The following is a 57,671-nucleotide window of genomic DNA, read 5'->3' as shown; positions in this document are numbered from 1 at the left end:
TTTCTCAAGCGCTCTTTTCGCCAGGGGTGATTTCAGGGTTTCCTGGGTTAATGTGCCGAGGCTCATGAGTATCCCTTTGGATTGCAGTCGTTGCACCTCCTGAACGATGGCCTCTTGTGTTTCAGTGCTCAGTAATCTGAAGCCATGGCGACATTGCATCTTTTCCAGGCGGGTCATTCTTTCAGGTACTCTGACTTGTCTGAGATCATGGAAACTGTTGTGGATGCCACGGGTAATCCCCTTTTTCTGGTCAGTCTTGCACTCTGTATGGTCAGGGCTGGTACAGGTGTTAATGCCTGCACGGCTGGCAATATAGCGCCGGACATTATCATCCAGGTATTTTTCCATGTTCTGCAGAGGCAGGGGCGTGTGTTCAAATTTATCGGTGATAGCGGTCCTGTCTGGCTGGAGCTGGAAAGTTTGAACATAGGGAACCGTCCGCAGGTCTTTGCTATCACTGCCAGTGACTTGTAGCAGATCAGCAGCACCGTGCATGGCGGCTTCCAGTTGCTGTTGCAAGTCCGGTTTCAGGGCAGGACCATGGGTGAAATTCCGGGTCAGTTGCGACGGCAGATCCAGACGCGATGGGTCAAACTGTCTGGGCTTTTGTCGGTCTTTGAAGAGTCCCGGGAACGAGGCATCAACCCCGCTGAATCGGATAAAGTCCATGCGGTCGGCAAAGCGCAATACATGCAGATAACCGCGAACCTGTGTGGACAGATTCTGGTCGCTCTTACCCTGTAGGTCGTCTTCCTTGCGGGCCAGTGCTTCGGCAATATCATTCAGCTGATGTTGTGGGTACTGCCCCTTCAGATCCCTCTTGAAATAGAAAGCCGCCTTGTCTTCTTCATCCTCTTTGGGGACATCTTCTGCAGCAGCATCATGATAGATGATCGCCAACGACAACAGGTTCTTTTCAGATTCAGAGAAACGCATCAGATCGGATTTCTCCAGCAATTCGATGTACCACAACAGATTGTTCCGGGCCCGCAATACATGACTGCAGTTGTGATCGGGCTTCCATACCCCGGGCAATGTGTCACTGCCAAGGCATTGGATGACTCGCTCAGGACCGGGGCGACGGTAATAATGCTGCAGTATTCTCAGAATGGTCTCTTCGTTATCCCTGGCATTGGGCAAAACCGGTGGAACGCTGAAGGCGTCAACGAGAAATTGCAACGCCTCTGGTTGCGTCAGGGAGGCAGGTTGGGCAGATCGACAGTCGCTGAGGCCGAGGGACTTTTGCAGTTCGACTATTTGTTGTTGCTCTGCTTTGACTTTTTCTGGCCATTGCTGGTAAAAGGGCTGTTTATCTCGGTATTTCCAGAGTGCTTTAATCCAGATGATATAGTCATCTGCACTCAGCTTTCCCAAGGATTCTTTGATGCCTTTAGGGCCGGTGTCAGCTATTTCTTTTCTCACGGCGCTTAATGTTTGCTCATTGGGCTTGCCAAAATGAAACAGTGCTAACAAATAATTCCTAAGTTGGTTAAAGGGATGATGTCCCTCAAAAGGTCGTTGAAGGACAAGGTAAAACGCTTCCTGCAGTTGTGCTGAACTGAGTCTCAGACAACGCTGATGAAACTCCAGCATCACAGCCGGATGATTGCAAGATGGGTGGCAAAGTATCATAGACCGTAAATCAATACCCTTGTAGGATAATCCCAATGCCTTCAGATGGCGGCAAAATCTTACTGAATAAAAATCCTTTAGAATGTTGTTGGCGGTTTGCTCATTAACAGACACTCCGCATCTGGCCAGATCAGTGGCTAATTGGACAAAAATTTCTTCCTGTTTAGCTGTCCAGCTCATACACTGGTCTTCGTCAGCTTCTGTCTCTCTGTGAAGATGGTCGTAAAGACATAATTCGCCTGCTGATTCGATCAATACATCAAATAGTGTTTGGTATTCTCCTTCGTAAAATACTTTCTTTTGTACAGGGAAACCCTGGTCTATTAATTTCCGTAAGCGTTGATGAGTGGAGGAATCCGGGTTCGTTACCAGTTTCATAATATCCTCAACCTGAACCGGATGCCGCTGTGTTGGCAGATGCTGTTGATTCAGAATTTCTGCTTTTAACGGCAATGGCAGAAGATTCAATAACATCATCAGGATCTCTTCAGAAATGTTGTGGGATATCGCAAAATTTCTAAGCCTGGCTTCATTAAGCTTTAACAGATGATCACTGGGGAGTTCATCCTCAAAATAAACCTCTGCAGAACCACCTTGCCTGGAAAAAACCAGCCAGGGCAATGGGTCTATGCCTAAAGCCTCCTCTAATTGGTGTTTATCCTGCAAATGATCGGTAATACTTTTGGCAATGTTCTCTTTTATAGTGAAAAAACACTTGATGTGTGATTTTGTATAGCCGGTGGTTAGCCATTCTGCAGGGTTTCTTAACTTTTCATTATCTTTTTCCCTGAATTCGGGCGCTTTGAATGTGCCGTTCGGTCGCAGTTCACCTGACGTAGACTTTCTGTATACACTACAGAGCCGGTCAGCTTGCTCGAGCTTTTTCAATCTCAGTGAGCTGTGGTCAGGGAGGCATTTAGTAGAAAGTTCATCCGGCTTTAAACCCCTGAGCTGTAAATGAGCTGTACAAGCATGATTTTTATAAGCAGCGAGCGTATCGGGTTTTAGAATGCCAACTGTGACATCTTTCGTTTGGGGTAATAAAGAAGGCACATCTTCGATAATCAGGTTGACGGGTCTTGGTGCTTTTGGATGCTCGTCATTATGGTCATGATAAACCGACTCTTTTTCGAATCTTGTATAACATGATTCCGAGTCGCACACCCCAATCTGCCGTGCACCCAAAGTGCCGGCCTTCAGAGCTGCGTGCAATTCCTGTCTTAGCTGCTCTCTGCTACCCGGGGACAGGCAGTGTGCAGTGTTTGAATTTTTGCCAGATTGCGCCGAACAACTCTCAGGGTTTGTAAACGATACTGTCGAGTGTGAATTTCTTGTTTTTGGTAATGAATCCATATCAATAACCCCTGGAGTAATTGCAAAATCATTGTGATGTCCGGATTAGAATTACCCCACTCGTATTGCCGCCCTGATGTTCCTGAAGCAAGGAAGCGTTAAACATAGAGATAAACCCGACGTCATTCCTGAGCCGCTGGTGAGTCACTGCTGACGATGAATACCTGACTTCATCGGGATGATGGTGTTGGTATTAAGGTTCTTTTAAAAACGGCACTATAGTTTCTGACTTTTTTACATCAAAAAAGTTCCTGCAGCTTAAACCCGGACTGACGATTAGTTGAAACTTTTTTCAAAAACACCGGTCAGATGTGAGAAGAATTATAGAGATCACAGTCATGGAAAAGGCTCAACCAACAACACCAGGCTTAACTTCACTGAAACCTGCCCGTAAGCCAGACTGCAACAGAGCATCTGCATTCGCTCGTTCTGTTATTTCTGCCAGGCAAGACTCTCCTTCTGGCATGGGGCACAGGACGGTTAATTCAGACAAAATACTTCTCTCTTGTCCTCAACTACCTGCTCGTGATATCAAACTTCCGAATACGGATAACCACAGACCTGCCAGCCATGACTTGCAGCTTGACACCTTGTCAGTCACCGATGACAGGCAAACCCGGGCTTTTTTGGGCGGCAAGGGACTGTTTCTGCACCGTATGCAGCAGGCCAGGATCCCGGTTCCACCCTTTACTGTGGTTGACACAACCCTGGTCGCCAGGCTGGAGCAACAGCCTTTCCCCGCAAAATGCCTGTTGCCCTTTTTGCCAGATATTGACATGCGAGGCCAGGAATCATTCAGCCTGGAACAATTGTGCGCGTTCGTTAGCGAACTCCCCCATCAACAACAATCAGAATGGCTTAAGGGGTTATCCGGATTTATTGCCAGTGAGGCTTTCTATCAACAGGTCAAAAATATCAGTGCTGCCGAGGATATTCGTCATCGCTACTTCATGCTTCAGCAACAAGCCAGCGAAGCGTGCATCGTTCGCAGTTCCGGTGTCGATGAAGACCGTTTCGGCAATGCCCAGGCCGGTCGCTATGATTCCCGGGTTCATGGTGGCGGCGATATTCTGAAAACCTGTCTGCAAGTCCTGTCGTCCGCCTACCGGCCTGAAGTCTGTCCAAACGGACAGGTAAAGCCCATGGCGCTGGTTCTGCAGCAGTGCATCCATTGCCAGCTGGGGGGTGTAGTGATCAGCCACTCAACCTTACAGGACGATACCATTCAGGTGGAATTTGCTCCGGGTCAACCCCGGGGGGCGGTCTCCGGACATACAGGCATCTGCCCTCATCGCTTCAGGATCAGGCGCAATGATGACGAAAACAGTCAACCGGATCGGCAATTTACCGCTGGAGACGTTACCACACAGTTTGTTCTGGAAAAAATCACCGACGAAGAGACCGATGAAACGGGTTATATCGAACAGAGCACCACGGCAACCACCGATGCAAAAGACATCAGGCTTTCTGACAAGATATTGCAAAAACTGCAGGAATACACAGAACAGCTGGAAGATATGTTCTGTTGCCCGGTGGATATTGAGTTCGGCGTGTCTATGTTAGGGCAATTGTACCTGTTCCAGTGTCGGCCAGTGACCCAGCTGCCGGGCAGTACCCGTTTCTCTGCACCAGCACCAGCCGTGTCGATGGCTGAAGGAATCATGGTCAGTGAAGGTTGCTGCAGTGGTTTGGCCCTGGCGGTCAACGAACCGGTCAACGCAGAACAGATCCCGTCCGGAACCCTTCTTTTTGCCAATCACGCCAGTGACTGGATGCTGGCACCCGATATTTTAAAACGTCTGGGCGGCTGTGTGTTCAAACAAGGGGGAACCAACGATCATGTTGCCATCACCCTGCGTCAGGCGGGTATACCCTGTCTGTTGGCTGGTTGTCAGTATTCTCAGGCATTAAGACAGAGCAGCGGACAACAGGTAACACTGGTGGCAGGCAGTTTTGCCGGCAGCCCCGGAGCCTGTTTGCTGACCGGCGACCAGTCTGCCTTCTGGCAGGCCAATAGCACCAGTTCCGGTCAGGATATCATCGGCTTACCCGCAACCATTCCTGTAGAACCACCCGAGTTCACCAGAGTCGATGAAGGTTTTGGCTGGCTGAATCGCCAGAATGACCGGTTGCTGGACTACTTTCGCGCTGACCGGTTACTAAGCCATTGCCTTGGACCAGGACGAAGCAAGGCAATCAGCATGTCAGCAAACCGATCGGATCTGTTGTCACAACTTGGCAGGGAGATTCATCTTCTGCAGGGCGATCTGCAACAATTTTTATCCGGTTATCGGCGTTATTTAGATCTGGCCGTCGGGTCTGAAGCGGTTGCTATACCCTCCAAAATCCAGCCCTTTACCGATGAACTCCCGTACCTTGAAACACAATTGATAGACCTGGAGGATGCCATTGATGACCTTTACACAGAAGTGGTCACGCCGCTGGCTGGCAATGAAGAATTGCCCTCCCGGCGGACGGATTTCGGACAATGGCTGAGAGACTGCCAGACCTTGCTGGATACATTGCAAAAACTGAACCAGCCCAGTTATGAATGCGAAATCTGTACTGTCCACGACCTGATCTACTGGCTTCATCAGCAATTTGTCAACGCTCTCGCGCCGGTGGCTGGCGCATCCGGCCAGGGAAAAATTACCGAAGTTGAAGAAGACAAAACGCTGGTTGAGATACTCCCCCGGGGAGTTTCCGGACTATTAGACGACAATTGCATCTCGGTACTGGGCAAGCCTAGTTTATTTGAACTAAGCGTGCTGAATATGGTGGATGCCGCCTTTGTTAATGCAACTCTGGGAGTGCACATCTGTACCATAACCATGCTGGAACAGGCCGAGGGAGGCAAGGGCCGAACACTCCGCCTCAACATCTCAGATGATTTTTCCCAAGACAAGAAAAACGAGCACTTACAGGGTAAATTGAAGCGTTTCTGGTTTTTGGTCCAGACACTGCGTTGCGCATCATTAGATAAAAGTTCACGGCCAATGGCGATCAGCTTCAATCAAAGCGCGGGAAAAATGACCATAGAGTATACCCGGTTTGATTCCACACCAGCATTACAGAAGGCCTTTGTGGAATTGGTGAACATTCTGTCCGGGCTCACCTCCATGGATATATCAATCAACCAATTTAATTTCAGTAAAAATAACGACAAATGGTATTTTGAAACGCTGGTTAAAAGGTGTCAAAACGGGCTGGACGAACCTTTAAATAACTGGACGTTCAAACATTGCCTGGTATTGGATGCAATCAATGACAGGGAGGCAGATTATTGGGATCATGAATATACTTTCCTTGATTATCTGGATAGCGAATACAAGCTGTTTTTTGATATGGCCAGTAAAGCTTGTCATTTTATTGAGGCAACTGAAGATCCGAATAGAAATTCAGAACTTCGCCAAATATTTAATGCTGATACCAAACACCTTGAGCCGAATGATGCTGCAAGAATAATAAAAGAACTGCTATGTAGCATGGCCATTGCAAGCGAGTGGCAAGGGCGAGAAGCCTGCATTGAACTGCTGCGAGAGGACTTTGATTTAGATCATGACAGGGATCTGGTGCTTTCGCTGGTTCAGCAAAGCCCGGAAATATTCGGTTTGATCGCCGACCTGTTTAAAGATGATACTGACATAGCGAAATCTGCCATAGAACAGCAAGGAGATTTGTTAGCTTATGCCAGCGAACGTCTCAGAAATGACAAGTCGCTGGTTAAGCTTGCCGTCAATAATTATGCGGATGCACTCAAATATGCCAGCACAGACCTCAGGAATGACCCGCAAGTGGTTTTGTTGGCTACCAGAAGCTATTTTCCTGCCTTTTACTATGCCGGACAGACAGCAAAAAACAATAAAGTCCTGTTGAAGACAATCATTGAGGAAAATCCTTTAGCCATGTTCTATGTCGCTGATTCCCTTAAAAATGACAAGGATTTTGTCTTGTCTCTGCTCTCACGCGTTCCCCAAATCTACGTATACCTTAGCGACGAACTGAAATCTGATCCGGATATTCAGTCTGCAGCTGAAAGGATGTAGTGGAATGGGTGACCATTCTGTCAGGTCTGACCTCCATGGATCTGTCAATCAACCCATTTAATCTCAGTAAAAATACTGACAAATAGTATCTTGAAACGCTGATTAATCCGATGAAATTACTTCACTTTGGCGAAGGCGCTCGTAATGCTCAGATTCATCATATGAGGGTGGAGCATTCGTTCTGTCTTGATCCCGGGGGATGCCTGAACGACGCTGGTTTGCGTCTCGCTCTGCCTGAATTCTAACTGCTCTTTGAAGATCTCCTAATCGCTGACATTCTTTAATAAAGGCTGCCTCGGCCTGAAAACCTGCTTGCCCGCCAAGAATGAACCCGGTTACCACAGCACCCACAACCCCCAGAGGGCCAAGTGACAATAGGTGCCCGGCAGCCAAACCGCAAGCGATACCGGTAGAAATACCGACTTTCCTCATTTGTAAGCCCGGACCAAACCGTATTTCAGCAGGATTATGACATGTCCAATCACGGGCATCCCAGAGGAAGTTTTCGTAGAAAGATTTTTTTACGGTCAGCCGCAGAAACTTGCCAACATTTGAATCCGTGCTTGAATCCGTTTGTGTACCTCGGTCAATTGTTTGATGACTGGGTGTTTGAGTGTTTACATTCATAATAAGTTACTTCTGTTTTTAAATTATAAATCGTTCAAATTACTTTACCCTCACAGAGAATAAGTTTTACCGACACTTGTGATCATATATTTCACAAAATATTCAGCGCATATTTGTAGTATCAAGTAATCTGACAACGGAATTAAGCTGATTTCTTTAATCCCTGCGGCTTTAGACAGTGCCACTACAAAATAATTCCATTAATCATTTATCATTTCTAAACAGTCCGCATTCAAACCTGCCTGCAAGGTGTCAGTTTGTTGCGATTTTGCCTCGTCTCTTTATGAGGGCTGGCTGTATCTATTCCAGCCAGCCTTGTAGCTTGTTCGCTTCATCAGGATCAGGCGGAACCTTCACGGGCACCAGCATTTCCTGCCGATTTACCTTACCTTTCTCGTCATATCCCCTGAAGCGCTTCTCCTTAACCACCGCAAATCCTCTTTGCTCAAGCGATTCTTTCGCCAGAAGTGATTTCAGGGTTTTCTGGGTTAATGTGCCAAGGCTCATGAGTATCCCTTCGGATTGCAGTCGTTGCACCTCCTGAACGATGGCCTCTTGTGTTTCAGTGCTCAGCAATCTGAAACCGTGGCGACATTGCATTTTTTCCAGACGGGTCATTCTTTCAGGCACTCTGACTTGTCTGAGATCATGGAAACTGTTGTGGATGCCACGGGTAATCCCCTTTTGCTGGTCCGTTTTGCACTCTCTATGGTCAGGGCTGGAACAGGTGTTAATACCTGCACAGCTGGCAATATAGCGCCGGACGTTATCATCCAGGTATTTTTCCATGTTCTGCAGAGGCAGGGGCGTCTGTTCAAATTTATCGGTGATAGCGGTCCTGTCAGGCTGGAGCCGGAAAGTTTGAACATAAGAAAGCGTCCGGAGGTCTTCATGATCACTGCCAGTGACCTGTAGCAGATCAACAGCACCGTGCATGGCGGCTTCCAGTTGCTGTTGCAAGTCCGGTTTCAGGGCAGGATCAAGGCTGAAATTCCGGGTCAGTTGCGACGGCAGATCCAGGCGCGATGGGTCAAACTGCCAGAACTTCTGTCGTCCTGTCAAGAACCCCGGGAACGAGGCATCAACCCCGGTGAATCGGATAAAGTCCATGCGGTCAGCAAAGCGCAGTACATGCAGATAACCGCGAACCCGTGTGGAAATATTCTGGTCACTCTTACCCTCTACGTCATCTTCCTTGCGGGCCAGTGCTTCGGCAATATCATCCAGCTGATGTTGTGGGTACTGCCCCTTCAGATCCCGCTTGAAATAGAAAGCCGCCTTGCCTTCTTCATCCTCTTTAGGGACATCTTCTGCAGCGGCATCATGATAGATGATTGCCAATGACAACAGGTTCTTTTCAGGTTCAGAGAAATGCATCAGATCGAATTTCTCCAGCAACTCGATATACCACATCAGATTGTTCCGGGCCCGCAATACATGACTGCAGTTGTGATCAGGCTTCCATACCCCGGGCAATGTGTCACTGCCAAGGCATTGGATGACTCGCTCCGGTCCGGGACGTCGGTAATAATGCTGCAGTATTTTCAGAATGGTCTCCTCGTTATCCCTGGCATTGGACAAAACCGGTGGTACGCTGAAGGCGTCGACGAGAAATTGCAACGCCTCTGGTTGCGTCAGGGAGGCGGATTGGACAGATCGACAGTCGGTGAGGCCGAGGGACTTTTGCAGTTTGACTATTTGTTGCTGCTCTGTTTTGACTTTTTCTGGCCATTGCCGGTAAAAGGACTCTTGATCTCGCCATTCCCAGAGTGCTTTAACCCAGTGGATATAATCATCTGTGCTTAACGTTCCCAGGGCTTTTTTAATGCCGATAGCGCTGGTGTCTGCTATTTTTTTTCTGATGGCGCTTAATGTTTGCTCATTGGGCTTGCCAAAATGAAACAACGCCAGTAAATAATTCTTAAGTTGTTTACAGGGATGATGTCCCTCAAAAGGTCCTCGAAGGACAAGGTGAAACGCTTCCTGCAGTTGTGCTGAACTGAGTCTCTGGCAACGTTGATGAAACTCCAGCATCACAGCCGGATCGGTGATAGAGTCGAGATCAATCATTAAAGTCCATAAGTCTGCACCCTGGTAGGATACTCCCAATGCCTTCAAATGGCAGAAAAGTCTTTTTGAATAAAATTCCTCTAAAAGTCTACTGGTGGTTTTCTCAGTAACAGGCACTCCACATCTGGCCAGATCAGTGGATAATTGGATAATGATATCTTCCTGATAATCTGCCCAGCTCTGGCACTGGAATTCGTCATTACCCGTCATTCTGTAAAGCTTATCGTTCCGCCAGGATACGGTTGCTGACTTGATCAATAAATCAAATATTGTTTGGTATTCTCCCCGGTAAAGTACTTTTTTTTGAACAGGGAAACCCTGGTCTATTAACTCCCGTAAGCGTTCACGAGTGAAGCAATCCGGATTCGTTACCAGTTTTATAATGTCCTGAGCTCGAAACTGCACCGTTGGCAGATGCTGTTGATTCAGAATTTCTGCTTTTAACGACATTGGCAGAAGATTCAATAACCTCTTCAGGATCTCTTCAGAAATGTTATGGGATATCGCAAAATCACCAAGCCTGGCTTCATTAAGCGTCAACAGATGATCACAGTGGAGTTCATCCTCAAAATAAACTTCTGCAGAACCACCTTGCCGGGAATAAACCAGCCAGGGCAATGGGTCTATGCCAAAAGCCTCTTCTAATTGGTGTTTATCCTGCAAATGATCGCTAATACCTTTGGCAATGTTCTCTTTTACAGTCAAAAAACACTTGATTTGTGATTTTGTATACCCGGTCGTGAGCCATTCTGCAGGCTGTCTTAACTTTTTATTATCTTTTTCCCTGAATTCGGGCGGTTTGAATGTGCCATTTGGACGCAGTTCACCTGACGTAGACTCTCTATAGACACTACAGAGCCGGTCAGCTTGCTCGAGCTTTTTCAATCGCAGTGAACTGTGGTCAGGTTGGCATTTAGTAAGCAGTTCATCTGGTTTTAACGTATTTTCCTCTAAAGAAAATGTACCGGCATGATCTTTATAAGCAGCGAGCGTATCGGGTTTTAGAATGCCGACTATGACATCGTTCGGTCTTACTAACATCGAGGGCACGTCTTCGATAATCAGGTTGACAGGTCTTGGTGCTTTTGGAAGCTCGTCGTTATGGTCAAGATAAACCGACTCTCTTTCGAATCTTGTATAACATGATTCCGAGTCGCGCACCTCAATCTGTCGAGCACCGAAAGTGCCTGCCTTCAGAGCTGCCCGCAATTCCTGTCTTAGCTGTTCTTTGCTACACCGGGACAGACTATGTGAAGTGTTTGATTTTTTGCCAGACTGCGCAGAACAACTCTCAGAGTTGGTAAACGATACTGTCGAGAGTAAATTTCTTGTTTTTGGTAATGAATCCATTTCAATATTCCTTAGAGACATTGGAAAGTCATTGTGATGTCCGGATTAGAATTACCTCACTCGTATTGCCGCCAGGAGCCTGACGATAAAATAACTGCCTTCATCGGGATGATGGTGTTGACATTAAGGTTCATTTAAAACCGGTATTGATGCTTTCTGACTTTTTTATATCCAAAAAGTTCCTGCCGCCTGGATCCGGACTGACGGGTAGTTGAAACTTTTTTCAAAAGCACCGGTCAAAGGTAAGAGGGATTAAGGAGATCACAGTCATGGAAAAGACTCAACCAACAACGACGGGCTTTACTTTGCCCGAATCTGCCAGTGCAGCAGACCGCTGCATCGGACGGGCATTCGCTCATTCTGTTATTTCTGCCGGGCAAGACTCGCCTCCTTGCGTGGGGCACATGACGGATGATTCAGATAAAACCGTTCTCTCTTGTCCTCAACTACCTGATCGTGATATCAAACTTCCGAATACGGATAACTGCGGGTCTGCCAGCCATAACTTGCAACCTGCCACCTTGCCAGCCACCGATGACAGGCAATCCCGGGCCTTCGTGGGCGGCAAGGGGCTGTTTCTGCAGCGTATGCAGCAGGCCGGGATCCCGGTTCCACCCTTCACTGTGGTTGACACAACCCTGATCGCCAGGCTGGAGCAACAGTCTTTTCCCGCAAAATGCCTGTTGCCTTTTTTGCCAGATATTGACACGCGGGGTCAGGCATCATTCAGCCTGGAACAATTACGCACGATCATTACCGAACTACCGCATCAGCAACAATCAAAATGGCTCAAGGGGTTATCCGAATTTATTGCCAGTGAGGATTTCTATCAACAGGTAGAAAATATCAGTGCTGCCCGGGATATTCGTCATTGCTACTTCATGCTTCGGCAACAAGCCAGCGAAGCCTGCATCGTTCGCAGTTCCGGCGTTGATGAAGACTGCTTCGGCAACGCCCAGGCCGGTCGCTATGATTCCCGGGTTCATGGTGGCGGCGATATCCTGAGAACCTGCCTGCAAGTCCTGTCATCCGCCTATCGGCCTGAAGTCTGTCCAAAAGGACAGGTAAAGCGCATGGCGCTGATCCTGCAGCAGTGCATTCATTGCCTGCTGGGGGGCGCAGTGATCAGCCACTCAACACTAAAGGACAATACCATTGAGGTGGAATATGCACTGGGTCAACCCCGGGGGGCGGTCTCCGGAACCACAGGTATCCGCCCCCATCGTTATTCGATCAAGCGCAGTGACGACGAAAACAGTCAACCAGATCGGCAATTTACCCCGGGTGATATTACGACACAGTTTGTCCTGGAAAAAATCACCGATGAAGAGACCGGTGAAGCGGGTTATATCGAACGCAGCAACACGGCAACCACCGATGCAAAAGACATCATGCTCTCTGACGAGATATTGCAAGAGCTGCAGAAAAACATAGAAAAGCTGGAAGATATGTTCTGTTGCCCGATCGATGCTGAGTTCGGCGTGGATAGCGATCTGCAACTCCACGTGTTCCAAAGTCGACCAGTGACCGAGCTGCCGGGCAGTACCCGTTTCTCTGCACCTGTGCCAACCCTGCCACTGGCTAAAGGAACCATGGTCAGCGAAGGTTGTTGCAGTGGTGTCGCCCTGATGGTCACCGAACCGGTCAATGCGGAACAGATTCCACCCGGTGCCATTCTGTTTGCCAATCACGCCAGTGACTGGATGCTTGCGCCCGATATTTTAAAACGTCTGGGCGGCTGTGTGTTCAAACAGGGGGGAACCAACGATCATGTTGCCATTACCCTGCGTCAGGCGGGTGTACCCTGTCTGTTGGCTGGTTCTCAGTATTCTGAGGCATTAAAACAGAGCAGCGGAGAACAGGTAACACTGGTGGCAGGCAGTTTTGCCGGCAGCCCCGGCGCCTGTTTGCTGTCAGGCGACCAGTCTGCCTATTGGCAGGCCAAGAGCACCACTTCCGGTCAGGATATCATCAGCTCAGCCGCAACCAGTCCTGCGGAACCACCCGACTTCACCCGTGTCGACGACGGTTTTGCCTGGCTGAATCGCCAGAATAACCGGTTGCTTGACTATTTTCACCCTGACCGTATAACAAGTCGCTGCCTTGGCCCGGGCCGAAGTAAGGCAGTCAGCATGTCAGCAAACCGATCGAAACTATTACAACAACTTGACCTTGAGATTCAGCAACTACAGAAGGATTTAGACCTGTTTGTCTCTGGTTATCAGCACTTTTTAGGTCTGGCCACAGCATCTGAATCAAATACTGCACCATCCAAAGTCAAACCCTTTACCGTGGAAATCCATCTCCTTGAAAAACACTGCAAAAGCCTGAAAGATGCCATTGATAAGCTGCGCTTAAAGGTGGTCTTGCCACTGACCACCGAGCTGGAATTACCCGACCAGCCCGCGAATTTCAGACAGTGGCTAAGCGATTGCCAGACCTTGCAAGATACATTGCAAAAACTGACCCGGCCCACATTTATACTCAATATTAGTTCTGCCCACGACCTGGTTTACTGGCTTCATCAGCAATTCGTTCTTGCACTCGACTCGGTGGCAGAAGCATCAGGGCAGGGACAAATCACCAAAATTACCAACACCAGAGTGCTGATTAATATACTCCCTCAGGGCGCTTTGGGACTATTAAACGACAATTGCATGTCGGTAGCGAACAAACTTCCCATAGCAAGTCTACGCATGCTTAATATGGTGGATGCCGCTTTTGTCAGTGCGAAACTCGGAGTGCACGTCTGCACGATAAGCATGCTGGAAGAGGCCGAAGGAGGCAGGGGCCGTACACTCCGCCTCGACATCTCTGATAGATTTTCTGAAGACCAGGAAAACACACACTTACAGGGTAAATTGAAGCGTTTCTGGTTTTTGGTCCAGACACTGCGCTGCGCATCAATTGATAGTCATTCACTGCCAATGGCAATCAGTTTCAATAAAAATGCATGGAAAATGACCATAGAATACACACAGGTTGATTCAAAAAAATCATTACAAGAGGGCTTTGTGAATTTAGTGACTATTCTGAGAGGACTGACCGACCTGGATATGTCAATTAACAAATTTAATCGCGGTAAAAATCTTGACGAATGGAATTTTGAAACGCTGGTTAAAAAGTCTCAAACCGGGCTGAGTGACTCTGTAAATAACTGGATATTCAAACATTGCCTGATAGTGGATGTATTCGAAAGCCGCGACCTGCTCCAATGTTACAAAAACTATGCGTTCGTTGATTATCTGGACGACGAATGCAAGTTGTTACATGAAATGGCCAAAAAAACTCATGAAACTCTTGAGGCATTTCGGGCCTGGTACAGAAGTTCAGAACTTCGCCAAATGTTAGCCGATGCCAGCAAACAGCTCAAACCCGATGATGCGGCAAGAATAACAAAGGAACTGCTGACCCATATGGTCATTGAAGACTTCCACCCAGATCTTGCTTTTACACTCTTGCGTGAGGACTTTAATTTAGATCTCGATAGGGAACTGGTGCTTTTCCTGATAGAACAAAACCCTATGTTATTCCGTTATGTCTCCGACGCATTCAGGGATGATTTCGAAATAGCCAAGTCTGCAATAGGATCGCAAGGGCGGTTATTAAAATATGCCAGCGATCGTCTCAAAAAGCATAAACCGCTGGTAATGCTTGCCATTAGTGATGTTACCTGTGTTGCGCTTGCTTTTGCCAGTACCGATCTCAAAAATGCCCCTGATGTGGTTATGGCAGCTACCCGACATAATTTTAATTCCATAAAATATGCCGGGCAGACGGCAAAAAACAACGAATCCCTCTTGAGAGTCCTCATTGCAGAAAACCCTAAGGTCCTGATCTATGCAACTGAGTCCCTTAAAAATGACAAGGACTTTGTCCTGCCGCTGCTCTCAGGGAAAATCCGCAGTTACGAAAAAGCCGACATTTACAAATGTCTCAGTGACAGACTGAAATCGGATCCGGATATTATGGCTGCAGTCGGGCACCCGATTAAAGTTAAACCTGAAACCGCAAGTTCAGATCAGCCTGAAAAGCCGAAAGATAAAAAGCGTTCGTGTGTCATCCTGTGACTCTGATTTTCACCTTCTGAGTACGCTTTTGTGAACTGATGTGGTGCAGACAAAGAGGCCCGGTAGCGGAATAAAGTAAGGGTCTCATTTCAAGGAGAGAAATCAAGGAGATTAAAGCTATGGAGAGCATTCAACCAACAAGAACAGGCCCGACTGAGGACAAATCCGCCAGGTTGTCGGCTGCTCAGGCAGCATACGCACTCACCCGTTCTATCACTCCTAACGATCATGAGAGCCCTCCTCACAAGCAGCTGCGGTTAATGGAGGTTGATCCAGGTGAAGCTTTCCCGTCTTTTACTCCGCTATCCGCTCGTGGTATCGAACGCCCGGATACGAAAAATAGCAAGCCTGCCTGCCATGACTTGCCAGCTGGCATTTCTACTCTCATCACAGACGAGCAAATCCGATCCTCTTTTGGCGGCAAGGGACTGTTTCTGCACCGTATGCAGCAGGCCAGGATACCGGTTCCACCCTTCACTGTGGTTGACACAGCCCTGATCGCCAGGCTCGAGCAACAGCCTTTCCCCACAAAATGCCTGTTGCCCTTTTTGCCAGATATTGACACGCGAAGTCAGGCATCATTCAGCCTGGAACAATTGCGCAGGACCGTTACCGAACTACCGCATCAGCAACAATCAAAATGGCTCAAGGGGTTATCCGAATTTATTGCCAGTGAGGACTTCTATCAACAGGTAGAAAATATCAGTGCTGCCGAGGATATTCGTCATCGCTACTTCGTGCTTCAGCAACAAGCCAGCGAAGCCTGCATCGTCCGCAGTTCCGGCGTTGATGAAGACCGCTTCGGCAATGCCCAGGCCGGTCGCTATGATTCCCGGGTTCATGGTGGCGGCGATATCCTGAAAACCTGCCTGCAAGTCCTGTCCTCCGCCTACCGGCCTGAAGTCTGTCCAAACGGACAGGTAAAGCCCATGGCGCTGGTCCTGCAGCAGTGCATTCATTGCCTGCTGGGGGGTGCAGTGATCAGCCACTCAACACTACAGGACAATGCCATTCAGGTGGAATATGCTCTGGGTCAGCCGCGGGGGGCGGTCTCCGGAACAACAGGAATTCGCCCCCATCGCTATACAATCAGGCGCAGTGACGATAAAAACAGTCAACCAGATCGGCAATTTACCCCGGGTGATATTACGACACAGTTTGTCCTGGAAAAAATCACCGATGAAGAGACCGGTGAAGCGGGTTATATCGAACGCAGCAACACGGCAACCACCGATGCAAAAGACATCATGCTCTCTGACGAGATATTGCAAGAACTGCAGAAAAACATAGAAAAGCTGGAAGATATGTTCTGTTGCCCGATTGATGCTGAGTTCGGCGTGGATGGCGATCTGCAACTCCACATGTTCCAGAGTCGACCAGTGACCCAGCTGCCGGGCAGTACCCGTTTCTCTGCACCTGTGCCAACCCTGCCAGTGGCTAAAGGAACCATGGTCAGTGAAGGTTGTTGCAGTGGTGTCGCCCTGATGGTCACCGAACCGGTCAATGCGGAACAGATTCCGCCCGGAACCATTCTGTTTGCCAATCACGCCAGTGACTGGATGCTGGCACCCGATATTTTAAAACGTCTGGGTGGCTGCGTGTTCAAACAGGGAGGAACTAACGATCATGTTGCCATCACCCTGCGTCAGGCGGGTATACCCTGTCTGTTGGCTGGTTCTCAGTATTCTGAAGCATTAAGACAGAGCAGCGGACAACAGGTAACACTGGTGGCAGGCAGTTTTGCCGGCAAGTCCGGAGCCTGTTTGCTGACCGGCGACCAGTCTGGCTTCTGGCAGGCCAAGAGCACCATTTCCGGTCAGGATATCATCAGCTCAGCCGCAACCAGTCCTGCGGAACCACCCGACTTCACCCGTGTCGACGACGGTTTTGCCTGGCTGAATCGCCAGAATCACCGGTTGCTTGACTATTTTCACCCTGACCGTATAACAAGTCGCTGCCTTGGCCCGGGCCGAAGTAAGGCAGTCAGCATGTCAGCAAACCGATCGAAACTATTACAACAACTTGACCTTGAGATTCAGCAACTACAGAAGGATTTAGACCTGTTTGTCTCTGGTTATCAACACTTTTTAGGTCTGGCCACAGCATCTGAATCGAATACTGCACCATCTCAAGTCAAAAATCTTATCAAGGAAATCCGACTCCTTGAAGAACAATGCAAAAGCCTGAAAGATGCCATTGATAAACTGCGCTTAAAGGTAGTCTTGCCGCTGACCACCGGTCTGGAATTACCCGACCAGCCCGCAAATTTCAGACAGTGGCTAAGCGATTGCCAGACCTTGCAGGATAGATTGCAAAAACTGACCCGGTCCAGATTTGTGCGCGATATTAGTTCTGCCCACGACCTGATTTTCTGGCTTCATCAGAAATTCGTTCTTGCACTCGACTCGGTGGCAGCAGCATCAGGACAGGGACAAATCACCAAAATTTCATACACCGAAGTGCTGATTAATATACTCCCCCAGGGCGCCTGGGGACTATTAAACGACAATTGCATGTCGGTACTGAGCAAACTTGCCACATTAAGGCTACGGATACTTAATATGGTGGATGCCGCTTTTGTCAGTGCAACACTCGGAGTACACGTCTGCACTATATCCATGCTGGAACAGGCCGAGGGAGGCAAGGGCCGTACACTCCGCCTCGACATCTCTGATAAATTTTCCCAAGACGAGGAAAACACACACTTACAGGGTAAATTGAAACGTTTCTGGTTTTTGATCCAGACACTGCGCTGCGCATCGATTGATAGTCATTCACTGCCAATGGCAATCAGTTTCAATAAAAATGCATGGAAAATGACCATAGAATACACTCAGGTTGATTCAAAAAAAGCATTACAAGAGGGCTTTGTGAAATTAGTGACTGTTCTGAGCGGACTGACCGACCTGGATATGTCAATCAACAAATTTAATCGCGGTGAAAATCTTGACGAATGGAATTTTGAAACGCTGGTTAAAAAGTCTCAAACCGGGCTGAGCGACTCTGCAAATAACTGGATATTCAAACATTGCCTGGTTGTGGATGTATTCGAAAGCCGCAACAGGCATCAATGTCAAAAAAACTATGCGTTCGTTGATTATCTGGACGACGAATGCAAGTTGTTACATGAAATGGCCAAAAATACTCATGAAACTCTTGAGGCATTTCAGGGCTCGTACAGAAGTTCAGAACTTCGCCAAATGTTAGCCGACGCCAGCAAACGACTCAAACCCGATGATGCGGCAAGAATAATAAAGGAACTGCTGACCCACATGGTCATTGAAGACTTCCACCCGGAGCTTACTTTTACACTCTTGCGTGAGGACTTTGATTTAGATCACGATAAGGACCTGGTGCTTTTCCTGATAGAACAAAACCCGATGTTATTCCGTTATGTCTCCGACGCATTCAGGGATGATTTCGAAATAGCCAAGTCTGCAATAGGATCGCGAGGGCGATTATTAGAATATGCCAGCGATCGTCTCAAAAAGCATAAACCTCTGGTAATGCTTGCCATTAGTGATCCTGGCTATCCTGCGCTTGAGTATGCCAGTACCGATCTCAAAAATACCCCAGATGTGGTTATGGCAGCTACCCGATATAGTTTTCATTCCATAAAATATGCCGGGCAGACAGTAAAAAACAACGAATCCCTCTTGAGAGTCCTCATTGCAGAAAACCCTATGGTCTTGATCCATGCAACTGAGTCCCTTAAAAATGACAAGGACTTTGTCCTGCCAGTGCTCTTGGGAAATACCCGCACTTACGAAAATGCCGACATTTACAAATATCTCAGTGACAGACTGAAATCGGATCCGGATATTATGGCTGCAGCCGGGCGCCCGATTGAAGTTGAACCTGAAACCGAAAGTTGAGATTAGCTTGAAAAGCCGAAAGATAAAAAGCGTTCGTGTGTCATCCTATGACTCTGATTTTCACCTTCTGAGTGCGCTTTTGTGAACTGATGTAGTGCAGAAAAAGAGGCCCGGTAACGGAATAAAGTAAGGGTTTCATTTCAAGGAGATTAAAGCTATGGAGAGCATTCAACCTACAAGATCAGGCCCGACTTAGGACACTGCAAACAAATCTGCCCGGTTATCGGCTGGTCACGCAGCGAACGCACTCACCGGTACTGTCACTCCTTACGATCATGAGAGTCCTTCTTATGAGAGCGCTTCTCGCAAGCAATTGCAGTTAATGAAGGTTTGCTCAAGTAATGAGCCAATCTCATTCAGATTGCTCTGCCTGATCACAGCAGATGTTGTTGCCAGTATTGCTGAAGAGCACATGTGCAATCAGGCATACGTTGTAAAGACTTGGAAGCTTCAGTTATGCTGTCATTGAGAGCGTTGGTGTGCTCGACCGGTCATTGGGAATTTTTCTGGTCAAGGATGAACCTTTACGGTTTTTGAGTGCTTCACAACCTGTCTGCCTCACATTATTCAGGTAGAAGGCCCTGTTTTTCAACCCGGAATTAAGGATTTAGTACCCATGGATGGTTTTCAAAAAGCGTTTTTTAACTTGACTGTCATAGCAGCGCTTTCAGTAACTCTTGCTTCCCCAGCGACGGCTGAAGAGGTCATGGGCAAAGGCAATAGATTTTCTGTGGCCGGAAATTATGATTCTGCCGGTATCGATAACTCAGGCTATCTCAACATAGACGGTAATATGAATATTACTGGCCCTTTTAGCAACAGGGTGGGTGGCAATATTAACGTCTCTATGGGGCTGAACATTTCCGGAAGCACATTGACGGCCACCAATTCGGGAGCATTGACTGCCGCAAGTTACTGGAGTAACGGACACTTTAATAATAATGCGGGAGCGGTCGCATCCCTCGGAGTTATGAAAAGCAGTGGTAATGTGAGGAATGCGGGTACCTTGTCAATGCTGCAGGAATCTGTTGTTGCTGACTTTAATGGCTCCGGAGGTACCACCAATATCACAGTTACAAAGATTGATTATTTCAATAATATGAACCCCCTGCTTTCCGCCACCGGAAAAATCAGACTTGATTCTGACTCAAAGATCGTAATCAACGTTTCCGAGGATATACTGACCAGCACCATACTCGATGTTGTTATTGCTGTGAGCGGTGATGATCTGGAGTTTAATAACAGTTCGGAAAACAGGGTTTTTGATCGTAGTCACCATTTTATTACTTCTGGCAGTGACTTTATGAAGGTCACCAATATCGAAATGTCGGTCTATGGCATCAGGGCCGACTTTGAAGTGAAAAGAAAAAAGTAAGTCATAAATGCTCCAGTGCCACCCAGACCACAGGTTTTAGCCAGACCTGACAATGCTGAGATTAGTAAAAAAATTAAGACACCCAAAAAAAATTAAGACACCCATAAAAAAAATAAAAAAAATAAAAAATTAAGACACCCATAAAAAAAAATAAAAAATTAAGACATTCAAAAATGTGTACTCCCAAAAAGGATCAGAAAAATCTATCTTCAAGTAGCGTATCAACGAACCACACAGCGCCACCCAACGAACAGAGGCTGTTCAAGCCATAATTCAGGCAATACAAATACATTCCGACATAAGTCGAAGAGAGATAAAGAGAGGGTCTTTGACGTCTTAACTGACTTCTACGCTAACCTGTCAGGTACAAACGACTGCAAGCGTTTAAACCTCGAAGCCACTTCTGTCCGGCTTCAAGTGCATAAGCCTTCATCGCCTTCAGACGGCCAACTGCCCGATAAAAACGATTATTCCATTGCATGGTTTTCAGCCACTCATCCGGATCAATGTCCAATCTTTCAAGAATCGGAGGGGTACACGACGGGATGGAACCTTTCTTGTCTGCCCTGACAATGCGGCCACTCCAGTCAACCAGTTCCAGATAGTCGTGAAGAAGGTACGGAAGGGCAACGTCCGTATTCTGGCCCTGCAAACAAAAAGGTTTCAGGGTCAGCGGCTGATTTTTAGTCTCAGAATGTGTACCCTGCTCTACGCGTTCCTGAATCGACGTGTAGTCTGATTCTTCCGGTGTTTCTACCTTTCCAGCCCGAATCGGATTCAAGTCAACGTAGGTCATGCAGGTCAGTAACGCTGCTTCGTCCAGCAATGCCTGGCTTTTAAAGCGTCCTTCCCAGAAGCGTCCTTTACACTCGTCTTCTTTGTTGGCCTCACGAGCAAGATGTTCATTCAGGCAGCGCATAAACCAGCTGATATCCGTTAAACGACGCCGGTATTCCTCAGCATATTCATCGATACGGGCCAATTCAGCTCTGCCCAGCTTGTCAGCGGCCAGATGCCTTTGCACCAGAAGCGGACCTCTGAACAAGGTCGTCCAACGGTGAAGCACTTGATTCCGTGACCAGCCTCTGGCAGATGACTGATTGATGTGCAAAACCACATGATAATGATTCGACATGACAGCGTAAGCACAGACTTCGATAGCAAAGACTGAAACCAGTTCCCGGAGTTTATCCACCACCCACTGACGGCGATGCTCGTAGTTCTTGCCAGTCAGGTGGTTCTCTCCACAGAGGTAAGCCTGACGAACACATCTTGCCATGCAGTGGTAATAAGGCGTTGTGCCGGGATCAATCAGGGTATTGCGAGCTTGGGCCATGAACTCACCTGTCTGGGTAAAAAATCAGTGATGGGTGAAAAAGTAGACCAGGTGGATGGTAAAGCAAATTTATGGGTGTCTTTTTGATTGGAACTTTTTTTATTTGGTTGCGTCCAAATTAGTACAGGACGCAGTTGTTCATTTTGAGCTGAAGCTCGCGGATTTTTCCGGGCTGCAACTCATCGAGTTCAAAAGGCGCCTGCAAATTCTGGGCAGTGACTACGGAATAACCCAACAACCAAGTAAAGGAGAATCTTATGAATAATTTTAACTCTTATGGAACTAATCAATCTACTGCGGGTCCTTACCAGAAGCTAATGGAGCCAGATAGGCAGAAAGCCATCATAGAAAATTTTGATAAAAATAAAGCCCCTCGCTTTATAGACACTTCTGATTATAGATATCGCTTTGAGACTAGAGGATTGTCTTCATATTCTATTAAGACTTCTGATGATAATTCAGAAAACAATGATAATAAAATCTTACAATTGCATGTGGATGAACGTGAATGGATTGGGATCAATGAGAATGTTCAAGCTACAGAGATTAATGGTTGCTTGTTCGCCATTCATGTTCCTGATAATGCTGAATTCTATAATGCATGGCATTTTAACTCGGTGAACAAGGCAATTTTAGCCGACGATTTAATAGAAGCCATGTTCACGATGGAGAATCCTCTTGAAGTTAGATCAGCTTACCGCGAAGCTGAGTCCTGGCTAGAAATGCTGAGTCTATATCCCGGGACGAGCTATTTATGTGCCAATGACGACGTTACAGATAAGCTCAGGAGTGTTTTTCGTGTCAGTCCGGCTAATTTCACAAAAACTGGAGAATCAGTAGCTGTTGACGTCACATTTAATATTGCTACCCGAACCTTTGAGGTGAGACATTCTCTTGAAGTTGACGCCGCTGACAGTGAGCTTGAATCCGGAAAAGAAATGCTGCAAGAGCATCCCGGGCCCAGCTATTTATATGGCCCTAACGACGCTGGAGATGATCTGGAAGGGAATCCTTCTGATATTGATGCGGCTGTACCAAAACCGGAAGACAAAGCTAACTCAGCCACGGAATAGATGGCATTGTTTGGGCCGCTCTTATTGATATCCTCCACCAACCAGAGGCTGTTGCAAAACTCTGATTCCCATGCTTTCAGGTCCTGTGGGTCCCAGCGTGGGAACCCATACCTATCTCGCGCTGTAGAGTAAGCTTTTCAGGGGAGGTATGCATTCCCACGCAGAGCGTGGGAACGAGTTGTTAACTTCTGGGTCCCGGTTTGGGAGATGCAAAAACACACGTGAAATTAAAGAGAGCCTGTATCTTGAGAAATAGCCAGCGACAAGGTCTAACCACAAGAGTAATAACAATCAGGGTTAGCACTCAAGGATAACAAAAGCGATAGCATGCTCTGCTTCATCAGAGAGGCTCAGATGGATCGCTTTTATCCCCCTCTCTTTTTGAAGTTCCCGGGCGTAGTCCAAAAAACGCATACGAGGTGCGCCCCTCTCATCACTGAATGTCTCAAGATGCCGAAACGAAACCTTGCCTATGCCGGTTCCCAGAGCCTTGGAAGCGGCTTCCTTGGCCGCAAAGCGTTTGGCCAGCCAGGCTGCCTGCTGGGGGTGAGACGCAAAGATTTCCAGCTCGGAATCCGTAAGAATTCGGCGGGCAAAGGCCTCTGCCCGCCGCTCCAGGATTTTCCTGAATCGCGCAATACTGGCGATATCCGTGCCTATGCCTGCAATCATTTATGAAGAGAAGCTCTCAGCATTAAGGTCTTCATCTCTTTCACGGCAGTTTTCAATCCGCTAAAAAATGCCCGACCAATAATAGAATGACCAATATTCAATTCATTCATGCCATTGATAGCAGCAACAGGCTCCACGTTCTGATAGTTCAAACCATGCCCGGCATTCACTATTAAGCCTTTAGACAGGGCAAACTCAGTGGCTTTTTTCAGCCTGTCCAGCTCTACCTGCATAGCTTCTGGTGTTTCTGCATCGGCGTATGCACCAGTATGTAGTTCAATGACAGGCGCTCCCGCTTCCACAGAAGCTTCTATCTGCCCCAGATCCGGATCAATGAAAAGAGAAACTTCAATACCAGCCTTTGCCATTCGCGAGCAGGCAGAGGAGGTGGAAGACATCTGTCCAACAATATCCAGCCCCCCTTCGGTGGTCAGCTCTTCGCGTTTTTCGGGTACCAGGCAAACCGCATGAGGCAGAACCTCTTCAGCAATGGCTAACATTTCTTCCGTAGCAGCCATCTCCAGATTCATACGGGTCTGAAGTACATGGCGAATCAGCCTGACATCCCGATCCAGAATATGACGGCGATCTTCACGCAAATGCAGAGTGATACCATCGGCTCCTGCCTGCTCCGCCTCAATGGCGGCCTGAACCGGATCAGGGTAAGTACCTCCCCGGGCCTGACGGATGGTTGCGATATGATCAATGTTCACACCCAGCAGGATGCGGTTGTGAGGAATCATGAGACAAACTTCTCCCTGGTACGGAAAAATTCCCGACTTTTCAGCGGCTTCTCTCCCACCAGAGGAACCAGTGCCAGACGGGTTAATCGTTTATAGCCCGGATAATGCCGAACCTTGTCAAAACGCCTCTCTGCCAGAGACAGCAGCAGCTCTCCGGAAAAATAGTGGGACCGGTCTTTTTCCCTAAGCTCAAGAACAGGTATAAAACCCACTCCGGCTTTGAATTCATAAAGCAGATCGGGTTTTATGTCTGTCCCTGATGCAGCGTCAGAAGTCAATGACGGGGCGTAGCCAGTTATTTCCAGCAATTCAATCTCAAACACTCTCAACAAAGGTTGCAGAGGCGCTCCCGAAGTCAGTTGTTGCAGCACAGCACTGTACAGGTCGAACAACCCCTCAACATGCTGTCCTGGCAACACTGAACGCATCAAGAGTTCATTCAGATAAAAACCACAGTAGAGTGATTGTCCCTTCAGGTTTATGGCGGCAGCGGTTTCAAAGCTGTTGAGAGTTTTCAGTTCTGACCGCCCTCTCCAACTGACGAAGAGCCGGGTAAAGGGCTGAATAGCCCAGGAGCGGGATTTTGCCTGACGAACCCCTCTGATAACCATGGCAATACGGCCATGGTCTTTCACCAGGAATTCAGCAATAACAGAGCGCTCCTTGTAGGGTCTGCTGTGCAGCATCCAGGCTGCGCTCAGTTCATTCATCAGTCGAAGTCGTAGCCAAGGCTTTTCAGAGCCCTGTCATCATCAGACCAGCCTCCCCTGACCTTAACCCAGAGATTCAACATGACCTTGCTGTCGAACATTTTTTCCATATCAATCCGGGCTTCCTGACCGATCTGTCTCAGTCTGGCACCCTTATCACCAATGACAATCGCCTTTTGACTGGAGCGTTCAACCAGAATCAGACCACTGATGACCAGCAATGGGCCTTTTGGACGCATTTCCTGCTTGAACTCTTCGATCTCAACCGTCATTTCGTAAGGCAGTTCGTCACCCAGCTGACGCATGATCTTTTCACGAATCAGCTCAGCGGCCATGAAGCGGGAACTGCGATCAGTGATCTGGTCTTCCGGGAAGAAGTGAATACTCTCAGGCATCAGATCAGCAATCAATTTTTCCAGTTCTTTCAGGTTATGACCGTGCAGAGCCGACACCGGAATAATAGCTTTAAAGTTCGCCTTATCAGAAACTTCCTGCATAAACTGCATCAGCTCTTCTTTGCGTTCCTTGAGACGATCGACCTTGTTCAGTACCAGAATAATCGGACACTTGGCATGACTGAGTTTAGTGAGCACGAGTTGGTCTTCTTCGGTCCAGGTCAAACGATCGACAACAAACACGACGGCATCAACACCGGTCAGAGCACTGCTGGCAGCACGGTTCATGTAACGGTTAATGGCCTTCTTTTCCACTTTGTGCATACCGGGGGTATCCACAAATATGGTTTGTACATTATCTTCCGTCTTTATACCAAGAACCTGGTGTCGTGTGGTCTGGGGACGGCGGGAGGTAATGGACAGCTTCTGTCCCAGAACATGGTTGAGCAGCGTTGATTTACCTACATTAGGGCGCCCGACAATTGCCACGTAGCCACATCGTTGACCTTCAGTCACTGCTTCAGATCCGGTCACGGCTGAAATCATTGATTATCTACTCGCAGTTTTTCCAATGCAAAACGGGCAGCTTGCTGCTCTGCCCCTCGACGACTGGGCCCCTGACCTTCAGTGGTTATGTCCAGACTTTCCAGCTCACAAACCACAGTGAACACCTGATCATGGGCATCACCTTCAATATTCAACACCCGATATTTTGGCAGAGGATTCTGACGAGCCTGAAGGAACTCTTGCAGACGGGTTTTAGGGTCCTTGTTCTGCTGATCGGTGACGGAGAGCCCTGCCAAACGATCAGTAAACCAGCTGCGAATACGCGCACGACAAGCCTCCATGCCAGCATCCAGATAGATGGCACCAATAATCGCTTCTACCGCATCCGCCAAAATGGATTCGCGACGATAGCCACCACTCTTCAACTCACCCGAACCCAATCGCAGAGAGTCTCCCAACTGGAATTCACGGCCAATTTCAGCCAGTGTCGCTCCTCGTACCATACGAGCACGCAGTCGGCTTAGCTGGCCTTCCCGGGCATCAGGAAAACGCTCAAACAGAGCTTCTGCGATGACAAAGTTAACGATGGAATCCCCAAGGAATTCGAGTCGTTCATTATTACGACTGCCACAGCTCCTGTGGGTCAGAGCCAGCTCCAGCCGGTTACGATCAGAAAATGTATAGCCCAGCCGTCTTTCCAGCCGGGCAAGTTCATCAGTCTTCACTGAGTTTTAGCATTCCAGTTATGTTCAAAAGTTAATACAAGATCAGCGTTGTGCACCAGATGTACACGACGCTCATAATTGATTTCAACCGCCACCGACTGGCCCTTATTCCGAAGAACATTGGATTCTTCCCTGGCCAGCTGCACCCGGTTAGTCGAGAGCCCCTTATTTAGCCATTCTCTTACCTGCTGCACTCCCGCTTCTTTAATACCTGGCCTGGTATCCAAAGACGTCAGCACTTTCTTGATGGCATAATCATCCAGATAGACCGGTGTCACCTTGAGAGTCAACATGATCATAAAACCACCGACCAGTATAGCTACCAGCCAGCCCAAAGTACTCAGTCCTTTTTGTCTGTTTTTTGCAACGGTCATGATCCCTCCCGCCGGGCTATTATTGTCCGTTTTTTAAACCCCGGGACAACTCTGTCTCTGCTCACCGTAACAGGCAGAGCCAAACCGAGAGAATAATTAATTTATTGTCCCATTATTCTTGAAACCGGGCAGCTGAGTCCAGCTCGGCCAGTGCATCCAGATATAAACGGCTTTACCGACAATATTCTTCTCAGGCACGGTTCCCCAATATCGACTGTCGTTACTGCGATCCCGGTTATCCCCCATCATAAAATACTGCCCTTGGGGAATGACCCAGATTCCTTCAGCTCGCAGACTTCTCACGCCCAGGTCCTTGCGAATCTCGAAGCTTTTATCATCAATGGTCTCTTCAAACAGCTGATAAGCTCGACTTTCATCCCTCAGTTGCGCGATGTATTTCTCGGGAACCGGCTTGCCATTGATGGTGAGTTTCTTGTTCAAATAGCGAATTTCATCTCCCGGTATACCAATCACCCGCTTGATAAAATTGATATTCGGATTTTGTGGCTCCTTGAAGACCATAACATCGCCACGCTCTGGCTCATTGATGGAGACAATTTTGGTACCAATGACCGGTAGACGAAGTCCGTATTCAAACTTGTTTACCAAAATAAAGTCTCCCACCTGCAGGGTAGGTATCATGGAACCGGAGGGAATCTGAAAGGGCTCAAAGAGAAAAGACCGGACCACCAGCACCAGAGCCAGAACCGGAAATATCGACTTCGAGGTCTCAACAATACTGGGCTCTTTCTCCAGACTGACCAGAGTCTCCTCGTCCGGCTCAGAACCCGAACTGGAGTTGAAGCTTTCTATGGCCGCCTTTCTTTTGGGCAATAGAACCAGCCTGTCAAACAGCGCAACCAGACCTGTAATAAAAACCGCCAGAACCAACAGCAGTGGAAAATTAATATCCATGGTTATTTGTTCTCAGATACCCGATCTTTTTTCTACCAAAATTGCTGCCAAGGCAGAATCTAAGCTGCCTCAACGGGATGTTTTTTCATATTCATGGGAAGCCCGCCTGTTATGACAGACTCTCCATTGAGTAACCCTGACACTTTTTATCAAAGGTCAGTTATTTATCTACCTTAAGCACAGCAAGAAAAGCTTCCTGAGGAATTTCAACCCGCCCCACCTGCTTCATCCGTTTCTTACCTGCTTTCTGCTTCTCAAGCAGCTTACGCTTACGAGAAGCATCACCACCGTAACATTTCGCAGTCACATTCTTGCGCAGCGCCTTAACAGTGGTCCGTGCACAGATCTGACCACCTACTGCAGCCTGAATGGCCACATCAAACATCTGGCGCGGGATAATCTCTTTCATCTTTTCAGCCAGTGAACGACCTCTGGAGACTGCATGATCTCTATGAGCAATCAGAGCCAGTGCATCAACTTTCTCACCATTGATCAGAATATCCAGCTTAACCATGTTGGCCATTTCAAAACGATCAAAACTGTAGTCCAAAGACGCAAAACCGCGACTAACAGACTTCAGACGATCAAAAAAATCCAGAACCACCTCGTTCATAGGCATATCATAGGTTATTGCCACCTGGCTGCCAGTGAACTGCATGTCTTTCTGAACTCCCCGACGCTCAACACACAGGGAGATCACGTTACCCAGATAATCCTGGGGAACCAGAATATTTGCCTGAACGATGGGCTCCCTGATTTCCTGGATACCAGCTGGATCTGGTAGTTTGGATGGGTTATCAACCTCTACCAGATCGCCATTTTTCAGCTCTACTTGGTAGATAACCGTCGGTGCAGTAGTAATCAGATCCAGGTTATATTCACGTTCAAGTCGCTCCTGAATGATCTCCATATGCAGCATACCCAGGAAGCCACAGCGGAAACCAAAGCCCAGGGCATCACTGCTTTCAGGCTCGTAGAACAAAGAAGCATCATTAAGACTCAGTTTTTCCAGGGCTTCACGGAAAGACTCAAAGTCGTCAGAGCTGACCGGGAAAAGACCTGCATAAACTTGAGGTTTGACCTTCTGAAAACCTGGTAGCTCCTGAACACCCGGTGTTTTTGCCAGAGTCAGGGTATCACCCACTGGTGCTCCATGAATGTCCTTGATGCCGGCGATAACATAGCCGACTTCACCCGCTTTCAGTTCACCAGTAGCATCCATCTTTGGAGAGAAGATACCCACATTATCTACGCCGTGGGTCTGGCCAGTCGATTTGACAAGCACCTTGTCACCTTTCTTCAAGGTACCGTTCTTGACACGGACCAGAGATACAATACCAAGATAGTTATCAAACCATGAATCAATAATCAAGGCCTGCAACTCACCGTCGACATCACCTTCTGGAGCAGGAATAGTCTGAACCAGACGCTCAAGCACATCGTCAATACCCAGACCACTCTTGGCGGAGCAGCGGACTGCATCCAGGGCATCAATACCGATAATTTCTTCGATTTCCTGCGCAACTCGCTCAGGTTCTGCCTGAGGCAGATCCATTTTATTCAGCACGGGCATCACTTCCAGCCCTTGCTCGATTGCGGTGTAACAGTTTGCCACAGACTGAGCTTCAACGCCCTGAGCAGCATCCACTACCAACAGAGCACCTTCACAGGCAGAAAGAGAACGTGAAACTTCATAGGAAAAGTCTACGTGTCCGGGCGTATCAATGAAATTCAACTGGTAGGTGATACCGTCTTTAGCGGTATAGTCCAGAGTGACACTCTGCGCCTTGATGGTAATACCACGCTCACGCTCAAGTTCCATGGAGTCAAGAACCTGGGCTTGCATTTCACGATCACTTAACCCTCCGCAGGACTGGATAAAGCGATCTGCCAGCGTCGACTTACCGTGGTCGATATGGGCAATAATGGAGAAATTCCTGATATGACTTAAGTCGCTCACGATTGCATCACTACAAAAAATTTGTCCCCGTTCAGAGCTCAATCTCTTTCACGAGGACAGTTGTTCAGCTTGCAGGGTCTTCGCGAGCCTGAAACAAAGGCGCGAAGCTGCTGTAAATTCAGACGAAGTCTACAGCATCTGAAGATACAGATCACCCCTGAAGACCTGAAACCCCAACCAGAACTGAATTATTCGGTCAGCCGGAATGTGATGTAGCCTGACTGCCCACCACGAATTACCCTCATGGAAACCGAGCGATCTACAGGAAGATCAGCCACTACCTTGTTAAAGTCCTTAACTGATTGAATACGGTCATTATTCAGATCTGTGATAACATCCCCTTTACGAAGACCAATGGATCGACCCACACCTGAAATTTCGCCAGTCACCACCACTCCTTTAACACTCTTTTCAAGGCGCAACTTGTTGCGATAGTCATCATTGAGGGCTTCGACCTGGATGCCCAGACGGTTCTTTTTAATATCTGTGCTTTGAGGACGTTCTGAGCCCTGCCCCTGCTCATCAGGCAACTCGCCGACTTCCACCTTAATGATTTTTTTCTTGCCTTCACGAATCAGCTCAAGCGTTGCCTTGTCTTCCGGCTTGATAACACCAATTGCCATGGGAAGAGCACCAGATCTCATGATCTCACGACCATTGACCCGGGTAATGATATCGCCTGGTTGCAACTTGGCTTTGTCTGCAGGTCCACTGGGCACAATCTGACTGATCAGGGCCCCCATCGGCTTTTCAAGACCAAAAGACTCTGCCAGATCGCGATCCACCTCCTGAATAGCCACCCCCAGCCAGCCACGAGAGACGTAGCCTTTATCCTTAAGCTGTTCAACAGCCCATTCAACATGGTCCGAAGGAATAGCGAAAGACAGCCCCATGAAACCACCGGAGCGGGTAAAAATCTGGGAATTGATACCAATCACTTCACCCTTCATGTTGAACAGCGGGCCACCGGAATTACCCGGGTTAATAGGCACATCTGTCTGAATGAATGGAACATAGGCGTCACTGGGCAGACTTCTGTCCAGAGCACTGACAATGCCTTTGGTGATGGAATACTCAAAGTTAAAGGGTGAACCAATAGCTGCCACCCATTGTCCCGGTTTAATATCTTCCGAATTACCCATCTTCACTGCGGGCAAACTGGCATCACTCTCAATTTTAAGCAACGCCAGATCAGAGCGCTTGTCGGCACCAATCAGTTTGGCCACCTTCTCACTGCGATCATGCAGTCTGACGATAATTTTATCTGCACCCTGCACCACATGATTGTTAGTAAGGATATAGCCATCATCAGAGATGATAAATCCGGAACCCAGGGACATGGGCTGCGGCTTACCAGAAGGCGCCTCAGGCATCGGTAAACCAAAATAGCGACGAAATATCTCGGGCAACTCTTCGCCGCCCGGACCATAAATCTGCCCACGCCCCTGTTTTGGGGTCGCAAGTGTGCTGATATTAACGACTGCGGGCGAGGCCTCTTCAAACAATCGGTCAAAGTCCGGCAACTCAGTGGCCTTAACCATTTGCAATGAAAGCAGCGAGAGACTCAGAAAATAAATAAAGTTCCTGAAGAGAAGGTTGACCCTGTTCATGAACCTGACTTCTCCTTACACCTTGTGATTAGAGACCCAAAATGGGTTTTGTGAATGAATGGTTATAACGTTTATTATGAAAAATATTCTGATGGCTAACTTTCCATATTCATTTTTCATGTTAAAAAACATTTTTCTTTGTTTTAAGCTGTTTATGCAGACCAGGACTGATCGATTGTGATTAGTTCAGGTCCGACCAACTTGCGGGGCATCACCTTTATCACCCTGACGCGACATTGGTCGCTGGTTGAATGACCCAGCATACGCACGGAAACAAACCCCGCAGCAAGGCCTGCCATAGCAGACAAGGCGGTAAAAAAATCATTCCAGCCAACAACCGTGGCCAGCAAGAGTGCCCCCATCATAGCTACCAATGGCATCAGATAAACCAGAAACGAGGCTCTCATCAACGCACTTTCAGGTATACCTATGATGACCTGATCATCCTCTTCAATAGAGAAGTCATTGATCGCCTGGATATACGACTGATGTTTATTGGAGCGATACTTCTCAAGCAGATTCTGACCACAGCCATTTCGTACACTGCAACTCGAACAGGTGCTTTTGCGAATGGTTTCTACCCAGACAGCCCCCTGCTCAATAGCCACAACCCTGCCTTCTTCCTCAATCATTTATCTGCCTTCCGACTCTGTTCCCTGGGGCGAACTGAAACCGCTATCCTCTCGGCCGTACCCAATGGAATCTCTCCCAAAACAGTGACATGAAAATACTTTGCACCGTTACGAAAGACTTTAGACACTGCTGCCATAGAACCGATCTGCTCAGTAGCCTGACTCAATACCCGGGTTTCATCCGGCTCAACAAATACTGAAAAACTGGCCAGTCCATCAGAAAAGTTCAGAGTATCCACCTTTTGATTACTGACAGCTGAGTTTCTACTGCTGTGGCCACGAGGCGAAAAGCCTTCAGGTATCCAGCCAGTTTCCCATTTCCATTCAGCCTTTTCAGGGACTGATTTACTGCTAAGTTTCACTACATTCTTGCCCGATGATTCAGGCAGTTTCCGTTTTAATCGCTCCAGCTCTTGCGAAGTCAACTCTTTCGGAAATTCAAGGCTGGTAAACTGCATTCTCTCGATGATCCTGCCTTCTTTGTCCACCATAACGGACTTGAGCAGCAGACCGGTTCGACGATCCAGCCATAATTGATAACCGTAACGGAAGCGGTCCGTTGGTACCACCAGCAGCTGAACGGCTTCCCTGCCCGCCACCCTGTCCAGTGCGGCTGGCTTCAGTTTGTAATGTTTGTCAAAATGACCGGAAGTAAAACGCCCCACCATAGGAACCAGAGACTCGTGCTCAAACCTTGCAGGCTCTCTTCCAGCGCTGGCAAAAGTGATATTGTTTCCCTGACGAACCATCTCTCTGGGCAATCCATCAAGGTAAGCAATACTCTCCAGCTCTTCTGACTTACCATTCACCTTCTGAAGCGTATGCGTAACTGCCAGGGTCTCAAGATTAGCACCCTGTTGGTAAACAAAGTGTCCGCGATAGGTAAGATTTTGAGTGGCCTGAATCATGGTTTCCAACCACTTTTCGGGCGTATCGGCAGGCTTGGATGACCGGCCGACAGGCTTAGATGACTGACCGACAGATTTAGATGACTGGTCGGCAGGTTTTGATGACGGATTGCCCGATTTTGATGACTCCCCGTCAGCAAAGGGACGACCCACTGTTACTACCAGCAAAACCAGCAGTAATGGCAGTAAACGCCCCCTGTTCAATCGAATTCCTTTCATAAACTCATTGTGATTCAAAAGTGGTCAAGCGTGCAAAAGGGAGGATTCCCTGTCCTGAATTCATGGCACTCATTTCAGCATGCTGAAGTGCATAAGCCCTGAAACGTTCTTTAATAGCCCTGTCTGCTACGCTCTGGGCCTGAGCAAGTTGTTCCGGGGTAATGCTGTCATGCTGACGAGAGTTGTATCCCGCCTGGATCCCGGCAGCACCATAGCCATTATGCATGATCTGCACAGGCTGCAACAGTGTCGTTTGATCAGTTACCGATGTGACCAGAGGTAAAGCTTCCGGAGTGGTGTGGTAATTTTTTACACCCAGCAACACAGCCAATGCAACAGAAGCAGCTACCGCTAGTCGCCCCGCTTTAAACCACCAATGCCCAACACCCTTCAAGACGCTGTAACCGGTTACAGATCTTTCTTTAGCCAGAGAATGAGGTGGCTCAGCCTCCAGTTGGTCGCGAATACCGGCTGACAGATCGATATTCATAAATTCGTTGGTTTCTCGCCGCAGCGCGTCACCTGCTATCTGATACCTGCGAGCTTTGCCCCGTAGATCTTCATCGCTGCCGATATTATCAAGCACCCGACGCAGTTCAAACTCTCCAGCTTCACCGTCCATCGCTGCTGACAGTGACTCATTCAACCTTTCCTGGGCATGATTGTGAGGTGTCTTCTCACTCATAGGCATACCTCCGGTCATCCGACCTGTCTGATACCCGATGCATCAAGTATCAACAATATCAATCAACATAACACGAAAATGATCACCATAAGGAAATCATTTTCTTCACTCATGGCCTTAACGGCCAGTTATGGACCGCGACGCAAAAGTGGCTCGACTTCCTTATCAATCGCCTCTCTGGCACGAAAGATTCTTGATCTTACCGTACCGACGGGACAATCCATAACATTAGCAATTTCGTCATAGCTGAGACCATCAAACTCCCTCAGCACGACAGCCGTTCGCAACTCATCCGGCAGACGACGGATTACATCATGGATAACCCGTTCAATCTCATCCCGGTAAAGATTTCTCTCGGGGGTATCAACCATTCGAAGAGACGTTGTAGTGTCCAGAAAATCTGCATCATGAACATCAATCTCAGACTCCGGAATCTTGCGCCCCCTGGAAACCAGATGATTCTTGGCAGTGTTCACAGCAATCCGGTACAGCCAGGTATAAAAAGAACTGTCGCCGCGAAACTTGTCTATTGCCCGATAGGCCTTAATAAACGTTTCCTGAGCTACATCCTGCACTTCCTGATAGTCAGTAATGTAACTACCTACCAGACCCAGTACACGATGCTGATACTTGAGAACCAGCATATCGAAAGCCGCTTTATCGCCCTTCTGAACGCGCTCAACGAGCTGCTTGTCCGCCTGTGGTTGTTCTACCATAGAGGGGGTCTCCCACTATTGCAGAAAACACATGGGCAAAAGGGAAAGGAATGGAAATATGAGACAGTCAGCTGACCGACCACAAATCGGCATCCCGGCTGACCAGACTCCCCCCCTTTCCACAAACACACGCTTGTGCTGTGAACTCTATTTTCTTCTATATAGACCATGTTTTGGCCAGAAAGTTCCCGAACTCATTCAAAAAAATTCACAGTATCGGCTGAAAACTGATTCGGACTATCACAGCGTACTATAGTGCTCGTCATAATTTCTATATACTAGATACCGATTTTTCAGTGTTTTATAACGCCGTACGTTGTGTCTGCTTTATATACCGCCAAAAGCGAAGACTGCATTACGAACCTCAGGGAGCGTAATGATTTTCACTGCAAAGGTGAGTGATATTCTCCGTACAGACCATCGGCAACCTATGACACAGCTTTAGATGGAAGTGAGTTTAACCGCCATGATTCTTAGTTCCAGTTTCACCTGTAAAACGACCATATTCACTTTATGTCCAGCTTCAGACACAGGAATCTCCACTGTCTATTGATGCCCAGTGGATAATTTCCCTGCCCGTGTTCATAATATTTTTCAGACCTGAGTCTGTCAGTGACAGACTCCCGGTACAGACCCAGCAGTCTGTTATAAAAGGATCAGAGAATATACATGCATCCAATACTTGACTATGACGTAGTAATCATTGGCAGTGGCGCAGCGGGACTGACACTAGCACTGCACCTGGACAGCCAACTTCAAGTCGCCATTCTCAGTAAGGGTGAGCTAATGGCCGGCTCTTCAGCCGGGGCCCAGGGTGGTGTCGCTGCTGTTCTGGACACACAACAAGACAGCCTGGACAAACACATAGAAGACACACTTCTTGCAGGTGCAGGACTCTGCAGGGAGTCCACTGTCAGGCACGTTGTAGAACAGGGTAATGCCAGCATCCAGTGGCTGATTAACCAGGGTGTCCCCTTTACCCGTGATGAAGAAGATGAAAAAAACTTTAATTTTCACCTGACCCGTGAAGGCGGTCACAGCACCAGAAGAATTATTCATGCTGCCGATGCGACCGGCAGAGCCATTTCAGAAACCCTGATCGATAAAGCCAGAAAACAACCCAACATTCATCTCTATGAGCACCACCTGGCCATCGATGTCGTTGCTACCAACAAACTGGGCCTGGATGAGCAAAGGTGCGTCGGGGTCTATGTGCTGGATATTCGTTCAGACCAGGTAAAACTGTTCCGTGGACGTGCACAGGCTATTGCCAGTGGCGGAGCCAGCAAAGCCTATCTTTTTACCACTAACAGCGATGGTGCCAGCGGAGATGGTATTGCTATGGCCTGGCGTGCGGGCTGCCGGGTTGCCAATCTGGAGTTCAACCAGTTTCATCCCACCTGTCTGTTCCATCCCAAGGCCAAATCCTTCCTGATATCTGAAGCGGTTCGAGGAGAAGGAGGTATGCTGGTTCGCCCTGATGGAACACGCTTTATGGATGACTACGACCACCGTGGCGAGCTGGCCCCCCGAGATATTGTTGCCAGAGCCATCGATCATGAAATGAAAAAGCTGGGTGCAGACTGTCTGTTTCTGGATATCAGTCACAAGCCACGGGATTTTATTACTTCCCACTTTCCGAATATTTATGAACGGTGTCTGGAATACGGGATTGATATGACCCGTGAACCTCTCCCCATCGTTCCGGCAGCCCACTACACCTGCGGTGGCATTCTTGTTGACCTTAACGGTCAAACGGACCTTCCGGGACTTTACGCCATCGGTGAATGTTCATTTACCGGCCTGCATGGTGCCAATCGTCTGGCCAGCAACTCACTGCTGGAATGTTTCGTCAGCGCCAGAAGTTGTGCCGAAGACATCAACCGCACCATCGCCGATCAACCTCCCTGCCCTGAAATTCCGGTGTGGGACGACAGCCTGGTGAGCGACTCTGATGAAAATGTTGTAATCTCGCACAACTGGGACGAACTCAGACGCTTCATGTGGGACTACGTTGGCATTGTCAGAACGACCAAACGCCTGCTAAGAGCCAGAAACCGCTCCAGATTGTTACAGCATGAGATTCATGATTTTTACAGCAACTTCAAGATCAGCAATGACTTGATTGAATTGAGAAATCTATCTCAGGTTGCGGAATTGATTATTGAATGCGCTCTTTCCCGGCAAGAGTCACGAGGATTGCATTTCAATCTGGACTTCCCCTTCACACAGGATCACAGCAAGGAAACTACCCTGATACCGGAAAATTTTGTACCGGAAAACGCAATTAAGTTTTAATATCTCCAAAGGGTTGAAACCCACAGGCTTATAGACAAGAAATTTTTCTAAGCCCTGGGTTCCAGCTCTTCAGAAACAGGTGCATGGTTCGTTCTCTGTTCCGGCGATATCAGCATTGCCCCAAGACAACCGACAACCCCGGCGACCATCAGGTAAAATGCCGGTGCTGCCTGCAACTGTGTCACTCGAATCAACCCCATTGAGATAACCGGGCCAAATCCGGCAAAAATCATGGCAGCTATATTGTAAACGAAAGCCACTCCGGTAAAACGAATGCCTACTGGAAAGGCCGATACCAGCAACAAAAAGGAAATAGCATCAATACTTCCCCATAAGATGGCTCCAATGAGAGCAGTCACCGGCAGATTCGCATCGCCAGAAGCATACCAATGAAAAAGTGGCCAGGCCATCACAACAATCAGAAAAGAAGACCCCAGCATCAGATAGCGCCTGTCTAACCGATCAGCCAGCCAGCCCGTCAGCAGGCATACAGGCACTCCGACAAACATACTGATCCCATTGGCCACCGCCACTTCTCTGGCCGAATAATCAAGCAGCCCTGTCAGATAGCCAGGCATAAACAGGACCAGGATTGTCACAGCAACCAGCACCGGCATAACCAGCAGAAACCCGGTAAAAATTTTTGACTTGTATTGCGTCAAAAGGGTGCGCACTGGCACTCTCTCTGCTTCACCCTGAGCCAACAGCAGCCTGAAAGCTTCCGGCTCCACAAAATGTCTTCTGACGACATAACTGACAGCCCCAAGAGATCCACCCAGTATGAAGGGCACTCGCCAGCCCCAATCAATCATTTGCTCCACCGTCAACAGATAAACAAGAACCCCTTGCAGGCCAATGCCCAGAAGCGTTCCAGTCATAGTGGTTGCACTCAGGATACTGACAGCAAAACCCTTTGATTGAGCAGGGACGGTTTCATAGAGATAAACGAAAGCACCACAAAGCTCACCTGCAAAAGAAAACCCTTGCAAAAAACGTAAAACAGCAAGGAGTACAGGTGCCAGCAGCCCCCACTGAGCGTAACCGGGTAGCAGGCCAATCAATAATGTTGAGATAGCCATTAAGAGAATGGTGACCGTAAAACTGGATTTACGGCTATGGCGATCTCCCCAGTGACTGAAGGCGATAGCCCCAAGTGGCCTGGAAATGTACCCAAAAGCAAAAGTTACAAAGGTATTAATGAGTGAACTGGTAGTACCAGAAGCTGGAAAAAAAACCTGAGAGATATAAACTACCATGTACGCATACACAGTAAAATCGAAGGCTTCAAGGAGTCCGCCCATTGATGTAATCGCTACTACCTTTTTCTGGGACAAAGCCATAGCTAACTCTCTGAAAAATTCACAAGTAATATTGCAAAAAAATGACTTAACTTAATCTCAACAGGTCTGCAAAACAGCATCAGATATCATCTATCCGCTTCTGGGAGCCTGATCGGGAGTAGCACCTGCTCAGGAGCCTGTCGGAATTAAGACTATCCTGCGCGACAACGCAGGAGCAGTTTCCGCGCAGGGCAGTCTATTCCCGGTCAGTTTCCAGGTGCATCACCGATCGTTAGCCATAATCATAGACAGCTCTTTGAGACGTAAAGTAGGAGGCAGGAAGTCATGAAAGCCCACAGAAATCGCTGCCTCTATCAACTGGGCGACGGAATGCACATCAAACTTTTTCTTCAGATGCTCAATGTGGGACCGGATAGTGTTTTCAGACAGTGACAGAATGCCGGCAATTTGCTTGATCTGCTGATTGCAAATCAGGAAGAACAACACCTCGGACTCTCTGGGACTCAGGTTGGGCATGACACCCACACGAAATGTTGACTGACCTCTGGCTCGACCGTCCAGCTTCATCAGACAGCGGATGTTCATGGCTGCTTTCATCCATGACTGCGTCACCGAATAACCATGGCTGAGCACACCGTCTACCTGGTGCAGATGGTTGTAGTGAGGTTTTTTCCTGGAAATGTAGGCAAACCAGCCATTTCCTCCCGGATGCACATTCAGGACAGTAATCTCTTTTTTTTCCCTGATACAAATGTTGTTCTGCTCCACAATCTGGTCAGCACAGCGAGAGAATATGGGTGCTGGAATCTCTGAAAACCGTTTTCCACAGAGTTTGTAGCGGCGTGGAATACCGTACAACCGAAGAGAGTGCTCATTCATATAGAACGCTCTGGCATGGCAATCATGCACACCCCAGGCCTGCATGCGGTCGTGCTCCATAAAATGCATAAAGTCACTGGAGAGTTCCGGAGCGGAAGGTAAGTTATCGATAGAGGTCATTTTGTTATCACAATCGGTATGACTCAATACACCAGGTTTGCTCCTGCCCACCGTGGCCAGGCATAAAAAATTACAATCTGGACAACACTCTGAAATACTCACCGTAAGCCAGCTCAAAGTGACAAGAGTCACAATCCATTCAGTTGCAATTCAAGGCAAACCCAACCTGCGAATGAACAAGGATAGACCAATATTGACCATCCCTGTGCGATCGATCATATTTTTAAAAAATAAAGAACATAAGTACTCAACCATGCGAAATCATATTTTCTGACTTATTGTTCAGGCACTCGCGGCAACTGCTCCTGCGTTGCTCTAGCTCCTGCATCCATGCAGTCGTGATGCGTTGCAACTCTGGTCACATAGCTTGCTATGTGCCCGTCGTTGCGCCTTGCAGAGCACCTGCCCAATAAGCCAGAAATATTCGATTCCGTATGGCTGAGTACTTACAGCTCCGTTGACCTCAGCTCTCAACTATTTACCTGCTGTGGCACAATGAACTTTAATCAGTCCGTTTCGTAATCTTTCATTAGGGTTTTGACTGGACAGGTAAAAATGTGCTGTCTAAGCTTCCCGCTGCTCTTGGCATTCAAGCAAGCTATTGCATCCAGAAAACAACCTTTGTTTTTGGCTTTTATCCTTTAAGATGGTTTGTATAATTCATGAAGATACTTTCAAGTCTGTTTCTAGCCTTGATGCTGCCTTTTTGCTCTTTTCTCCGGGCTGCGAATAATGAAATTTTTGACGACGGCCTGCCGCCATATAATCATAAAGCCAAAATTAAAGTCACAAAATTCATGAATGGCTACTTGATCACCACCTCTAAAAAAATATCTGTCTCCATAAATCCGTTGGCTAAGACCATGCAAGGGAGTCAACCAATAAACAAAATTGAGTCCAAAGTTCGCTTTCAGAATAAAGAGTCTAATTTTCTTTATTACACTCTCAGTGGGTATGCATTAAAGGAGCCTTTGTTCCATCTGGTTTTAATTGAAGAACCAGAAGACTCTTCAAAATTGTATCTTGGTTACTATGAAGAGGATGAAGACAGTGTTATTGATACCACTGTTTTAAGTTCAACTCCTGCGTCCATCTTTCTAAAAAACGTTCTGAAAAAGTCTGACACATCGGCTTCCACAATCAATGGATTCAGCACCAACAACACTGTTTTACCACCTCATTCAGGGCAGTCTGCAAACGACACCTTGATAAATACCAATCTTACTTCCAGGAATACCACCGGGTTACAGGGTTTGATGCCGAAAGAGCCTGAGCTTAAGCCCTTCAGACCCATACTAAGTTTGGAAAAAGGGCAGGATTATGCAATCGAAGTAGTCTGGAAATCAAAGGATGCAATAACGTCAGTTGTAATGTCTGACACCAGTAGTATGACGTTTACAGCAGCCAGTACTTCAGCAACCGTGTCTTCATTGATACACCCTTCACCAGTCCAGTCTTCATCAATATTGTCTTCGACAAAACAAATACAGCCAGTCCCATTGGCAGAAATTTCCGAAAATGTCGGCACAGAGATTATTATCAAAGATAAAGACGGGATGACTCTGGCAACATTAAACCTTGATCTGGAGCCGGGTTATTTTTCGCTCAGTGATGAAAACGGATATTTGCTAGAGTACGGAATTGATCGGTTCGGGATTCATCAGCTCACTAAAATTCAAACTCATATTGAATATGTGAAAAAAAACGGATCTAATCCTGATCCGGAAAAACCTGAGCCTGACATCATGCGTAATTTTATTGCCGGACTTGTCGCATTTGGATTAGGCTGTGTTGGTTTGGTAGCATTTATAAACTATCGTAAGAATCGTTCCCCTGCGAGACTTGATGAAGTGCCTTTATAAAAAGACCCTGAGTTTATTTATACGCTCTCTTTTGCCAACGGTTGCAGCATTAGTGGCAATTACAGCTTTCATGTCCTCTATAACGAAATTTAACTGATTGTTTGGAGCAGTGAAACACCAGTATTCGTTATGGCAGCAATATAAGCAGATATTCGTCGCTGTGTTCATCAATAACTAAACACAGCGTCTACCTTGTGCAGATGGCTATGTAAGGCTTTTTCCTGGAAATGTAGAAAACCAACCATTTCTTCCCGTATGCACATTCAGGACAATAATTTTTGACCCTGATACCAATGTCGTTCTGCCAAACAACCCGCTCAGAAGAGCGAGACAATATGGCTACTGGAATTTCTGTAAACCGTTTTCCGCAGAGCTTGTAGTGGTTTGGAATATCGTACAACCAGAGAGAGTGCTCATGTATTTTGATTGGACAGATAACAATGTGATATCGAATTTTCCTGCTACCATAAACATCTGACAAAACTATTATGTTCGGAAAATAAAATTTTCTTTGATTTTTTATCCTTCAGGTGCTTTGTAAAAATCATGAAGTTACTTTCTAGCCTTCTTTTATCCCTGACGCTGCCCTTTTGTTCTTCTCTTTGGGCTGTGAATGATGAGATCAGACCAGACGGTGTGTTTCCATACGATCCTCAGGAATACGCCGCTGACGAAGGAGTTGGTGCTGTTCCTGAAAGGGACAGAAGAGAAGCGCGAAGGGGCAGTGGATCCTCTGGAGGCGGCTCAAAAGGAGGCGGCTCAAAAGGAGTTGGCTCAAAAGGAAGCGGCAACAAAGGGGGCAGTTACAAAGGAGGCGGTTACAAAGGAAGCGGTCATAAGGTGTCAAACTACATAAAATCATTAGCATCAGGCGCCAAAGTCAAACTCACAAAATTCATGAAAGGTTATTCCCTGACCACCTCTAAAAAAATATCTGTCTCCGTAAACCCGATAGGCAGTTCCCTGAGGGGAAGTCAGCCAGTAAAAAAAATTGAGTCCAAAGTCCAATTTCAAAGTAAAGAGTCTGGTTTTCTTTACTACACACTCAGGGGATATTTATTACGGAATATTTTGTTCCATCTGGTTTTAATTGAAAACCCGGAAGATTCCTCAAAATTGTATCTTGGTTACTATGAAGAGGATGAAGACAGTGTTATAGATACAGCTGTTTCCAGTTCAACGGCTGCGCCCATTTATTTGCAGGACGTTTTAAATAAATCTGACACGTCGGTTTCCAGTGGTTCTGACACCAATAGCACGGTTTTACCACCTCATTCAGGTCAGACTTCAAACGACACTTTTATAAATGCTAATTTAACTTCCCACAACACCACCAGATCGCTGGGTCTGATGCCAAAAAGACGTGAGCTTAAGCCCTTCAAACCCATTCTAAGTTTGGAAAAGGAGCAGGATTATTCAATCGAAGTCGTCTGGAAATCAAAGTCTGAAATAACGTCTGTTGCCATGTCTGACACCAGTACAATGACGTATACAACAATCAACCCTTCACCAACCCAGTCTTTATCACCACAGTCTTCATCAATAGCCTCTTCGAAGAGAGAAATACTGCCAGACGCCTCGGCCATTCCAGAAAATGTCGGCACACAGATCATTATCAAAGATAAAGAGGGGATGACTCTGGCAACATTAAACCTTGACCTGGAGCTGAGTTACTTTTCATTCAGTGATGAAAACGGATATTTGTTGGAGTACAGGATTGATGGGGACGGGATTCATCAGCTCACTAAAATTCATACCGAAACTGAATATGAGAATCAAGGCAGAATTGTTTTCACCTCTCAAGAAGGACATGATGATACCAGTCTAATCGTGGTTGGCTCAGTGGTTGCTGGGCTTCTATTACTCTACGTCGGTGCACTCGCATTAATACACTATTATGAGAATCATTGGGAGAAGAGACCTTACGCAAATCCTTGAGTTTTTTTATACGCTTCTCATTTGCTCCAGTTGCAGCACTGATGGCAGTTTCTACTGTAATAGTTTTTTTCAAAGACATTTAACATATAGTTTGATGCATGGAAGCACCGGCATTCATCAATACTAAGCGCAACCTGAAATAAACACGAGTACCATTCATGCAATCGACGACTTCTTTATTGGACAAGTAAAAATATGCTGTCTAAGCTTCCCACCAGTCTGAGCATCCGGGTCAGCTGTTGTTTCCGGCGAACAACTTTTTCTTTTGGTTTTTAACCTCTTCAGCTGGTTACCATAATTTATGAAGATATTTTCAAGCCTGCTTTTGGCTCTGCTGCTCCCTTTTTGTTCTTCTCTTTGGGCTGGGAATGAGAAGATCGGAGCAAATAGTTTGTTGCCATACGACTCTCATGAGTACGACGTTAATGAAGAAGGTGACGTTGTTTCTGAAAGGGACAAAAGGGAAGCGCGAAGAGATGGCGGCTCTTCAGGAGGCACTCACAAGCTAACAAACTACATAAATTCATTAGCATCAGGAGCCAGAATTAAACTCACAAAATTCTTGAAAGGTTACTCCCTGACTACCTCTAAAAAAATATCTGTCTCCGTAAACCCGCTGGGTAGGTCCATGCGGGGGAGTCAGCCAATTTACAAAATTGAGTCAAAAGTCCGCTTTCAAAGTAAGGAGTCTGATTTTCTTTACTACACACTCAGGGGGCATTCATTACAGGAGGTTTTGTTCCATCTGGTTTTAATTGAAAACCCGGTCGATTCCTCAAAATTGTATCTTGGCTACTATCAAGAGAGTGAAGACAGTGTTATAGATACAGCTGTTTCCAGTCCATCGGCTGCGCCCATCTATTTGCAGAACGTTTTAAATAAGTCTGACTTACCGGTTTCAGTCACCAATGCTACTGACACTAATAGCACGATTCTAAAACCTCATTCAGGCCAGTCTTCAAACGATACTTTTATAAATGCTAACTTGACTTCCCATAATACCACCGGGCCAGAGGGTTTGATCCCAAAAAGGGGTGAGTTTAAGCCCTTCAAACCTATTCTAAGCTTGGAAAAAAAGCTGGATTATTCGATCGAAGTCGTTTGGAAAGCAAGGGCTGAAAGAACCTCGGTTACCCTGTCTGACACTGGTCTAATGACGTATACAACAATCAACCCTTCTCCAATCCGGTCTTTATCAATATCCTCTTCAACAAGAGATATACTGCCAGACGCCTCAGCGGCCATTCCTGAAAATGTTGGTACAGAGATTATTACCAAAGATCAAGACGGGATGACTCTGGCAACATTAAGTCTTGACCTGGAGCCGAATTACTTTTCGTTCAGTGACGAAAACGAATATTTGCTGGAGTACAGGATTGATGGCGATGGAATTCATCAGCTCACTGAAGTTCAGACCGATACTGAATATGTAAACAGAAATGGAAATAGAGACAGAAACGGAAATCTGGCAAAACCTGAACCTGCCTGCTCAATCCATTGTGCTTTGGCGTTAGTCGTCGCGATTGGTCTAGGTTGCATGGGTTTTGCAATAATGATAGTCAAGTATCAGGATCGTCGACTCGAGAGACAACATTATAGATTCCAGCGAAACCTGTTCGGTGAATAGCCCCCTATGATTCAGTGGCTATCAATTTCTTCCTTCAGTCATCAACAGCAAGCGCAACCTCAAAGCATGCAGCGATTCAGGGTGATCAGAGTCTTTGAAAAAATTCACTGAATAATTTCGCTCATCCTCCCCACGAAATCTCAGACACATCAGCCATGGCAATACCAGCCATTCCCCCCTTGGTCGGCATGTCTGCCAACCTTTATGAGTCTCGATAAACCATCGATCTCCATGCCAGCGAATAGCCAGCACACTGGTGCCAATACTCTTTTTTAGCCGCAACAGATAATAATGAATGGCGTAGGCATTCAGGCCTGCAAAAAACAATAGGGAGTAAATAAAATCAAGAGAGGTGAAAAACAGTGCCAGACTGGCAAGCAGATAACAGAAAACAGCCAGTATGAAGTGACGAACAGAAAGGCCTGCCCGCACTTCAATCAGGGTATCATTGGATGCTAACCGCATTCTTCAAACCACTCGCTAAACCACTACGGGCATATTGCAGAACTTTGTCCACCATACTTGCCAGCCCAGGGTCCTGAGGACGACCTTCTCCCATAAACCAGGCAAACAGGTCCGGATCTTCGCAATCAATTAATTTCAAGTAGACAGACTGATCTTCCACAGAGAGTTTTTTAAAAACCTGATTGGTGAAGGGCTCGAGCAAGACATCCAGCTCCAGCATACCGCGTCGACTGTGCCATTGCAGGCGTCTGAAATCATCAGCGCTCAACATTATCGCAATACTCCCTTGATTGAGTTCGATAAACAGGAACAGAAAGTCTTGTCACAGGACCAGAAGCCTGTCTAAAAGTAGACAGGACAAGCATCTTGTTTCCAGCGACGAGTATTATACGGTTTAGTTAGAGTCCTGAATACTCTATATTATGACGACTAACATTCACCCGCCCTTATCTGTATCCATTGCCAGCCAGCGGGGATACTGAAATCAGCATACTTTCGAAACATTGCAGAGAATGGATCATGACTAACGATCAAGAAGAAAGATTCCAACAGTTTTTTACTGAACGGGGCGCTCGTTATGAAAACGGCAAACTGCTTGACTTTGGTGAGGCCTCTTCAGCAGCCGAACCGGAAAGCCGGATATTATCTGTTCTGGATCAAAAAGCACTTTTGCAGGTTTCTGGCCCGGATAGTCTGAAATTTCTCCAGGGACAACTCACTTGCAATCTTGATACGCTTGCGACTGACCAGTTTTGCGGGGGAGCGGCCTGCACCCCCAAAGGTAGAATGTTCACCAGCTTCAGACTGCTCATGGCCGGTGAAGATCAATTTATGATGGCTATGCATCAGGGGCTGGTTGAGAGCACCCGGACCGGCCTGGGAAAATACGCTGTTTTTTATAAAACCGAACTGACCCCTGACCAGAAGTATGTTTGTCTGGGGCTTTCCGGAAATGCTGTTGAAGAGAAAATTGCCAGTCTCTTTAATGATGTTCCCGATGGCAACAGCGCGCTCAATATTGATCAGCAGGGTTGGCTTCTGAATGTTTCCGGGAGCCTGAATCGTTTTGAACTCTGGATTACCTTCGAGCATCTGGCAACACTCTGGGACAAACTCACTGAGCAGTTCTCACCCGCAGGGCATCAGCACTGGCAGCTGCTGGACTGTCTCGCAGTCGAGCCCTGCCTGTCACCGGAAACCGCAAATAATTACATTCCGCAGCATCTCAACCTGCCCTCACTGAAAAGTGTCAGCTTCAGAAAAGGCTGCTACACCGGCCAGGAAATAGTTGCCCGCATGCAAAATCTGGGGCAGCTTAAGAGTCGTTGCTATCGCCTCAGCTCTGACCAACAGCTGAGGCTGGAACCTGATACGCGCCTGTTCAATAGCACAGGCAAAGCTATAGGTGAAGTGATTGAAAGCGTTCAAACCGGACAGGGAACAGAACTGCTGGCGGTGATTCGAGTTGAATCCGCCCAGGAAAATGATATTCGACTGGATGGCGGTGAAGGACAAAAACTCAATTGTCAGCCACTGCCTTACGAAGTGGATCCCAAACAGGAACTGCAATTTTAAAAAGTGTCTAACTGCCAGTGAACTCTAAGTACTCAGCCATACGGAATCGAATATTTCTGGCTTATTGGGCAGGTGCTCTGCAAGGCGCAATGACGGGAACATAGCAAGCTATGTGACCAGAGTTGCAACGCAGTCAGAGTGCCTGAACAATGAGTCAGAAAGTATGATTTCGTAGGGTTGAGTACTTAAACCAGGGTACCTGCACATTAACAGAAGGTACCTCTGGCTTCAGATGCTCAGAACACCATCAGCTGAATACTGAGCATTCATTCTCTTGAGCTATTCCCGACGAATAACCCTTCGATAATATAAAACATTGTCGTTTGTCCTGAAACCTCCACAAGCCGGTAATCTGTGCTTTAAAGTAGCGCTACCGGCTGCAATAAACAAACAATCCAAAGATGTAAATTTCATATCGTTTTGGAAAACGTTTTAGCTTTATTTATGAAATTTCCGGTCTAGCAGCCTGTCGGACTTAAGACTGTCCTACACGGCAACTGCTCCTGCGTTGCTCTAGCTCCTGCATCCATGCAGTCGTGCGGTTGCAATAAATTGGTCTAAAAATCCCTGTTTCTTCGTCAAATAGCTCGCTATTCTCCTCAGAAACAGAGATTTTTATCCTCAATTTCTTGCAATCCTCGCTACGGACGCTTAAGTCCGACAGGCTGCTAGGATGAGTAGCGCCCTTAAAATGAATTGTCACGGCACGGATGCTTTTGTTTTAACTTTTAAAAATCAGGCAGAGTGCAGTTATGAACATTTCCAGATCCGGGTCAGGGGTCGTGATATTTTCAGCAATCTATGCCCTCTCTTGTCATGCTTTGCCCTCAGGTGGCTCAACGGACAGTTCCATCGTTAGAGAGGTTTCAAGTTGTTCTGAATTGACCCGTAGTGTCGACAGGGATGTGTGCAGTCGCCATTTACCTGCTTTTAAGGCGCTTATCAGGGAGAAGAACAATCAGGTATTTCTGTCAACATCTTCGCCAGGAACTTCTTCAGACGCTTCTTCAGGCATTCCCCCAACTTCTCCCCCAATGTCTGAGCCAATTCCTGAAACAATCAAGATAATAAAAATATCTGCGTCAACACAAAAACCGGGTCATGAGTTTTTTGAAACTTCGAATCCAACATTGTTTATTTTTGATGCAGAACGATCACCCGGTAAGGGACAAGCCGCCGTCTATGAATTACCACTGTCAGAATTCATAACTGGCGATGGCAAAAGAATCAACAGTTTTCATCTGCCGGATAATTCAGCTTTTGTGGGGAACAGTGCAGACATTCTGCCAGAATTTGTGATTGGGGGAGTTCTACAGAATCATTTTGTGATGTCGGCACCTCATCATGATTCTGTGTATTATCTGGCGAATATCAAAATTAATTCCAGAAACCCTCTGGATAAAAGCGTTTCAACAGCGACAGCTGCCACAGGACAGTCCGATACAATCCCGACCACACTGCGTTATTCACCGACAGGCATTATGGATCTCAGGGGCGCGGGTATTTTCGTTGCAGACAACATCAGAGTGGTAGTGGTTCCTGCAGATAACGAAATGGGGATCAAACCGATATATCTCGGTTGTGCCTGTTATGATGGCAGGGGAACAGAGGCAAATTTCATCTATCGATTTATGCACTCTGAATTTGATCTTCTGCAAGACGTACAGAAATTAACAGGCATTCAAAGCGCTGCATTGAATGTTGAATGTTTTGAGCAAACAGGGCAAGTACACTTGACCCTGAAAAACACTAAAACCGTCATAGCTGCACCCACTGAAACTGACACACCCAGATCCGGGTCACTACCTGGATCGCAACAAAGCCGTAGTGTGTTGTTCTCCATGAACTTATGGCCCAGAGAAAATATTCTGAGCTTTGTCGATGCTACCTGTAACAGTGTCGTTGATCAGCATGATAATGATCTATCCATTGACTCAGCTCATCCAGCAGATCCCTATCACTATATGGGTGGCGTTTTTGGCAGTAATAACTGTTCCAATATCAAAATGGTTAATGGACCCTTTGGATTAAAAAACAGAGAGCAGGCATGGGGTTGGATATCCGTAGACGACACTGATCAACACAGTTGTACGACTCTGTTTGAAAAGGTTTATCGAACAGGATTTGCCCCAGTGCGCACATGGGCCAGGGCGGGTTTTGATGTTAAGTGTGATTCTTCTGTGCCAACACTCGGTTCATCACCCGCATTCATTCCTGATGCAGGTGATACGGGCGCTATGTTTATGAATAATATTGAAACAGCAGAGTCACAAAGACTGGAAAGGTTAGCCACATGGGAAAAAGTAGGCTTAGGTGCTGGCTTCTCTATTTTGAATCAGGCTATAACTCAAACCTGGTTCCACCTTTCAAAACTTATCAAGCAGGCCTGGATAAGACATACCAGTCAGGTGTTAGCGGCGACATTGGGTTTGGGTCTTCCGGCTCTCCCGTTGTTACCGGAATGTATTATTGGATTGAGAAGAAAGTCAGGACATAACCCATCAGGGGATCCTGGTCTATTGAGACGTCCAGATCTATATCAACCAGGTAATTTATTAGCGACATCTTCCGTTACTCAAGGATCTTTTGCTGAATTAGCTGTTTCCATAGCGCATGATGGGCGTTGGCCCACCCACGACCATACTTCCATCACTGGTGAAGAACAGGCGGATCACTTTATTACCCGTGATGGGATAACCTTTGCGGGCACGCATTTGATCCTCGACTTTTGGGGAGCTGAAAAGCTGGATCACCCCGCTCTGATGGAACAAGCACTGCGTGATGCGGTTGCAAAGGCAGGTGCTACCTTGTTGCATATCCATCTTCATCGCTTCGAGCCCAATGGCGGCATTTCTGGCGTTGCAATACTGGCTGAGTCGCATATCAGTGTGCACACCTGGCCAGAGAGGGACTTCGCGGCGTTCGATATCTTTGTCTGTGGTGATGCTCAGCCAGGATCAGCGATTCCGGTCTTAAAGGCCGCCTTCAATCCTGACTCGGTTAATATGGTTGAGCACTTGCGCGGTCAGGTACTCAGCGAAAGTGAGTAAAGCATTTATCATTAAGCGAATACACCTGTGGGAAGTTTTTCAAAGAACCTTTTATAATGTGCTGTGCCAATAATATCGCGTCAACAAAATGCACTTTGAAAGTAACGAACCGACTATAAATTCAATCGTCGGGAATTGCTGCATTTTCTTAATGCTCGATTTCTGACTGAAAATCCTCAAGAATCTGCTCAGCTACTTCAAAATCATAGACTCTGATGCTTTTCTGCAGTCTGTCCAGTTTCTGTTTGTCAACCTTACCGTTCAGTCCGCCAACCAGTTCAGACAGAGACTCTGATGCAGAAACATCGCCTTCCTGAAGTTGAGTGATCATGGAACTCATCAGAAAGGACAAGCGTTCAACCTCAACCATACCTTCGCCTATCACTTCTTCTTCCGGGCCGTTCTCGACCAGCTGCTTAAGACTCTCCATCACTTTGTTAAAGGCATGCTCAAAACTTTCAATCAACGCTTTTGAAGGCAATTCATCCCGGTTTCTCAAGGCTGCCTCCAAACGAGCCGCAGTAATATGTAACTGTTCTGCCCCAAGGCTGCCTCCAGCCCCCTTAATGCCATGAACAATAAAACGGGCACCCTGCCAATCCCGTTTATCCAGACAATTCAAGAGCTTTTGCAAGTCTTCTCTCTGATCCAGATAAAAGTTCACTAGCAACTGCCGGTATAAATCGACATTTCCTCTAACCCGGTTCAGACCATTGTGGAGATGAATGCCTTCCAGTTTCTCAAGATCTTCTGCAAACGCTTTTTGCTCTGATGCATCCTTTACAGCGAGGCTGGATGACTTTCCTCGTTCAGGTACCTGAAGCCAGCGACCTACCATTTCCTGCAACTCAGCAGGATTCAAAGGTTTGGAAATATGATCATTCATCCCCATCTGCAGGCAACGCTCACGGTCACCGGTCATAGCATGGGCCGTCATGGCAACAATCGGCAAATTTTTATCACCTGAATTTCGTCGTATGACTCTGGTTGCCTGATAACCATCCATCAGGGGCATCTGAATATCCATAAAGACCAGGTCAAAAGCTTTGGATTCAAGAATATCTACAGCCTCCTGACCATTATCTGCCAGGGTCACCTTCAGCCCCATACCTTCGAGCAGCTCACGGGCTACCTGCTGGTTAATCTCATTATCTTCCACCAGCAGAATATCACCATTGAACGTCTGCTTGCCGGCACTTCTGTCGATACCCTTGCGGCCGCCACCCGAGCTTTTATAATCAAGGGTGCGAAGAATGGTTTCTATCAACACAGAGCTGCTGGCAGGCTTGATCAGGAAAGCGTCTACCCTGCCAGAAGCCCTGATCATGACCTCTTCACGACCGTAAGCTGAAACCATGATCAATACGGGTGCAGAGTCGAGATTCATCGCTCTGATCTGCTCTGCCAGCTCAATGCCATCGGTATCTGGCATTCGCCAGTCCAACAGAGTCACAGTAACCGGATTATTCGAGTCAAGATTGTGCTCTCTCAGGATATTCAGAGCCGTTGAACTGTCACAGGCTTCCAGAGTTTCACAGCCAAAACTGTTGAGCTGACTAACCAGTATCTTCCGGGCCTCATCAGTGTCATCGACGACCAGCACTCGTGTGCCGACCAGCGCCTGATCATTAAGCCCAATCGGTACACCCAGACCCAGCTCAACATCAAATCTGAAGGTACTGCCCCGATCAATTTCGGACTCCACCTCAATATCACCATTCATCATATTGACCAGACTTCGACAGATGGCCAGACCGAGACCCGTACCCCCAAATTTACGGGTAGTGGAGCCATCAACCTGAGAGAAAGACTCAAACAGTCGGGCCTGATGTTCAGGACTGATACCGATACCGGTATCCTGTACTTCAAAACAGATTCTGGCAGTTTTTGAATTAAGCGACAGTAGTCTTACTGAAATTCTGACAGCCCCAACGTGGGTAAATTTCACAGCATTGTGAATCAGGTTAATCAATACCTGTCCAAGACGCAGAGGATCACCCCGGAGGTGGTCCGGAACATCCGGCGCAATATCGTAGCCAAGTTCAATACCCTTCTCTTCTGCCCTTACGTTGGTAATGTCATAAACATTGTCAAAAACATCCTCCAGATTAAAGTCAATGGTCTCCATATTGAGCTTTCCGGCTTCAATTCTGGAAAAATCAAGGATGTCATTAATAATGCCTAGCAGAGCATGGGCAGAGGACTGGATCTTGGTGACATAATCCTGCTGCTTGTCAGACATATCTGTTTGCAACACCAGGTGGCTCAGGCCAATAATGGCATTCATTGGCGTACGGATTTCATGGCTCATATTGGCCAGGAAGTTACTTTTCGCCTGGTTAGCCTGATCTGCGGCTTCTTTGGCTTTATGAAGCGTTTCTTCAGCGTGCTTGCGGTCGGTGATGTCACGCCCGGTAGCAGAGAGATAACCTTCGCCTTCGTACTCCATATAGTTCGCCGTCACTTCAACCGGGAAAACCCTGCCATCATGGGTTTTGCGCAGGGTCTCATAAGTCATTGCCTTGCGCATGGTCAGCTGATCCCAGAGCCGCTCCCAGGAAGTTTCCGTCACCGCAGGATTGATATCCATGATGCTGAGTTCCATCACCTGTGCGGTGGTATAGCCCAGGGCGCGGCAAGAAGACTCATTCACATATTTATGGCTGCCATCATGGCGGAACCAGTGAATGAAGTCAGCAGCCCGATCCAGCGTGAAACGGGCCATTGAGAGTTCACGCTCACGTTCTTTCTGCTCGGTAATATCCACCATGGTGCCCACTGCTCGCAATGGATGACCACGACTATCCCGGAAAACAACCTTACCTTTGTTCCTGACCGTAGCGTAACTGCCATCCTTGCGTCTGATCCGGTATTCATAGACGAAGGCTTTATCCGAGTGAGCAAACTGGTCGTTAAAGAAGTCTACGGTCGCAATCTTGTCATCTGAGTGGATCAGCCGACGCCAGCCCCCTGGGGTATTTATCAGCTCTCCGGCCTCATAGCCGAGCATACTTTGATATCGGGGACTGAAATAGATACGTTCATTAGCGACATCCCAGTCCCAGAGACCATCAGAAGCAGCATCCATTGCCAGCTGATAGCGCTCTTCACTGGACCTCAGGGCATCTTCGGAGAGCTGTCTTGAACGCGCAACAGCCACCAGTTCACTGGCCCTGCGCAGGAGATCCACTTCATCACTCAACAGTTCGTCTTCGGTCTGGCGATTGAGAAAAATGACCCCACCTATCTCTTCAGCGAATAGCCTCATGGCCACATGAATCCCTGCTACCACTCCGTCCTTACTGATGCTTCTCAAAGATTCGCTTTTGGCTAACTGTTCACTATCAACACTCAATTTCATTGTTGCTATACCATCTTCAGATGGCTGGCTTCCCTGACTGAGAGCACCCCGGAGCAACTCATTCAGGTCAGCCATTTTCAGAAATTTTCTGTCGGACCAGAAATGTTCAATGGCTGCATGTCCATCCGTTCTCGAATAAACCAGAGCTATGTCGTAACTCATAAAGACAGCCAATTTGCGAAGGAAGTACTGAACGGCCTCTTCAAGCGGTTTGTTAATGAACTTTCTGGAAATATCACTGAGCAGGCGGTCCAGATCTGAACGGGCTTTCAACTCTTCTTCGGCACGCTCCCTTTCACCGATTTCCAGAGTCAGCCTTCGGTTCCAGTATATAATGAGAATCAGCGTCACAAAAATCAGTAACAGCCCGATAAACAGTTCCTTGTTAGGCTGCCACCTCAGCTCAGTAATAGAGACCCAGCGACTGTTAATCTGCGACTTCTCTGCCTCAGTCAAACTGTCAACCGCTTTCTGTAGAATGGAACCCAGCATGGGCCAGTCATTGCGACTACCAAGAGCATATTCATATTCAAAACCTGCCTCACCCACCACGCGAAGATTGGTGACTTTGAGTCGATCAAGCTCAAAACTGGAAGCTGCAATGTCGGCAATCACCGCATCCAGAGCACCGCTGGAAACCCGACTGATACCACCACTGAGACTGGCCACCGGCTTGAAATTAATACCGGGATTTTTCGCTCTGAAATAATCAAGAGAAGCACTGCCAGGCACATAACCCACATCGTGTCCTCTCAGATCCCGAATATTTTCAATGGTTTTATCCGAGGTTCTGGCCAGAATCACGGAAGGCACCTTAAACAACGGGCTGGTGAAGTCCAGATAACGACTGCGCTCGTCTGTCTTCTGTGCCATGCCGAGCACATCGGTTTCGTGACGATAGGCACGACCCAGAGATTCGGTCCAGACCTTGGAGGGGTTAAGACGGAATGTTAAACCCAAACGATCTTCAAGAAGACGAATATAATCAACGGCTATGCCTTGATAATTCCCTTCTTCGTCCTGAAAAAGGAACGGAGGATGATCCGCCTGCACATCAATCTGGATAATACGATTCCTGTCCAGCCAGCGACGCTCCGCTTCGGTCAGGTTGACATTGGTAACGCCCTTGCCAAAATACCGGTTATCACTGTTAACAATCCAGCGCTCTTCAATCTTACGGTATTCTTCTGGCGAGATATCTCCCAGCCCAGTGTTGACCAGAGTAATCAGATCATCTGTTCTATCGGCAGCTACCCCGGCAGCAATCGCCTCATTCATATTGAAGTATTTGCCACTTTTGAGTTCACCGATCAGCCCCATAGCGCCCAAGGCAGACTCAACCACCACAGGCTCAGCCAGGAGCGCATCAATATCACCTTTAAACAGACTCTGGATCAGCTCAATGACATTATCACGGGTTACCACTATAACCCCCGGAAGCCACTTGTCGACAAATTCTTCATGACTGGAGTCTGTGACAACGCCCAGCCTTCTGCCTTCCAGATCAGGCCCAAGATCATTGAGAGTCTGGTTACTGCGATAGTAAATTCGTGAATTGATGCCATAGAATGGATTGGACATACGCATCCACTCACTGCGAGCCCGGGAGGGCGAAATGCTCCCGAGAACATCTACCTTGCCACTCTTCAGTGCCCGAATGATCTCTTTTTGTTCTCCCATTCTAAAGCGAAGAGGCGTAGAAGTTTTTTCTGACCACTTTCGCCAGATGTCTACATACATACCTGCCGGTTTACCCAGCGCATTCACAAAAGACAGCGGCGACGAGGCTGATTCCAGAGCAATAACCAGTTTGCCAGAAGTCTGGCTATCATTCCCAAGCCAGTTCTCGAATACCAGACTCTTACGGTCCTGCGGTATCATTTCCATACCGCTTTCAATGATAGAACCCAGGGCAGAACGTTTTTTATTAATCCCGGCCAGAAGTGAAACAGAAGTATTCAAAGGCGATGCATAAGGCGAGTATTCGGAGCTGACCCCCCGGCTTTCCAGATAATACCCCAATACATCTGCATTACCGGCAAACAGCGTCACCTTCCTGGCAGCAATGTCGTCAATCATTAAATGCTGATTGTCATACTCTTTCAGACGGACATCAGGAAACCGCTTAATGATCTTGTCTTTCAGATAGTCATTGTCCAGAATGGCCACCTGATGCTCTGAAAACAGCTCCTCAATGGGCTTTGGGGTAATGTCGTTGCGGATAAACAAAGCCCTGCGACTCTGGAAGATCTCGCGGGTCATCACACCTATTTCGGTGACTTCATCTGCCGACCCAAGCAGAGCAATGACATCAATTTCATTATTTTTAAGTAGATCGATCGCCTGTTGTCGAGCCATGGGATAGAACTTGACGGGCACGCCAACCTGTTCAGACCACTCCCGCCAGAGGTCGAGTATCAGACCGTCCGGTTCACCGGCATCATTGGTGAAAGCCCAGGGCAGAGAGTCTTGCGTATAAGCAATTTTAAGAGGCTTGAAATAACTGGAGTCCGACTTGAGCCTGCTGTCATCAGCCCAGGCTGAAAACGACAAAGTACAGAAAAAAAGCAGGCTAACGAAGTAAAAAATCAGGCCACGTTTTCTTTTTATAGTGAAAACAGACTCTTCACCGAAGGCTTCCAGACTAACCAACGGTTCAGGACTGTTTTCACGCTCAAGGCTTTTTAGAGCGTATGACATAAGAGCTCGTTCTGGGTCTATATAGGACTTGGCACGAACATTTTACCTGTAATCAACGGCTATGCCACTGAGAGAAGTACGCAATTTCACAGACAAGAACCTAGAATAAATAGAGGTATACCCATTCCGGATGAATCATGGATATTGAAAAACGATCCCAACAGAGTCTTGATGAGAGTAAAAACTGCATTCTTGAGGCCCAAAACCTGATGGACAAAATGGCCGCCCTGCGAGGAAAGCTAAACATCCAGGAGGGCGCAGGCAGACGCTACCTGCAAAGAATCAAGCCTGATGAAGCCAGCCTGAAAACCGCTGAAAAGGAAATTGCCAGCCAATACACCGGAAAAAGCAGCAACCCGGAAAGGAAGAAAAAGAAGCACAAGAACCTTATGAATGCCCTGCACAGACATGGCAGAGCCTGATCAGGAACACAGGCAGATTGTGATTACTGCCTGAAAGCATTGTTTTTTAACTTAAAGTCTTGGTACTCCTCCATTTGTGTTGACATAACCCACCAGAACATGAAGAGTTAGAACCTTCATAAATACGGGCTGATTTTCCTTTCGTGTTCACTATTTATCACTCTAACCAGCTTGACCTGCTTAAAGACCTGCTGATTGGCCTGATACAGCGGGATCCTCTTCCCAACCCACTGGAAGACGAACAGATTCTTGTTCAGAGCCCCGGCATGGCCCAGTGGCTTCGGCAGGAGCTGGCTCAATCCATGGGCATCGCGGCATCTCTCAATTTTCCGTTGCCAGCCAGTTTTCTCTGGGACATGTTCGTCAAGGTGTTACCGGATGTCCCGGAACGTTCAGCCTTCAATAAGGAAGCCATGACCTGGAAGCTGATGTCATTGCTGCCCGACATGCTGGAAGAAGAGGCCTTCAAGCCTCTCAGGCACTATCTGGCCGATGATGGCGACACCGTGCGCTGTTACCAGCTGGCAGGCAAGGTAGCGGATATTTTTGACCAATATCTGGTCTATCGACCGGAATGGATCGCTGACTGGGAACAGGGAAAGGATAAGACAGCAAGAGATCAGCTCTGGCAGCCTATGCTCTGGCGAGCACTGGTCTCAAGAACGTCGGAAGCGGGCCAGTCACACTGGCATCGGGCCAATATGCATCAAAGTTTTTTGAGCGCATTGGAGAACGACTCTCATAAACACTTTCTTCACAAACAAGACCTGCCCCGCAGGTTATTTGTTTTCGGAATTTCCGCACTCCCCCCGCATTTTGTAGAAACCCTGAAAGCACTGGGTCAGCAAACCGACGTCCATCTCATGGTCTGCAACCCCTGCCAATACTATTGGGGTGACGAGAAAGACCCTAAATACCTGGCCAAACTGGCAACCCGGCTCTTCAGTAAACAGGTCAGTCAATCGACGGCACATAAAGCTGAGGGCGCTTCACAACAGACTGACCTGTTCGAATCCCTGGTTGATGAGCAAAGCAACCCCCTGTTAGCCTCCATGGGCAAGCTGGGCAGAGATTACATGCATCAGCTGCATGACCTGGACGCAACCGAGATCATGGCCTTTGTTGATGGTCAGGAAGATTCACTGCTGCACCGAATTCAGAAAGATATCCTGGACCTGACCGACAGAACTCTTGAAGGTCCCGTCACTATAGCCCCTGATGATCAGTCTCTGGTTTTCCATAACTGCCACAGTGCGCTCAGGGAAGTGGAAGTTCTTCATGACCAGTTGTTAAGACTGTTTGAACGAAATCCTGATCTCACACCCAGAGATGTTGTTGTCATGCTGCCTGATGTAGATCAATACAGCCCCTGGATTCAGGCTGTTTTTGGTGGACTGCCGGATCATCACAACAATCCACGCTATATCCCCTTTGCTATTTCAGATCGAAGCGCCCGCCAGGAGTTTCCTCTGCTGAAAGGCTTACTGGAGCTGCT

The 57,671-nt window shown here is 47.5% G+C and carries 35 protein-coding genes (2 of these 35 cut by a window edge); 13 read left to right on the top strand and 22 right to left on the bottom strand.

The window, feature by feature from the left end; all coding sequences use genetic code 11:
• Positions 1-2,985: the 5' portion of a hypothetical protein gene (locus ACOMG9_RS10410; RefSeq protein WP_448216836.1), read on the bottom strand. Its footprint begins 135 nt before the window's first position; 2,985 of the gene's 3,120 nt are visible here — the first part of the coding sequence; it begins with the start codon at positions 2,983-2,985; its stop codon lies off the left edge, out of view.
• A gap of 338 nt (positions 2,986-3,323) precedes the next feature.
• On the opposite strand from ACOMG9_RS10410, the gene ACOMG9_RS10405 reads away from it, so the two are divergent.
• Positions 3,324-7,031, top strand: a complete 3,708-nt coding sequence (locus ACOMG9_RS10405) for a DUF4116 domain-containing protein (protein ID WP_448216835.1) — start codon at positions 3,324-3,326, stop codon at positions 7,029-7,031.
• 102 nt (positions 7,032-7,133) lie between these two features.
• Here ACOMG9_RS10405 and ACOMG9_RS10400 read toward each other — a convergent pair whose 3' ends face one another.
• Together ACOMG9_RS10400 and ACOMG9_RS10395 are read right to left on the bottom strand one after the other, a co-directional pair.
• On the bottom strand, positions 7,134-7,658 hold the full coding sequence (locus tag ACOMG9_RS10400; RefSeq protein WP_448216834.1) for a hypothetical protein: 525 nt from the start codon (positions 7,656-7,658) through the stop codon (positions 7,134-7,136).
• A 300-nt stretch (positions 7,659-7,958) separates the two neighbouring features.
• Positions 7,959-11,078 carry a hypothetical protein gene (locus tag ACOMG9_RS10395; protein WP_448216833.1) on the bottom strand — a complete coding sequence of 1,040 codons (3,120 nt, stop codon included), beginning with the start codon at positions 11,076-11,078 and terminating at the stop codon, positions 7,959-7,961.
• A 269-nt stretch (positions 11,079-11,347) separates the two neighbouring features.
• On the opposite strand from ACOMG9_RS10395, the gene ACOMG9_RS10390 reads away from it, so the two are divergent.
• From ACOMG9_RS10390 to ACOMG9_RS10380, 3 genes are all read left to right on the top strand, one after another.
• Positions 11,348-15,148 (top strand): DUF4116 domain-containing protein, encoded by a 3,801-nt coding sequence (locus ACOMG9_RS10390; RefSeq protein ID WP_494530226.1) that lies wholly within the window; start codon positions 11,348-11,350, stop codon positions 15,146-15,148.
• Between the two features lie 119 nt (positions 15,149-15,267).
• The gene (locus ACOMG9_RS10385; protein WP_448216831.1) at positions 15,268-19,023 is read left to right on the top strand and encodes a DUF4116 domain-containing protein; all 3,756 of its coding nucleotides are present in this window, start codon (positions 15,268-15,270) and stop codon (positions 19,021-19,023) included.
• A 616-nt stretch (positions 19,024-19,639) separates the two neighbouring features.
• Positions 19,640-20,398 carry a hypothetical protein gene (locus ACOMG9_RS10380; protein WP_448216830.1) on the top strand — a complete coding sequence of 253 codons (759 nt, stop codon included), beginning with the start codon at positions 19,640-19,642 and terminating at the stop codon, positions 20,396-20,398.
• Positions 20,399-20,750: 352 nt separating this feature from the next.
• On the opposite strand, the gene ACOMG9_RS10375 is transcribed toward ACOMG9_RS10380, so the two are convergent.
• Entirely contained in the window at positions 20,751-21,734 is a 984-nt protein-coding gene (locus ACOMG9_RS10375) for a transposase (RefSeq protein ID WP_448216829.1), read from the bottom strand.
• Between the two features lie 257 nt (positions 21,735-21,991).
• On the opposite strand from ACOMG9_RS10375, the gene ACOMG9_RS10370 reads away from it, so the two are divergent.
• Complete coding sequence (locus ACOMG9_RS10370; protein ID WP_448216828.1) at positions 21,992-22,807, top strand: hypothetical protein; 816 nt, start codon at positions 21,992-21,994, stop codon at positions 22,805-22,807.
• A gap of 297 nt (positions 22,808-23,104) precedes the next feature.
• Here the strand turns inward: ACOMG9_RS10370 and acpS are convergent, their stop codons facing one another.
• From acpS to rpoE, 13 genes are all read right to left on the bottom strand, one after another.
• On the bottom strand, positions 23,105-23,479 hold the full coding sequence (gene acpS, locus ACOMG9_RS10365) for a holo-ACP synthase (RefSeq protein WP_448216827.1): 375 nt from the start codon (positions 23,477-23,479) through the stop codon (positions 23,105-23,107).
• On the bottom strand, positions 23,476-24,222 hold the full coding sequence (gene pdxJ, locus ACOMG9_RS10360) for a pyridoxine 5'-phosphate synthase (RefSeq protein ID WP_448216826.1): 747 nt from the start codon (positions 24,220-24,222) through the stop codon (positions 23,476-23,478). The genes acpS and pdxJ overlap by 4 nt, the downstream gene beginning before the upstream one ends.
• Complete coding sequence (gene recO, locus ACOMG9_RS10355) at positions 24,219-24,932, bottom strand: DNA repair protein RecO (RefSeq protein WP_422133545.1); 714 nt, start codon at positions 24,930-24,932, stop codon at positions 24,219-24,221. The genes pdxJ and recO overlap by 4 nt, the downstream gene beginning before the upstream one ends.
• Positions 24,932-25,873 carry a GTPase Era gene (era, locus tag ACOMG9_RS10350; RefSeq protein WP_422133544.1) on the bottom strand — a complete coding sequence of 314 codons (942 nt, stop codon included), beginning with the start codon at positions 25,871-25,873 and terminating at the stop codon, positions 24,932-24,934. Before era ends, recO begins: the two co-directional genes overlap by 1 nt.
• Positions 25,870-26,559, bottom strand: a complete 690-nt coding sequence (gene rnc, locus ACOMG9_RS10345) for a ribonuclease III (RefSeq protein WP_422133543.1) — start codon at positions 26,557-26,559, stop codon at positions 25,870-25,872. Before rnc ends, era begins: the two co-directional genes overlap by 4 nt.
• Entirely contained in the window at positions 26,556-26,933 is a 378-nt protein-coding gene (locus ACOMG9_RS10340) for a DUF4845 domain-containing protein (RefSeq protein WP_422133542.1), read from the bottom strand. Before ACOMG9_RS10340 ends, rnc begins: the two co-directional genes overlap by 4 nt.
• Positions 26,934-27,029: 96 nt before the next feature.
• Positions 27,030-27,848 (bottom strand): signal peptidase I, encoded by an 819-nt coding sequence (gene lepB, locus ACOMG9_RS10335; RefSeq protein ID WP_448216825.1) that lies wholly within the window; start codon positions 27,846-27,848, stop codon positions 27,030-27,032.
• Positions 27,849-28,008: 160 nt separating this feature from the next.
• Positions 28,009-29,808: a translation elongation factor 4 gene (gene lepA / locus ACOMG9_RS10330; protein WP_494530225.1), complete on the bottom strand. Its 1,800-nt coding sequence runs from the start codon at positions 29,806-29,808 to the stop codon at positions 28,009-28,011.
• Between the two features lie 188 nt (positions 29,809-29,996).
• On the bottom strand, positions 29,997-31,418 hold the full coding sequence (locus ACOMG9_RS10325; protein WP_448216823.1) for a DegQ family serine endoprotease: 1,422 nt from the start codon (positions 31,416-31,418) through the stop codon (positions 29,997-29,999).
• Between the two features lie 152 nt (positions 31,419-31,570).
• A complete protein-coding gene (locus ACOMG9_RS10320) occupies positions 31,571-32,050 on the bottom strand; it encodes a SoxR reducing system RseC family protein (RefSeq protein WP_494530224.1) in 480 nt (159 codons plus the stop codon).
• Entirely contained in the window at positions 32,047-33,177 is a 1,131-nt protein-coding gene (locus ACOMG9_RS10315; protein ID WP_494530223.1) for a MucB/RseB C-terminal domain-containing protein, read from the bottom strand. Before ACOMG9_RS10315 ends, ACOMG9_RS10320 begins: the two co-directional genes overlap by 4 nt.
• 4 nt (positions 33,178-33,181) lie before the next feature.
• Entirely contained in the window at positions 33,182-33,862 is a 681-nt protein-coding gene (locus ACOMG9_RS10310) for a sigma-E factor negative regulatory protein (protein WP_494530222.1), read from the bottom strand.
• Positions 33,863-33,990: 128 nt separating this feature from the next.
• Positions 33,991-34,578, bottom strand: a complete 588-nt coding sequence (gene rpoE / locus ACOMG9_RS10305) for an RNA polymerase sigma factor RpoE (protein WP_422133535.1) — start codon at positions 34,576-34,578, stop codon at positions 33,991-33,993.
• A 669-nt stretch (positions 34,579-35,247) separates the two neighbouring features.
• Between rpoE and nadB the strand changes: the two genes are divergently transcribed.
• Complete coding sequence (gene nadB, locus ACOMG9_RS10300; RefSeq protein WP_422133534.1) at positions 35,248-36,876, top strand: L-aspartate oxidase; 1,629 nt, start codon at positions 35,248-35,250, stop codon at positions 36,874-36,876.
• A 47-nt stretch (positions 36,877-36,923) separates the two neighbouring features.
• Here the strand turns inward: nadB and ACOMG9_RS10295 are convergent, their stop codons facing one another.
• Positions 36,924-38,216 carry an MFS transporter gene (locus tag ACOMG9_RS10295; RefSeq protein ID WP_494530221.1) on the bottom strand — a complete coding sequence of 431 codons (1,293 nt, stop codon included), beginning with the start codon at positions 38,214-38,216 and terminating at the stop codon, positions 36,924-36,926.
• A gap of 222 nt (positions 38,217-38,438) precedes the next feature.
• The gene (locus tag ACOMG9_RS10290; protein WP_448216819.1) at positions 38,439-39,203 is read right to left on the bottom strand and encodes a helix-turn-helix transcriptional regulator; all 765 of its coding nucleotides are present in this window, start codon (positions 39,201-39,203) and stop codon (positions 38,439-38,441) included.
• A gap of 635 nt (positions 39,204-39,838) precedes the next feature.
• On the opposite strand from ACOMG9_RS10290, the gene ACOMG9_RS10285 reads away from it, so the two are divergent.
• The 3 genes from ACOMG9_RS10285 (at position 39,839) to ACOMG9_RS10275 (ending at position 44,603) form a co-directional block, all read left to right on the top strand.
• On the top strand, positions 39,839-41,038 hold the full coding sequence (locus tag ACOMG9_RS10285; protein WP_448216818.1) for a hypothetical protein: 1,200 nt from the start codon (positions 39,839-39,841) through the stop codon (positions 41,036-41,038).
• 546 nt (positions 41,039-41,584) lie between these two features.
• Complete coding sequence (locus tag ACOMG9_RS10280) at positions 41,585-42,976, top strand: hypothetical protein (protein ID WP_494530220.1); 1,392 nt, start codon at positions 41,585-41,587, stop codon at positions 42,974-42,976.
• Between the two features lie 394 nt (positions 42,977-43,370).
• Positions 43,371-44,603 (top strand): hypothetical protein, encoded by a 1,233-nt coding sequence (locus ACOMG9_RS10275; protein WP_494530219.1) that lies wholly within the window; start codon positions 43,371-43,373, stop codon positions 44,601-44,603.
• Positions 44,604-44,624: 21 nt separating this feature from the next.
• Here ACOMG9_RS10275 and ACOMG9_RS10270 read toward each other — a convergent pair whose 3' ends face one another.
• Positions 44,625-45,068 carry a hypothetical protein gene (locus ACOMG9_RS10270; RefSeq protein ID WP_448216814.1) on the bottom strand — a complete coding sequence of 148 codons (444 nt, stop codon included), beginning with the start codon at positions 45,066-45,068 and terminating at the stop codon, positions 44,625-44,627.
• Positions 45,049-45,339, bottom strand: a complete 291-nt coding sequence (locus tag ACOMG9_RS10265) for an FAD assembly factor SdhE (protein ID WP_422133527.1) — start codon at positions 45,337-45,339, stop codon at positions 45,049-45,051. The genes ACOMG9_RS10270 and ACOMG9_RS10265 overlap by 20 nt, the downstream gene beginning before the upstream one ends.
• A gap of 248 nt (positions 45,340-45,587) precedes the next feature.
• Here ACOMG9_RS10265 and ygfZ point away from each other — a divergent pair, with 248 nt between their 5' ends.
• Positions 45,588-46,643, top strand: coding sequence for a CAF17-like 4Fe-4S cluster assembly/insertion protein YgfZ (ygfZ, locus tag ACOMG9_RS10260; RefSeq protein ID WP_494530218.1), 1,056 nt, complete (start codon positions 45,588-45,590; stop codon positions 46,641-46,643).
• Between the two features lie 752 nt (positions 46,644-47,395).
• Complete coding sequence (speD, locus tag ACOMG9_RS10255; RefSeq protein WP_494530217.1) at positions 47,396-49,693, top strand: adenosylmethionine decarboxylase; 2,298 nt, start codon at positions 47,396-47,398, stop codon at positions 49,691-49,693.
• Between the two features lie 148 nt (positions 49,694-49,841).
• Here the strand turns inward: speD and ACOMG9_RS10250 are convergent, their stop codons facing one another.
• The gene (locus ACOMG9_RS10250) at positions 49,842-55,754 is read right to left on the bottom strand and encodes a transporter substrate-binding domain-containing protein (RefSeq protein WP_494530216.1); all 5,913 of its coding nucleotides are present in this window, start codon (positions 55,752-55,754) and stop codon (positions 49,842-49,844) included.
• A gap of 137 nt (positions 55,755-55,891) precedes the next feature.
• Here ACOMG9_RS10250 and ACOMG9_RS10245 point away from each other — a divergent pair, with 137 nt between their 5' ends.
• Both ACOMG9_RS10245 and recC read left to right on the top strand, forming a co-directional pair.
• Entirely contained in the window at positions 55,892-56,176 is a 285-nt protein-coding gene (locus tag ACOMG9_RS10245) for a hypothetical protein (protein ID WP_317141800.1), read from the top strand.
• Between the two features lie 143 nt (positions 56,177-56,319).
• Positions 56,320-57,671 carry the 5' portion of an exodeoxyribonuclease V subunit gamma gene (gene recC / locus ACOMG9_RS10240; protein WP_494530215.1) on the top strand. The gene runs 1,981 nt beyond the window's last position, so 1,352 of the gene's 3,333 nt are visible here — the first part of the coding sequence; it begins with the start codon at positions 56,320-56,322; its stop codon lies beyond the right edge, outside the window.

The sequence above is a fragment of the Endozoicomonas sp. PH6C genome (genome assembly GCF_059322965.1).
This window is presented reverse-complemented; position numbering and strand designations above follow the sequence as displayed.

Coding starts and splice junctions, on each gene's coding strand:
- ACOMG9_RS10390 (WP_494530226.1), top strand. CDS start 11,348: ATGGAAAAGACTCAACCAACAACGACGGGCTTTACTTTGCCCGAATCT.
- acpS (WP_448216827.1), bottom strand. CDS start 23,479: ATGATTGCAGGCATAGGCACGGATATCGCCAGTATTGCGCGATTCAGG.
- ACOMG9_RS10295 (WP_494530221.1), bottom strand. CDS start 38,216: ATGGCTTTGTCCCAGAAAAAGGTAGTAGCGATTACATCAATGGGCGGA.
- ACOMG9_RS10400 (WP_448216834.1), bottom strand. CDS start 7,658: ATGAATGTAAACACTCAAACACCCAGTCATCAAACAATTGACCGAGGT.
- era (WP_422133544.1), bottom strand. CDS start 25,873: ATGATTTCAGCCGTGACCGGATCTGAAGCAGTGACTGAAGGTCAACGA.
- ACOMG9_RS10250 (WP_494530216.1), bottom strand. CDS start 55,754: ATGTCATACGCTCTAAAAAGCCTTGAGCGTGAAAACAGTCCTGAACCG.
- ACOMG9_RS10405 (WP_448216835.1), top strand. CDS start 3,324: ATGGAAAAGGCTCAACCAACAACACCAGGCTTAACTTCACTGAAACCT.
- ACOMG9_RS10270 (WP_448216814.1), bottom strand. CDS start 45,068: ATGCGGTTAGCATCCAATGATACCCTGATTGAAGTGCGGGCAGGCCTT.
- ACOMG9_RS10395 (WP_448216833.1), bottom strand. CDS start 11,078: ATGGATTCATTACCAAAAACAAGAAATTTACTCTCGACAGTATCGTTT.
- ACOMG9_RS10340 (WP_422133542.1), bottom strand. CDS start 26,933: ATGACCGTTGCAAAAAACAGACAAAAAGGACTGAGTACTTTGGGCTGG.
- ACOMG9_RS10325 (WP_448216823.1), bottom strand. CDS start 31,418: ATGAACAGGGTCAACCTTCTCTTCAGGAACTTTATTTATTTTCTGAGT.
- ACOMG9_RS10380 (WP_448216830.1), top strand. CDS start 19,640: ATGGATGGTTTTCAAAAAGCGTTTTTTAACTTGACTGTCATAGCAGCG.
- ACOMG9_RS10320 (WP_494530224.1), bottom strand. CDS start 32,050: ATGATTGAGGAAGAAGGCAGGGTTGTGGCTATTGAGCAGGGGGCTGTC.
- ACOMG9_RS10370 (WP_448216828.1), top strand. CDS start 21,992: ATGAATAATTTTAACTCTTATGGAACTAATCAATCTACTGCGGGTCCT.
- pdxJ (WP_448216826.1), bottom strand. CDS start 24,222: ATGATTCCTCACAACCGCATCCTGCTGGGTGTGAACATTGATCATATC.
- nadB (WP_422133534.1), top strand. CDS start 35,248: ATGCATCCAATACTTGACTATGACGTAGTAATCATTGGCAGTGGCGCA.
- ACOMG9_RS10245 (WP_317141800.1), top strand. CDS start 55,892: ATGGATATTGAAAAACGATCCCAACAGAGTCTTGATGAGAGTAAAAAC.
- ACOMG9_RS10285 (WP_448216818.1), top strand. CDS start 39,839: ATGAAGATACTTTCAAGTCTGTTTCTAGCCTTGATGCTGCCTTTTTGC.
- ygfZ (WP_494530218.1), top strand. CDS start 45,588: ATGACTAACGATCAAGAAGAAAGATTCCAACAGTTTTTTACTGAACGG.
- ACOMG9_RS10310 (WP_494530222.1), bottom strand. CDS start 33,862: ATGAGTGAGAAGACACCTCACAATCATGCCCAGGAAAGGTTGAATGAG.
- recO (WP_422133545.1), bottom strand. CDS start 24,932: ATGAATGAACTGAGCGCAGCCTGGATGCTGCACAGCAGACCCTACAAG.
- ACOMG9_RS10375 (WP_448216829.1), bottom strand. CDS start 21,734: ATGGCCCAAGCTCGCAATACCCTGATTGATCCCGGCACAACGCCTTAT.
- rpoE (WP_422133535.1), bottom strand. CDS start 34,578: ATGGTAGAACAACCACAGGCGGACAAGCAGCTCGTTGAGCGCGTTCAG.
- ACOMG9_RS10265 (WP_422133527.1), bottom strand. CDS start 45,339: ATGTTGAGCGCTGATGATTTCAGACGCCTGCAATGGCACAGTCGACGC.
- ACOMG9_RS10280 (WP_494530220.1), top strand. CDS start 41,585: ATGAAGTTACTTTCTAGCCTTCTTTTATCCCTGACGCTGCCCTTTTGT.
- ACOMG9_RS10315 (WP_494530223.1), bottom strand. CDS start 33,177: ATGAAAGGAATTCGATTGAACAGGGGGCGTTTACTGCCATTACTGCTG.
- ACOMG9_RS10385 (WP_448216831.1), top strand. CDS start 15,268: ATGGAGAGCATTCAACCAACAAGAACAGGCCCGACTGAGGACAAATCC.
- speD (WP_494530217.1), top strand. CDS start 47,396: ATGAACATTTCCAGATCCGGGTCAGGGGTCGTGATATTTTCAGCAATC.
- lepB (WP_448216825.1), bottom strand. CDS start 27,848: ATGGATATTAATTTTCCACTGCTGTTGGTTCTGGCGGTTTTTATTACA.